This is a genomic window from Streptomyces sp. DT190, from assembly GCF_049846985.1.
Classification (GTDB): domain Bacteria; phylum Actinomycetota; class Actinomycetes; order Streptomycetales; family Streptomycetaceae; genus Streptomyces.
This window is the reverse complement of the sequence record NZ_JBNCNM010000004.1, coordinates 204,791-258,963: the sequence shown is the minus strand read 5'-3', so window position 1 is coordinate 258,963 and position 54,173 is coordinate 204,791. Positions and strand designations below refer to the sequence as shown.

At 70.1% G+C, this 54,173-nt stretch carries 56 protein-coding genes, 1 tRNA gene, 1 pseudogene and 1 riboswitch (2 of these 59 running past the window's edge); of the genes and pseudogenes, 34 read left to right on the top strand and 24 right to left on the bottom strand.

What is annotated here, in order from left to right; genetic code table 11:
* Positions 1–1,081 carry the 3' portion of a 4-hydroxyphenylpyruvate dioxygenase gene (gene hppD, locus ACPXCS_RS10910; RefSeq protein WP_425947487.1) on the top strand. 65 nt of this gene lie to the left of the window's left edge, so 1,081 of the gene's 1,146 nt are visible here — the last part of the coding sequence; the start codon falls outside the window, past its left edge; it ends in the stop codon at positions 1,079–1,081.
* 108 nt (positions 1,082–1,189) lie between these two features.
* Positions 1,190–2,596: an FAD-binding oxidoreductase gene (locus ACPXCS_RS10905; RefSeq protein WP_425947485.1), complete on the top strand. Its 1,407-nt coding sequence runs from the start codon at positions 1,190–1,192 to the stop codon at positions 2,594–2,596.
* Positions 2,597–2,607: 11 nt separating this feature from the next.
* Here ACPXCS_RS10905 and ACPXCS_RS10900 read toward each other — a convergent pair whose 3' ends face one another.
* Positions 2,608–3,018 carry an SsgA family sporulation/cell division regulator gene (locus ACPXCS_RS10900; protein WP_425947483.1) on the bottom strand — a complete coding sequence of 137 codons (411 nt, stop codon included), beginning with the start codon at positions 3,016–3,018 and terminating at the stop codon, positions 2,608–2,610.
* A gap of 245 nt (positions 3,019–3,263) precedes the next feature.
* Here ACPXCS_RS10900 and ACPXCS_RS10895 point away from each other — a divergent pair, with 245 nt between their 5' ends.
* Both ACPXCS_RS10895 and ACPXCS_RS10890 read left to right on the top strand, forming a co-directional pair.
* Positions 3,264–5,045 (top strand): RDD family protein, encoded by a 1,782-nt coding sequence (locus tag ACPXCS_RS10895; RefSeq protein ID WP_425947481.1) that lies wholly within the window; start codon positions 3,264–3,266, stop codon positions 5,043–5,045.
* Between the two features lie 60 nt (positions 5,046–5,105).
* Positions 5,106–5,816, top strand: coding sequence for an RDD family protein (locus ACPXCS_RS10890; protein ID WP_425947479.1), 711 nt, complete (start codon positions 5,106–5,108; stop codon positions 5,814–5,816).
* 43 nt (positions 5,817–5,859) lie between these two features.
* On the opposite strand, the gene ACPXCS_RS10885 is transcribed toward ACPXCS_RS10890, so the two are convergent.
* The gene (locus tag ACPXCS_RS10885; RefSeq protein ID WP_425947576.1) at positions 5,860–6,138 is read right to left on the bottom strand and encodes a hypothetical protein; all 279 of its coding nucleotides are present in this window, start codon (positions 6,136–6,138) and stop codon (positions 5,860–5,862) included.
* A 402-nt stretch (positions 6,139–6,540) separates the two neighbouring features.
* Between ACPXCS_RS10885 and ACPXCS_RS10880 the strand changes: the two genes are divergently transcribed.
* Together ACPXCS_RS10880 and ACPXCS_RS10875 are read left to right on the top strand one after the other, a co-directional pair.
* Positions 6,541–8,889: an immune inhibitor A domain-containing protein gene (locus ACPXCS_RS10880; RefSeq protein WP_425947477.1), complete on the top strand. Its 2,349-nt coding sequence runs from the start codon at positions 6,541–6,543 to the stop codon at positions 8,887–8,889.
* Positions 8,890–9,011: 122 nt separating this feature from the next.
* The gene (locus ACPXCS_RS10875) at positions 9,012–9,356 is read left to right on the top strand and encodes a hypothetical protein (RefSeq protein ID WP_425947475.1); all 345 of its coding nucleotides are present in this window, start codon (positions 9,012–9,014) and stop codon (positions 9,354–9,356) included.
* 39 nt (positions 9,357–9,395) lie between these two features.
* Here ACPXCS_RS10875 and ACPXCS_RS10870 read toward each other — a convergent pair whose 3' ends face one another.
* Both ACPXCS_RS10870 and ACPXCS_RS10865 read right to left on the bottom strand, forming a co-directional pair.
* The gene (locus ACPXCS_RS10870; RefSeq protein ID WP_425947473.1) at positions 9,396–9,986 is read right to left on the bottom strand and encodes an isochorismatase family protein; all 591 of its coding nucleotides are present in this window, start codon (positions 9,984–9,986) and stop codon (positions 9,396–9,398) included.
* A gap of 115 nt (positions 9,987–10,101) precedes the next feature.
* Positions 10,102–11,448, bottom strand: a complete 1,347-nt coding sequence (locus ACPXCS_RS10865) for a nicotinate phosphoribosyltransferase (protein WP_425947471.1) — start codon at positions 11,446–11,448, stop codon at positions 10,102–10,104.
* Positions 11,449–11,555: 107 nt separating this feature from the next.
* On the opposite strand from ACPXCS_RS10865, the gene clpS reads away from it, so the two are divergent.
* The 7 genes from clpS (at position 11,556) to ACPXCS_RS10830 (ending at position 16,422) form a co-directional block, all read left to right on the top strand.
* Complete coding sequence (clpS, locus tag ACPXCS_RS10860; RefSeq protein ID WP_010039975.1) at positions 11,556–11,873, top strand: ATP-dependent Clp protease adapter ClpS; 318 nt, start codon at positions 11,556–11,558, stop codon at positions 11,871–11,873.
* 32 nt (positions 11,874–11,905) lie between these two features.
* The gene (locus ACPXCS_RS10855; protein ID WP_425947468.1) at positions 11,906–12,514 is read left to right on the top strand and encodes a DUF2017 domain-containing protein; all 609 of its coding nucleotides are present in this window, start codon (positions 11,906–11,908) and stop codon (positions 12,512–12,514) included.
* Positions 12,515–12,878: 364 nt separating this feature from the next.
* The gene (locus tag ACPXCS_RS10850; RefSeq protein WP_425947466.1) at positions 12,879–14,306 is read left to right on the top strand and encodes an amino acid permease; all 1,428 of its coding nucleotides are present in this window, start codon (positions 12,879–12,881) and stop codon (positions 14,304–14,306) included.
* Between the two features lie 132 nt (positions 14,307–14,438).
* Complete coding sequence (locus tag ACPXCS_RS10845; protein ID WP_425947464.1) at positions 14,439–14,861, top strand: Mov34/MPN/PAD-1 family protein; 423 nt, start codon at positions 14,439–14,441, stop codon at positions 14,859–14,861.
* Positions 14,862–14,971: 110 nt separating this feature from the next.
* On the top strand, positions 14,972–15,067 hold the full coding sequence (locus tag ACPXCS_RS10840) for a putative leader peptide (RefSeq protein WP_311688247.1): 96 nt from the start codon (positions 14,972–14,974) through the stop codon (positions 15,065–15,067).
* Positions 15,068–15,190: 123 nt separating this feature from the next.
* Complete coding sequence (locus tag ACPXCS_RS10835) at positions 15,191–15,469, top strand: MoaD/ThiS family protein (RefSeq protein ID WP_383328533.1); 279 nt, start codon at positions 15,191–15,193, stop codon at positions 15,467–15,469.
* 2 nt (positions 15,470–15,471) lie between these two features.
* On the top strand, positions 15,472–16,422 hold the full coding sequence (locus ACPXCS_RS10830; RefSeq protein ID WP_425947462.1) for a PLP-dependent cysteine synthase family protein: 951 nt from the start codon (positions 15,472–15,474) through the stop codon (positions 16,420–16,422).
* Positions 16,423–16,482: 60 nt separating this feature from the next.
* Here the strand turns inward: ACPXCS_RS10830 and ACPXCS_RS10825 are convergent, their stop codons facing one another.
* Positions 16,483–16,932, bottom strand: coding sequence for a type II toxin-antitoxin system PemK/MazF family toxin (locus ACPXCS_RS10825; RefSeq protein ID WP_425947460.1), 450 nt, complete (start codon positions 16,930–16,932; stop codon positions 16,483–16,485).
* 214 nt (positions 16,933–17,146) lie between these two features.
* Between ACPXCS_RS10825 and ACPXCS_RS10820 the strand changes: the two genes are divergently transcribed.
* On the top strand, positions 17,147–17,899 hold the full coding sequence (locus tag ACPXCS_RS10820) for an MBL fold metallo-hydrolase (protein ID WP_425947458.1): 753 nt from the start codon (positions 17,147–17,149) through the stop codon (positions 17,897–17,899).
* Between the two features lie 79 nt (positions 17,900–17,978).
* On the opposite strand, the gene ACPXCS_RS10815 is transcribed toward ACPXCS_RS10820, so the two are convergent.
* Positions 17,979–19,241 carry a PTS transporter subunit EIIC gene (locus tag ACPXCS_RS10815; protein WP_425947456.1) on the bottom strand — a complete coding sequence of 421 codons (1,263 nt, stop codon included), beginning with the start codon at positions 19,239–19,241 and terminating at the stop codon, positions 17,979–17,981.
* Between the two features lie 177 nt (positions 19,242–19,418).
* On the bottom strand, positions 19,419–20,732 hold the full coding sequence (locus ACPXCS_RS10810) for a PTS transporter subunit EIIC (protein WP_425947454.1): 1,314 nt from the start codon (positions 20,730–20,732) through the stop codon (positions 19,419–19,421).
* Between the two features lie 175 nt (positions 20,733–20,907).
* Between ACPXCS_RS10810 and ACPXCS_RS10805 the strand changes: the two genes are divergently transcribed.
* The 4 genes from ACPXCS_RS10805 to rdgB all read left to right on the top strand — a co-directional run bounded on the left by ACPXCS_RS10805 (position 20,908) and on the right by rdgB (position 23,324).
* The gene (locus tag ACPXCS_RS10805) at positions 20,908–21,141 is read left to right on the top strand and encodes a glucose PTS transporter subunit EIIB (protein ID WP_086602225.1); all 234 of its coding nucleotides are present in this window, start codon (positions 20,908–20,910) and stop codon (positions 21,139–21,141) included.
* Between the two features lie 114 nt (positions 21,142–21,255).
* On the top strand, positions 21,256–21,993 hold the full coding sequence (rph, locus tag ACPXCS_RS10800; protein ID WP_425947453.1) for a ribonuclease PH: 738 nt from the start codon (positions 21,256–21,258) through the stop codon (positions 21,991–21,993).
* Between the two features lie 145 nt (positions 21,994–22,138).
* Entirely contained in the window at positions 22,139–22,537 is a 399-nt protein-coding gene (locus ACPXCS_RS10795) for a hypothetical protein (protein WP_425947452.1), read from the top strand.
* A 184-nt stretch (positions 22,538–22,721) separates the two neighbouring features.
* On the top strand, positions 22,722–23,324 hold the full coding sequence (gene rdgB, locus ACPXCS_RS10790) for an RdgB/HAM1 family non-canonical purine NTP pyrophosphatase (RefSeq protein WP_425947451.1): 603 nt from the start codon (positions 22,722–22,724) through the stop codon (positions 23,322–23,324).
* A 47-nt stretch (positions 23,325–23,371) separates the two neighbouring features.
* Here rdgB and ACPXCS_RS10785 read toward each other — a convergent pair.
* The 4 genes from ACPXCS_RS10785 to bcp all read right to left on the bottom strand — a co-directional run bounded on the left by ACPXCS_RS10785 (position 23,372) and on the right by bcp (position 25,210).
* Positions 23,372–23,444, bottom strand: a tRNA-Leu gene (locus tag ACPXCS_RS10785).
* Between the two features lie 16 nt (positions 23,445–23,460).
* Positions 23,461–23,955, bottom strand: a complete 495-nt coding sequence (locus ACPXCS_RS10780; RefSeq protein WP_425947450.1) for an HNH endonuclease — start codon at positions 23,953–23,955, stop codon at positions 23,461–23,463.
* Positions 23,952–24,593, bottom strand: a complete 642-nt coding sequence (locus ACPXCS_RS10775; protein WP_425947448.1) for an HNH endonuclease signature motif containing protein — start codon at positions 24,591–24,593, stop codon at positions 23,952–23,954. The genes ACPXCS_RS10780 and ACPXCS_RS10775 overlap by 4 nt, the downstream gene beginning before the upstream one ends.
* 149 nt (positions 24,594–24,742) lie before the next feature.
* Positions 24,743–25,210 carry a thioredoxin-dependent thiol peroxidase gene (gene bcp, locus ACPXCS_RS10770; protein WP_425947447.1) on the bottom strand — a complete coding sequence of 156 codons (468 nt, stop codon included), beginning with the start codon at positions 25,208–25,210 and terminating at the stop codon, positions 24,743–24,745.
* Between the two features lie 94 nt (positions 25,211–25,304).
* Between bcp and ACPXCS_RS10765 the strand changes: the two genes are divergently transcribed.
* From ACPXCS_RS10765 to ACPXCS_RS10755, 3 genes are all read left to right on the top strand, one after another.
* Positions 25,305–25,634 carry a DUF3618 domain-containing protein gene (locus ACPXCS_RS10765; protein ID WP_425947445.1) on the top strand — a complete coding sequence of 110 codons (330 nt, stop codon included), beginning with the start codon at positions 25,305–25,307 and terminating at the stop codon, positions 25,632–25,634.
* Between the two features lie 44 nt (positions 25,635–25,678).
* Complete coding sequence (locus ACPXCS_RS10760; protein WP_168374468.1) at positions 25,679–26,035, top strand: GroES family chaperonin; 357 nt, start codon at positions 25,679–25,681, stop codon at positions 26,033–26,035.
* Between the two features lie 65 nt (positions 26,036–26,100).
* Positions 26,101–26,167, top strand: a riboswitch (guanidine-III (ykkC-III) riboswitch).
* Positions 26,168–26,201: 34 nt separating this feature from the next.
* Complete coding sequence (locus ACPXCS_RS10755) at positions 26,202–26,522, top strand: DMT family transporter (RefSeq protein ID WP_365086320.1); 321 nt, start codon at positions 26,202–26,204, stop codon at positions 26,520–26,522.
* Positions 26,523–26,535: 13 nt separating this feature from the next.
* On the opposite strand, the gene ACPXCS_RS10750 is transcribed toward ACPXCS_RS10755, so the two are convergent.
* Positions 26,536–28,938 carry a transglycosylase domain-containing protein gene (locus ACPXCS_RS10750; protein WP_425947443.1) on the bottom strand — a complete coding sequence of 801 codons (2,403 nt, stop codon included), beginning with the start codon at positions 28,936–28,938 and terminating at the stop codon, positions 26,536–26,538.
* Between the two features lie 497 nt (positions 28,939–29,435).
* On the opposite strand from ACPXCS_RS10750, the gene ACPXCS_RS10745 reads away from it, so the two are divergent.
* The 4 genes and pseudogenes from ACPXCS_RS10745 to ACPXCS_RS10730 form a co-directional block, all read left to right on the top strand.
* Positions 29,436–30,236, top strand: coding sequence for an ABC transporter permease (locus tag ACPXCS_RS10745; protein ID WP_425947441.1), 801 nt, complete (start codon positions 29,436–29,438; stop codon positions 30,234–30,236).
* Positions 30,229–31,050: an ABC transporter permease gene (locus ACPXCS_RS10740; protein ID WP_425947439.1), complete on the top strand. Its 822-nt coding sequence runs from the start codon at positions 30,229–30,231 to the stop codon at positions 31,048–31,050. The genes ACPXCS_RS10745 and ACPXCS_RS10740 overlap by 8 nt, the downstream gene beginning before the upstream one ends.
* A 1-nt stretch (position 31,051) precedes the next feature.
* Positions 31,052–32,059 (top strand): ABC transporter ATP-binding protein, encoded by a 1,008-nt coding sequence (locus ACPXCS_RS10735; protein WP_425947437.1) that lies wholly within the window; start codon positions 31,052–31,054, stop codon positions 32,057–32,059.
* 33 nt (positions 32,060–32,092) lie between these two features.
* Positions 32,093–32,779, top strand: a pseudogene (locus ACPXCS_RS10730) (DUF1707 SHOCT-like domain-containing protein); the annotation flags it as partial.
* Between the two features lie 39 nt (positions 32,780–32,818).
* Here ACPXCS_RS10730 and ACPXCS_RS10725 read toward each other — a convergent pair.
* Positions 32,819–34,150 (bottom strand): SGNH/GDSL hydrolase family protein, encoded by a 1,332-nt coding sequence (locus ACPXCS_RS10725; protein ID WP_425947436.1) that lies wholly within the window; start codon positions 34,148–34,150, stop codon positions 32,819–32,821.
* 195 nt (positions 34,151–34,345) lie between these two features.
* Here ACPXCS_RS10725 and ACPXCS_RS10720 point away from each other — a divergent pair, with 195 nt between their 5' ends.
* Both ACPXCS_RS10720 and ACPXCS_RS10715 read left to right on the top strand, forming a co-directional pair.
* A complete protein-coding gene (locus ACPXCS_RS10720) occupies positions 34,346–35,686 on the top strand; it encodes a DUF445 domain-containing protein (RefSeq protein WP_425947435.1) in 1,341 nt (446 codons plus the stop codon).
* Between the two features lie 53 nt (positions 35,687–35,739).
* On the top strand, positions 35,740–37,296 hold the full coding sequence (locus tag ACPXCS_RS10715; RefSeq protein ID WP_425947434.1) for an MFS transporter: 1,557 nt from the start codon (positions 35,740–35,742) through the stop codon (positions 37,294–37,296).
* Positions 37,297–37,772: 476 nt separating this feature from the next.
* On the opposite strand, the gene ACPXCS_RS10710 is transcribed toward ACPXCS_RS10715, so the two are convergent.
* Positions 37,773–38,084, bottom strand: coding sequence for a hypothetical protein (locus tag ACPXCS_RS10710; protein WP_425947432.1), 312 nt, complete (start codon positions 38,082–38,084; stop codon positions 37,773–37,775).
* A 201-nt stretch (positions 38,085–38,285) separates the two neighbouring features.
* Between ACPXCS_RS10710 and ACPXCS_RS10705 the strand changes: the two genes are divergently transcribed.
* The 3 genes from ACPXCS_RS10705 (at position 38,286) to ACPXCS_RS10695 (ending at position 39,940) form a co-directional block, all read left to right on the top strand.
* Positions 38,286–38,708 (top strand): Hsp20/alpha crystallin family protein, encoded by a 423-nt coding sequence (locus ACPXCS_RS10705; RefSeq protein WP_425947430.1) that lies wholly within the window; start codon positions 38,286–38,288, stop codon positions 38,706–38,708.
* A gap of 115 nt (positions 38,709–38,823) precedes the next feature.
* On the top strand, positions 38,824–39,273 hold the full coding sequence (locus tag ACPXCS_RS10700) for a DUF2267 domain-containing protein (protein ID WP_425947428.1): 450 nt from the start codon (positions 38,824–38,826) through the stop codon (positions 39,271–39,273).
* A gap of 181 nt (positions 39,274–39,454) precedes the next feature.
* Entirely contained in the window at positions 39,455–39,940 is a 486-nt protein-coding gene (locus ACPXCS_RS10695) for a MarR family transcriptional regulator (protein ID WP_425947426.1), read from the top strand.
* Positions 39,941–39,970: 30 nt separating this feature from the next.
* On the opposite strand, the gene ACPXCS_RS10690 is transcribed toward ACPXCS_RS10695, so the two are convergent.
* Both ACPXCS_RS10690 and ACPXCS_RS10685 read right to left on the bottom strand, forming a co-directional pair.
* Positions 39,971–40,171 (bottom strand): DUF397 domain-containing protein, encoded by a 201-nt coding sequence (locus ACPXCS_RS10690; protein WP_425947425.1) that lies wholly within the window; start codon positions 40,169–40,171, stop codon positions 39,971–39,973.
* Positions 40,172–41,017, bottom strand: coding sequence for a helix-turn-helix domain-containing protein (locus ACPXCS_RS10685; protein ID WP_425947423.1), 846 nt, complete (start codon positions 41,015–41,017; stop codon positions 40,172–40,174). It abuts the gene before it with no gap.
* A gap of 217 nt (positions 41,018–41,234) precedes the next feature.
* On the opposite strand from ACPXCS_RS10685, the gene ACPXCS_RS10680 reads away from it, so the two are divergent.
* Positions 41,235–41,861 carry an ATP-binding protein gene (locus tag ACPXCS_RS10680; protein WP_425947422.1) on the top strand — a complete coding sequence of 209 codons (627 nt, stop codon included), beginning with the start codon at positions 41,235–41,237 and terminating at the stop codon, positions 41,859–41,861.
* Between the two features lie 15 nt (positions 41,862–41,876).
* Here ACPXCS_RS10680 and ACPXCS_RS10675 read toward each other — a convergent pair whose 3' ends face one another.
* The 5 genes from ACPXCS_RS10675 to ACPXCS_RS10655 all read right to left on the bottom strand — a co-directional run bounded on the left by ACPXCS_RS10675 (position 41,877) and on the right by ACPXCS_RS10655 (position 49,907).
* Positions 41,877–42,848 carry a hypothetical protein gene (locus ACPXCS_RS10675; RefSeq protein WP_425947421.1) on the bottom strand — a complete coding sequence of 324 codons (972 nt, stop codon included), beginning with the start codon at positions 42,846–42,848 and terminating at the stop codon, positions 41,877–41,879.
* 30 nt (positions 42,849–42,878) lie between these two features.
* Complete coding sequence (locus ACPXCS_RS10670) at positions 42,879–43,862, bottom strand: hypothetical protein (RefSeq protein WP_425947420.1); 984 nt, start codon at positions 43,860–43,862, stop codon at positions 42,879–42,881.
* 38 nt (positions 43,863–43,900) lie between these two features.
* On the bottom strand, positions 43,901–47,050 hold the full coding sequence (locus ACPXCS_RS10665; RefSeq protein WP_425947418.1) for a DUF3427 domain-containing protein: 3,150 nt from the start codon (positions 47,048–47,050) through the stop codon (positions 43,901–43,903).
* 246 nt (positions 47,051–47,296) lie between these two features.
* Positions 47,297–48,313 (bottom strand): SEC-C metal-binding domain-containing protein, encoded by a 1,017-nt coding sequence (locus ACPXCS_RS10660; protein WP_425947416.1) that lies wholly within the window; start codon positions 48,311–48,313, stop codon positions 47,297–47,299.
* A gap of 118 nt (positions 48,314–48,431) precedes the next feature.
* Positions 48,432–49,907, bottom strand: coding sequence for a beta-1,6-galactanase (locus ACPXCS_RS10655; RefSeq protein WP_425947414.1), 1,476 nt, complete (start codon positions 49,905–49,907; stop codon positions 48,432–48,434).
* A gap of 286 nt (positions 49,908–50,193) precedes the next feature.
* Between ACPXCS_RS10655 and ACPXCS_RS10650 the strand changes: the two genes are divergently transcribed.
* The 3 genes from ACPXCS_RS10650 to ACPXCS_RS10640 all read left to right on the top strand — a co-directional run bounded on the left by ACPXCS_RS10650 (position 50,194) and on the right by ACPXCS_RS10640 (position 52,352).
* Entirely contained in the window at positions 50,194–50,505 is a 312-nt protein-coding gene (locus ACPXCS_RS10650) for a DUF6412 domain-containing protein (RefSeq protein WP_425970942.1), read from the top strand.
* Between the two features lie 87 nt (positions 50,506–50,592).
* Complete coding sequence (locus ACPXCS_RS10645; protein ID WP_425947410.1) at positions 50,593–51,345, top strand: YidC/Oxa1 family membrane protein insertase; 753 nt, start codon at positions 50,593–50,595, stop codon at positions 51,343–51,345.
* Positions 51,346–51,494: 149 nt separating this feature from the next.
* A complete protein-coding gene (locus ACPXCS_RS10640; RefSeq protein ID WP_425947408.1) occupies positions 51,495–52,352 on the top strand; it encodes a fumarylacetoacetate hydrolase family protein in 858 nt (285 codons plus the stop codon).
* 170 nt (positions 52,353–52,522) lie between these two features.
* Here ACPXCS_RS10640 and ACPXCS_RS10635 read toward each other — a convergent pair whose 3' ends face one another.
* From ACPXCS_RS10635 to ACPXCS_RS10625, 3 genes are all read right to left on the bottom strand, one after another.
* Positions 52,523–53,389, bottom strand: a complete 867-nt coding sequence (locus ACPXCS_RS10635; protein ID WP_425947406.1) for an LLM class F420-dependent oxidoreductase — start codon at positions 53,387–53,389, stop codon at positions 52,523–52,525.
* A gap of 87 nt (positions 53,390–53,476) precedes the next feature.
* Positions 53,477–54,004: a heme-degrading domain-containing protein gene (locus ACPXCS_RS10630; RefSeq protein ID WP_425947405.1), complete on the bottom strand. Its 528-nt coding sequence runs from the start codon at positions 54,002–54,004 to the stop codon at positions 53,477–53,479.
* Positions 54,001–54,173 carry the 3' end of a Gfo/Idh/MocA family oxidoreductase gene (locus ACPXCS_RS10625; RefSeq protein ID WP_425947403.1) on the bottom strand. It continues 919 nt past the right edge of the window, so the window shows 173 of its 1,092 coding nt (coding positions 920–1,092); its start codon lies beyond the right edge, outside the window; it ends in the stop codon at positions 54,001–54,003. Before ACPXCS_RS10625 ends, ACPXCS_RS10630 begins: the two co-directional genes overlap by 4 nt.

Sequence of the window (54,173 nt, the reverse complement as noted above, 5' to 3'; positions counted from 1 at the left end):
AATGGACGCGGTCGTCTTCGCCGTGGGCAACGCCAAGCAGGCGGCGCACTACTACTCCACCGCCTTCGGCATGCAGCTGGTCGCCTACTCCGGACCGGAGAACGGCAGCCGCGAGACCGCGAGCTACGTCCTGGAGAACGGCTCCGCCCGGTTCGTCCTCACCTCGGTCATCAAGCCCGCCACCGACTGGGGCCACTTCCTGGCCCGGCACGTGGCCGAGCACGGCGACGGCGTCGTCGACCTCGCCATCGAGGTGCCGGACGCGCGCGCCGCGTACGCCTACGCCCTGGAGCACGGCGCCCGCTCGGTCGCCGAGCCGTACGAGGTGAAGGACGAGCACGGCACGGTCGTCCTGGCCGCGATCGCCACCTACGGCGAGACCCGCCACACCCTCGTCGAGCGCTCCGGTTACGACGGCCCCTACCTGCCCGGCTACGTCGCGGCCCAGCCGATCGTCGCGCCGCCCGCGAAGCGCACCTTCCAGGCGATCGACCACTGCGTCGGCAACGTCGAGCTCGGCCGCATGAACGAGTGGGTCGGCTTCTACAACAAGGTCATGGGCTTCACGAACATGAAGGAGTTCGTGGGCGACGACATCGCCACCGAGTACAGCGCGCTGATGTCCAAGGTCGTCGCCGACGGCACGCTCAAGGTCAAGTTCCCGATCAACGAGCCGGCCGTCGCGAAGAAGAAGTCCCAGATCGACGAGTACCTGGAGTTCTACGGCGGCGCGGGCGTGCAGCACATCGCGCTCAACACCAACGACATCGTGCAGACGGTCCGCACGATGCGCGCGGCCGGCGTGGAGTTCCTCAACACGCCCGACTCCTACTACGACACGCTCGGCGAGTGGGTCGGCGAGACGCGCGTGCCCATCGACACCCTGCGCGAACTGAAGATCCTGGCCGACCGCGACGAGGACGGCTACCTGCTGCAGATCTTCACCAAGCCGGTCCAGGACCGCCCGACGGTCTTCTTCGAGATCATCGAACGGCACGGCTCCATGGGCTTCGGCAAGGGCAACTTCAAGGCCCTGTTCGAGGCGATCGAGCGCGAGCAGGCCCGCCGCGGCAACCTGTAGCCCGACGGCGCGTCCCGGGCGTGCGGGTGTCACGGGGCACCCGCACGCCCCGGACAGGTGAAGGCAGCCGCCGACGGGGTTCACACCGATGGCCCCGGGTGCGAACCTGTGATCATGAGCCGTATCGAAGCGCCTCGCGACGACCGGACCGGCAACCTCGTCGACCTGCTGCTCGGCGGCCTGCCCGCCGACGCGGTGCTCACCGACCCCGACGTCACGGCCTCCTACGCCCACGACATGGCGAGTTTCTGCCCGGCCGGCACCCCGGCCGTCGTCGTGCTGCCCCGCACGACCGAACAGGTCCAGCACGTGCTGCGCACGGCCACCGCCCTGCGCGTCCCCGTCGTCCCGCAGGGCGCCCGCACCGGACTGTCCGGCGCCGCCAACGCCTCCGACGGCTGCATCGTGCTCTCCCTGACGAAGATGGACCGGATCCTGGAGATCAACCCGGTCGACCGCATCGCCGTCGTCGAGCCGGGCGTCGTCAACGCCGCCCTGTCCCGGGCCGTCGGCGAACACGGCCTCTACTACCCGCCGGACCCCTCCAGCTGGGAGATGTGCACCATCGGCGGCAACATCGGCACCGCCTCGGGCGGCCTGTGCTGCGTGAAGTACGGGGTCACCGCCGAGTACGTCCTCGGCCTCGACGTGGTGCTCGCCGACGGCCGTCTCATGTCCACCGGCCGCCGTACCGCCAAGGGCGTCGCCGGCTACGACCTGACCCGGCTGTTCGTCGGCTCCGAGGGCTCGCTCGGCATCGTGGTGCGGGCCGTGCTCGCGCTGCGGCCCAAGCCGCCCCGGCAACTCGTGCTGGCCGCCGAGTTCCCCTCCGCGGCCGCGGCCTGCGACGCCGTGTGCCGCGTCATGGAGGGCGGCCACGTCCCGTCACTCCTCGAACTCATGGACCGCACGACGGTCAAGGCCGTCAACGACCTGGCGCAGATGGGCCTGCCCGAGACCACCGAGGCCCTGCTCCTGGCCGCGTTCGACACCACCGCCCCGGCCGCCGACCTCGCCGCCGTCGGCGCGCTGTGCGAGGCCGCCGGCGCCACCCAGGTCGTCCCCGCCGACGACGCCGCCGAGTCCGAACTGCTGCTGCAGGCACGCAGGTTGTCGCTCACCGCACTGGAGGCGGTCAAGGGCGTCACGATGATCGACGACGTGTGCGTGCCGCGCTCCCGGCTCGCCGAGATGCTCGAAGGCGTCGACCGGATCGCCGAGAAGTACCAGCTCACCATCGGGGTCGTCGCCCACGCCGGCGACGGCAACACCCACCCGACGGTCTGCTTCGACCCGGCCGACCCCGACGAGTCCCGCCGGGCCCGCGAGTCCTTCGACGAGATCATGGCCCTCGGCCTGGAACTCGGCGGCACCATCACCGGCGAACACGGCGTCGGCGTGCTGAAGAAGGAGTGGCTGGCCCGCGAGATCGGCCCCGTCGGGATGGAGATGCAGCGGGCCGTCAAGCAGGCCTTCGACCCGCTGAACATCCTCAACCCCGGCAAGCTGTTCTGAGCCCGGACCCGTCACTGGGCGAGCAACTCGGCCAGTTCGTCGTCGAGTCCGAGCTGCTCGCCCTCCGACCCCGGCGGCACGACCCGCAGGGTGCGCTCCAGCCAGGCCGACACCTGCGCCGCCGGGGCCTCCAGGAGGGCGTCCCCGTCGGGTGAGCTCAGCGCCATCAGCACCACGCTGCGCCCCTCGGTCTTCGTCGGCCACACCCGCACGTCCCCGTGCCCGCAGGGCCGGAAGACGCCCTCCACGAGCAGCTCCCGGGCGAACGTCCAGTACACCGGGTGCGCGGAGTCGATGTGGAAGGTGACGTGGACGGCGTACGGGTCGTCGCTGACGTACCCGAGCCGGGCCGGCACCGGGATCCTGCGCTCCGGCGACAGGACGAGATTCAGCTCCAGTTCGCGCTCCACCACGGTCTGCATGGCGGTCTTCCCTTCTTCCGGCGGTTGCCCGTGCGGGCCTGTCGGCAGGAGAGAGCGGGCGCGGGCGGCGGCATTACGCGTCTTGCCGGAAGTTTTTTCGCAGGGGTACGCCGCGGGGCGGCGCCGTGCGTAGCACATCGGTGCTCGAAAGGGGCGGGTCCGGTGGGAGCGGCGGTGGGGCTTGCGCTCGTCTGATAGATGTGGAGGCCCCCATTTGGCCCCCGAGCAGATACGGGACGACGGACATGAGCGCCCCAACCCCGGCCCCCGGTGACGACAGGCCCCGCGAAGGGTATTACCCGGACCCGTCCATTCCTGGATACGTCCGGTACTGGAACGGTGCCTCCTGGGTACCGGGCACCAGCCGTCCGGCGCCCAAGGACGGCGAGTCGCTCGCGCCGCCGCCCGGTGCGGGGGCGGCGCCCGCCGCCTCGGTCGAGGAGACCGGCCCGCACTTCTTCGACGAGGACCCGGTCGAGGAGCCCGTTCCCGCCGACGCCCAGCACGGCAGCCGTCCCGAACCGGCCTCCGCCTGGGGCGCGGACCGCTCCCGGCAGTCCGGCTTCGGCGGCGACCAGGACCGCCGTGTCTCGTGGGGCGCGCCGCAGGGGGCGCAAGGAGCGCAGCAGACGGCCCGGCAGGCCGGGGACCGGCAGGGCGCCGACCCGAGGGTGCCGCGCGCCGACCGCCCGGCCGGTGAGTCCCCGCGCGCCGACGGCTCGGCGCCGGTCCCGCCGGCCGACCGCGAGGCCGAAGCCGCGGCCTCCGGCAGCACGTTCGTCTTCCGCCGCCCGTCGGGCAAGCCGGGGAAGCCCGCGACGGGGGCCGCCGCCGAGACGCCCGACGAGGGCACGATGACGTTCCGCGCGGTGGCCCCGCGCACGGGCGGCGACGCCGGGGCGCCGGGCTTCGGTCCGGCCGGTGCGGCGGGCCCTGCGGCGGCCCCCGCGGGTCCTGCGGGCGCTGCCGGTTCGCGGGCGTCTCAGGGCGCTTCCGGTGTTCCCGGGGCTTCCGGACCGGCCGGTTCGCCGGACCCGGGCAGGGGTTCGGCGGGGGCCGCCTTCGGTGGTCCGGCCGGCTCCTCCGGCCCGGGCGGCGGCGCCGCCTTCGGCGGGCCCGTCGCCGCCGCCGGTCCCGCACAGGCTCCGGCGGCAGGCCCCGTACAGGCTCCGGCCGGACCCGCCTTCAGCGCGCAGGGCGGCGCGGCCGGTTCCGCCGACGGCGCGAACCGGCCCGGCTTCGGAGCCGGCAAGGCCGCCGCCGCCCGGGCCGCCGCCCAGGCCCCCGCCGCCGGTCCCGCGGCACCGTCCGGACCCCAGGCGGCCCCCACCGTCCCCCCGCAGGCGGGCAGCTCCCCGTCCGGCCCCGCCGCCCCGGCGGCCTCCGCGGCGACTCCGCTCAGTGCCGGTCCGGGCGGCGGTCAGTCCTCGTGGGCGCAGCAGGTGCACCGGCTCGCCGGCGCGGGCGGGGGCGAGGAGCAGCCCGTGGCGCCCTGGAAGCCGCCGGTGGAGGACGTGTTCCAGGCGGCCGCCCGGCGCCAGGCCTCGGCCCGCCCCGCGGGGCTGGGCAAGCGGCTTGCGGCCCGTCTCGTGGACACCGTCGTGCTCCTGGGGCTGACCGCCGTCGCCGCCGTCCCGCTCGGCGGCAAGGCCGTCGACCACGTCGACGAGAAGATCGAAGCGGCCAGGCTCTCCGGCGAGACCGTCACGGTGTGGCTGCTCGACGGGACCACCTCGGTCTACCTCGGCATCATCCTGGCCGTGCTGCTGCTCGCCGGAATCCTCAGCGAGGCGCTGCCCACGGCGAAGTGGGGCCGCACCCTCGGCAAGAAGCTGATGGGCCTCGAAGTGCGGGACATCGAGGGCCATGACGCACCGGAGTTCGGCGCGGCCCTGCGCCGCTGGCTGGTCTACAGCGTGCCCGGTCTCCTCGTCGTGGGCGTCGTCGGCGTCGCCTGGTGCCTCTTCGACAAGCCGTGGCGCCAGTGCTGGCACGACAAGGCCGCGCACACGTTCGTGGCGGGCTGAGCTCCCTCGGACGGCCGTCTGCCGGATGCGGAGCCCGGGCGTTCGCGGTCGACTCGGGCCATGAGCAGTGAACCGCCCCCCGACTCCGGCCGGCAGCCCCCGGAGGACGACCCGTTCCGGAAGCGGCCCCCGGGCGAGCCGCCCGGCGAGGGCGCGGGCTCCCCGTACGGCGGTGACCCGTACGGCGGCGGTCCGCCCGGCGGCGGCCCCTACGGCGGTGACCCCTACGGCGGAGGCACGCCCGGTGGCGGCCCACCCGGTGGCGGCCCCTACGGCGGTGACCCCTACGGAGGCGGTTCCTTCCCCTCCGACCCCCTCGCCGGGATGCCCCCGCTCGCCGACAGCGGCAAGCGCACGCTCGCCCGCATCCTCGACATGATCCTGGTGGGTGTCGTCGTCTGGCTGCTCACCTGGGGCTTCGGCGTCAGCGAGTACGACGTCGACAGCGACCGCGTCGAGGTCGGCAAGTCCTTCTGGCAGTCGGCGGTCGCCGCCGTCCTCTACATCGCCTACGACACCGTCCTCACCGCCAGGACCGGGCAGACCCTCGGCAAGAGGCTGCTGCGCATGCGCGTGGCCAACCTCGACAACGGCGCCACGCCCTCCGTGCAGACCGCGCTGGCGCGCGCGGCCGTGCTGTGGATCCCGTTCGCCTTCTGCTGCGCCTGCGTCTGGACGGCGATCTGCGGCGGCTGGAGCTTCTTCGACCGGCCCTACAAGCAGGGCCTGCACGACAAGGCGGCCAAGACGGTCGTGGTCAGCACCAGTTGAGGCGAGGCGGCACCGGCGAGCGGCGCACGAGCGGGACGGGCGGTCAGGAGGCCGCCCGCTCCCGCACCGGTTCCGGGGCGGACGCGGCGGCCGGGGCCCGCAGCGGTTCCTTCGGCGCGGGCTGCTCGACTGCCGCCGGGCGGCGGCCGGGCAGCGGCACGGTCATGGCGACCAGCAGCCCGAGGGCGAGCGCCGCGACGGCGATGAACGCGATCCCCGCACCCGAACTCGTCCGAGACAGCAGCAGCATGGCGAGGGTCGAGAGGATCACGGTGCACGAACCGTAGGCGAGCTGTGCGGCGGTCGGACGGGGCATGGCCATCATGTCCTCGAAAGTGGGGGTCCACGGGGGCGTCGGCCTGGCATTCCGCCGGCTTCCGGGCGTTCCGCCAAGCGACTCTAACCGGCAGGCTGCCCGACGGGAACGAGCGGTAAGCGTGACCTCATCCACAAGGGCGGTGCACAGGGGGCGCACGGAGTCATGACGTCCACGGAGTGGACATATGCACGCGCCCTATCCCGGAGGGACAACCGTCTGGTTGTCCGTAAAACGAACGTGGCCTCCGCATAGTGCACTTGACTTGTCCAAGTCAAGGTCTGTCTTTTCTTCTAAACCTCTAGTCAAATGTCGTCACTTGACTACACGCGTTGATCACGCGCGCGCGGGCCGCACCTGACCAGGACCCCTTCCTTCCGCGCGCACGGACGCGGGGGAGGAACTCAAGTGACCAGTAGACCCTGGACGTTCCGGGCGGCCGCCATCGGTGTGGCGCTCGCGGCGGCCACAGCCACCGCCTCCACCTACGCGGTGGCCGACGACACCTCCGCCCCCCGGTCCACCACCGTGGACCGGCACGACCCGGCGGACCGTCACCACGACGACCACGACCTCGAAGGCCCCCTGAGCAAGACCCAGGAGGCTCAGCGCCAGGAGGCCCTGGAGCAGGTCATATCCGGCGAGAGCAAGGTCAAGAACCGCGAGGGTTCGAAGGTCGTCCAGCTCAAGAGCAAGAAGGGCGACAGCAAGTACGTCGAGCTCGGCCGCGAGAAGACCGACAAGATCTTCACGATCCTGGTCGAGTTCGGCGACAAGACCGACCCGCGCTACGGCGGCACGGCGGGCCCGCTGCACAACCAGATACCCAAGCCGGACCGCAAGAAGGACAACTCCACCGCCTGGCGGGCCGACTACGACCGGGACTACTTCCAGGACCTGTACTTCGGTTCCGGCAAGGGCGTCGACTCGGTCAAGACCTACTACGAGAAGCAGTCCTCGGGCCGCTACTCGGTCGAGGGCGAGGTCTCCGACTGGGTCAAGGTCCCCTACAACGAGGCCCGTTACGGCAACAACGCCTGCGGCCAGACCAACTGCTCCAGTGTGTGGAACGTCGTCAGCGACGGTCTGGACGCCTGGGTCTCCCAGCAGAAGGCAGCGGGGAGGACCGACGCCCAGATCAAGGCGGACGTCGCGCGGTTCGACGAGTGGGACCGCTACGACTTCGACGGCGACGGCGACTTCAACGAGTCCGACGGCTACATCGACCACTTCCAGATCGTGCACGCCGGCGAGGACGAGTCGGCGGGCGGCGGCGCCCAGGGCACCGACGCGATCTGGGCGCACCGCTGGTACGCCTTCGGCACCGACGCCGGCGCCACCGGCCCCGAGAACAACAAGCTCGGCGGCGCGAAGATCGGCGACACGGGCATCTGGGTCGGCGACTACACCGTCCAGCCGGAGAACGGCGGACTCGGTGTCTACGCCCACGAGTACGGCCACGACCTCGGTCTGCCCGACCACTACGACACCGCGGGCGGCGAGAACTCCACCGGCTTCTGGACGCTGATGTCGTCCGGTTCCTGGCTCGGCGAGGGCAAGAACGAGATCGGTGACCTGCCCGGCGACATGACCGCCTGGGACAAGCTGCAGCTGGGCTGGCTGAACTACGACAAGGCCAAGGCCGGCGTCGACTCGTGGCACAAGCTGGGTGTGGCGGAGTACAACACCAAGCACAAGCAGGCCCTCGTCGTCGACCTGCCCAAGAAGGCGGTCACCACCGAGATCGTCACGCCCGCCGAGGGCAAGACCCAGTGGTGGAGCGGCAGCGGTGACAACCTCAAGAACACGCTGACGCGTTCGGTCGACCTCACCGGCAGGGCGAAGGCCCAGCTGACCCTCGACGGCTGGTACGACATCGAGGCCGAGTACGACTACCTCTACACCGAGGTCTCGACCGACGGCGGTGCCAACTGGACCGCCCTCGACGGCACGGTGGACGGCCAGCCGATCCCGCGCGACGGCAGCGACAAGCCGGCCCTGACCGGCACGGTCGACGGCTACAAGAAGCTCGCCTTCTCGCTGGACGCCTACGCCGGCAAGAAGATCGACCTGCGCTTCCGCTACCAGACCGACGGCGGTGTGGCCCAGAAGGGCTTCGCGGCCGACGCCATCACGGTGACCGCGGACGGCGCGCCCGTCTTCACGGACAACGCCGAGACCGCGGACGAGGCGTGGAAGGCCACCGGCTTCTCCCGAATCGGCGCGTCCTTCACCAAGGACTACGCGCAGTACTACATCGCCGAGAACCGGCAGTACGTGTCGTACGACAAGACGCTGAAGACCGGCCCGTACAACTTCGGCTTCACCGAGCGTCCGGACTGGGTCGAGCACTACGCGTACCAGAACGGCCTGCTGATCTGGAAGTGGGACACCTCCCAGGCGGACAACAACACCAGCCAGCACAAGGGCACCGGTCTGGTCCTGCCGATCGACTCCCACCCGGACGCGCTGAAGTGGTCCGACGGCACGCTGATGCGCAACCGCATCCAGTCCTACGACTCGCCGTTCAGCCTCTACCGCACCGACGGCATGACGCTGCACAAGGCGGACGTGGCGAAGTACATCCCGGGCTCGAAGGGCGTCTCGGTCTTCAACGACCGCACGAGCGACTACTACGACGAGTCGAACCCGACGGCGGGTGTCAAGATCACTGACACCAACACGAAGATCAAGATCCTCAAGGAGGCCAAGGACGGCTCGACGATCGAGCTGGAGGTCGGCCCCGCGGGTAGGTAATCCGCATCCTTGCAGGTCACAGCATGATCGGCGGCGACCCACTGGCGGGTCGCCGCCGATCCGTGTTTAGGTGCGTCCTGTGGCTCGCTTATTGACACCGACCGACACGGGGGTATGACCGCATGGCCGCAGGAGGCTTCTGCAAGCTGCCGAACGGCACGGTGGTGGTGGCACTGAACCTGCCCAGCCCCGCCGCCGACAGCCCCGGCGCCGTCCGGGTGCTCGTCCACTCCGCGAACCGGGCGCGGGCCCTGACCAGGCTCCGCAACCTGGGTCTGCGATCCGTCTACCTGCGCGGCAACGCCGCCCCGCCGACCCCCGACGAGGTCACGGCGGTCCTCCACCACCCCGACGGCCTCATATGGCGCACGGCCCCCGACAACGGTGTCGTCGCCGGCCCGGACCTGGTCCAGGAGCTGTGGCGGCCGATCAGGTCCCTGCTGCGGCGCCCCACGGCCCAGACCTGAGCCGCGGGCCCCGCCGGGCCGCCGGACGGGCCCGGCGGGCTACTGGACGACCGGCTTGCCGGAGAGCTCCACGCCCGCTTCCCGCAGCTCCTCCAGGGCCCGCTCGGTGGTCTGCGGGGCCACTCCGGCGGTGAGGTCGAGCAGCACGTGCGTGCGGAAGCCCTCCTTCGCGGCGTCCAGGGCCGTGGCACGCACGCAGTGGTCCGTGGCGATGCCGACCACGTCCACCTCGGTGACGTCGCGGGAGCGGAGCCACTCCGCCAGGGGGGTGCCGTTCTCGTCGGTCCCCTCGAAGCCGCTGTAGGCCGCCGCGTACGCCCCCTTGTCGAACACCGCGTCGATCGACCCGGAGGCGACGGCGGGCGCGAAGTTCGGGTGGAAGCCGACGCCCTCCGTGCCGGCGACGCAGTGCGCCGGCCAGGAGCGGACGTAGTCGGGGTTGGTGGAGAAGTGGCCGCCGGGCGCGATGTGGTGGTCGCGGGTGGCCACCACGTGCTGGTAGCCGGAGCCGGCCGCCTGCCCGATCAGCTCGGTGACGGCGGCGGCCACGTCGGCACCGCCGGCCACGGCGAGGCTGCCCCCCTCGCAGAAGTCGTTCTGCACGTCTACGACGATCAAGGCGCGGCGCATGGTCGGTGTCCTTCGGCTATGGGGTCGGCGAGCCCGGCCGGTGCACTGCCGAGCCTACGAACAAGTGAGCGGGGTCGGGAGGGGGCGCGGGTCGGCGCATCGCGGCACACCGCAATTAGCTACCCGAGCCCTCGTGCAGGTACTCCGTCGGAATGACGGGCTCCCCGCGGGAGAGCTGGGTGGCCGACATCGGGAGCCCCGCGCGCGCCTTCGCGTGCCGGTCGCGCGCCGCGTCCAGCGGTTCGCGTGCCACCACCTCGCCGCCCTTGACCAGCTCCACCAGCAGCTGCCGGTCGGCCAGCGGGGCCGGCACGCGCCCGGTGCCGATCACCTCCGCCTCGGCGACCCCGTGGGAGTCCAGCCGCCGCGCGGCCCACTTGCGCCCGCCCACCGACGTCTTGCCGCCGCTGGACTTCTTCGCCACCGGCACCAGCGGCGCCTTCGGGTCGGCGGACTCGGCCCGCGCGACCAGCTTGTAGACCATCGAGGAGGTGGGGTGTCCGGAGCCGGTCACCAGCTGGGTGCCGACGCCGTAGGCGTCCACGGGCGCGGCGGCCAGCGAGGCGATGGCGTACTCGTCCAGGTCGGAGGTGACGACGATCTTCGTCCCGGTCGCGCCCAGCTCGTCCAGCTGCTGCCGCACCCGGTGCGCCACCAGCAGCAGGTCGCCCGAGTCGATGCGCACGGCCCCGAGCCCGGGCCCGGCGACCTCGACGGCCGTCCGGACCGCCTCGGCGACGTCGTAGGTGTCCACCAGCAGCGTGGTGCCGCGGCCGAGCGTCTCCACCTGGGCCCGGAAGGCGTCCCGCTCGCTGTCGTGCAGCAGCGTGAAGGCGTGCGCGGAGGTGCCCACGGTGGGGATGCCGTAGCGGAATCCGGCGGCCAGGTCGGAGGTGGTGGAGAAGCCGCCGACGTACGCCGCCCGGGAGGCCGCCACCGCCGCCAGCTCGTGGGTGCGCCGGGCGCCCATCTCGATCAGCGGCCGGTCACCCGCGGCCGCCGACATGCGTGAGGCGGCGGCGGCGATCGCCGAGTCGTGGTTGAGGATCGACAGGATCACCGTCTCCAGCAGCACGCACTCGGCGAACGTGCCCTCCACGCGCATGATCGGCGAGCCGGGGAAGTACACCTCGCCCTCGGGGTAGCCCCAGATGTCCCCGCCGAAGCGGTAGTCGGCGAGCCACCGGAGGGTCTGCTCGTCGACGATCTCGCGCTCGCGCAGGAAGCCCAGGACGCCCGGGTCGAAGCGGAAGTTCTCCACCGCGTCCAGCACCCGTCCGGTGCCCGCCACGACGCCGTAGCGGCGCCCGTCCGGCAGCCGCCGGGTGAAGACCTCGAACACGCTCCGCCGCTCGGCCGTGCCCGCCGTGAGGGCGGCCCGCAGCATCGTCAGCTCGTACTGGTCCGTGAAGAGCGCCGTCGAGGGAACATCCACCGGCAGCCCAAGGTCCGCTGTGTTCATGGAGAGGAGCGTACCCCCATTTCGTCAATCTGACGATTGCGCCCTCCGGGGGCGCGATCGCCGTACGGCCAGGCCCGTTTGTGCGACCACCCCCCTCGGGTGGCAGCATGGGCAGTGTGACGTCACCCGCGCCCCTGGAGATCGAACGCACCGAGTCGGCGGAGGAGGTCTTCGCCGTACCCGAGCCGGACGTCCCCTGGGTCACCATCGTGCACAACGACCCGGTCAACCTCATGAGCTACGTGACCTACGTCTTCCAGACGTACTTCGGCTACTCCAAGGACAAGGCCACCAAGCTCATGCTCGACGTCCACCACAAGGGCCGGGCGGTCGTCTCCAGCGGCAGCCGCGAGGAGATGGAACGCGACGTGCAGGCCATGCACGGCTACGGCCTGTGGGCCACCCTCCAGCAGGACCGCAAGTAGCCCGCACCCCGCCCAGCAGCGAAAAGGCGTTCATGCCCGGAACCTTCGAACCGCTTCCCGGCGGCGGCGCGGCCGTCGCCCTCGACGACGTCGAGATCTCCATCATCCGGTCGCTGGCCGTCCAGCTCCTGGAGCTCATCGGGCCCGGCCCCGCCGAGGACGCCTCCGGCGACCCGCTCGCCGAGCTGTTCGCCGAGGGCCCGAGCGAGCCGCCCGCCGACCCGGTGCTCAGAAGGCTCTTCCCGGACGCCTACAGCGACCCCGAGCAGCCCGCCTCGCCCCGGGACGCCGAGGAGCAGCGGGCCTACTCCGCGGAGTTCCGCCGCTACACCGAGAACGACCTGCGGGCGGGCAAGCGGGACAACGCCCTCGCGGTGGTCCGCTCCCTGGACGCGCTCGCCTCGGCGTCGGCCGGCGAGGGCGGAGCGGTGCTGAAGCTGTCGGGGGATGAGTCCCGGCAGTGGCTGGGCGCGCTGAACGACCTGCGGCTCGCGATCGGCTCCCGGCTGGAGATCACCGAGGAGGAGGACACCGACCTCCTCTACCGCCTCCCGGACGACGACCCGCGCAAGCCGATGGTGATGGCCTATCTGTGGCTCGGCGGACTCCAGGAGACGCTGGTCGGAACGCTTATGCCCTGATCTGGGCAGATCTTGTGGCCACCGGATGACCGTGTCGTGTTCGCTCAGAGGACACTCAAATCCGGATAACGATCCCGTCACCGCGCCCGCCTCCTATGGCTGATTCGGGGGCGCTTTGTCCGGTTCTTTTCGTGTGGTGCGTCACATCGCGTCCCTGTGATCAGTGTTGCGGCCGTGATAAATCTTCACGACCGCCCGGCGAGCACCACCCGAATGTTCGGCCGGGTGCGCCACCGAGCCGGCGACCGCCGGCCAGGCACGAGCGGGCTTCGAGAACCGCTCAGCTCCATCATTCCGGGGGGATCGAGACCCGATCCGGGGCCGACGAGAGGCCCGGGTCGGCATGGAGAAAGGCGCACCACTCATGACCTCTGCGCAGGTCGACACGGAAAACGTGCCCGAGGAGGGCTACGAGCGGGGACTGGGCAGTCGCCAGGTCCAGATGATCGCGATCGGCGGCGCCATCGGCGTCGGCCTGTTCATGGGTGCCGGAGCGAACATCGCCAAGGCGGGACCCAGCATCATCCTCATGTACGCCCTCGCCGGCGTCGTGATCTTCTTCATCATGCGGGCCCTGGGCGAACTGCTCCTCTACCGGCCCGTCTCCGGCTCCTTCGCCGAGTACGCCCGCGAGTTCCTCGGCCCGTTCTTCGGGTTCGTCACGGGCTGGACGTACTGGCTGATGTGGGTGGTCACCGGCATGGCCGAGCTCACGGCCGCCGCCATCTACATCCACTTCTGGTTCCCGGAGATCCCGCAGTGGGTCAGCGCCCTGGTCTTCCTGGTGGTGCTCTTCGGCGTGAACCTGATCTCCGTCAAGATCTTCGGCGAGGTCGAGTTCTGGTTCTCGATGATCAAGGTCACGGCCATCATCGGCATGATCGTCATCGGTCTCGGCGTGCTCACCCTCGGCTTCTCCGACGCCGGTGACACCGCCGCCGTCTCCAACCTCTGGGCCCACGACGGCTTCTTCCCGAACGGCATCGGCTCCAGCCTGATGACGCTCCAGGGCGTCATGTTCGCCTACCTCGCCGTCGAGCTCGTCGGCGTCACCGCGGGCGAGTCCGAGAACCCCGAGAAGACCCTGCCCAAGGCCATCAACACCCTGCCCTGGCGCATCATCGTCTTCTACGTCGGCGCCCTGCTGGTGATCCTCTCCGTCGTCAAGTGGACCGAGTTCTCGGCCGGCGAGAGCCCCTTCGTGCACGCCTTCGGCAAGATCGGCATCCCGCTCGCCGCGGGCATCGTCAACTTCGTGGTGCTCACCGCGGCCCTGTCGTCCTGCAACTCGGGCATGTACTCCACCGGCCGCATGCTGCGCGACCTGGCCTCCAACAGTGAGGCGCCGCAGGCCTTCGGCAAGCTCAACGCCCGCAAGACGCCCGCGGTCGGCATCACCGTCTCCGTGGCCCTCATGGGCATCGGCGTGGTCCTCAACTACGTCGTCCCGGAGAAGGCGTTCCTCTACGTCACCTCCGTCGCCACCGCGGCCGGCATCTGGACCTGGATGATGATCCTCGTCAGCCACATCCGCTACCGCGCCGCCGTCGACGCGGGCCGGCTGCGCGCCTCGTCCTTCCCCGCCCCCGGCGGAGCGCTCTTCAGCTGGGTCGCGCTGCTCTTCCTCGTCGGCGTGACCTGCATGATCGCGTACGACAAGGACGCGCGGATCTGCCTGTACGTCGCGGCCGGCTGGGCGGTCGCCCTCGGCATCGGCTGGGCGGTCCTCAAGCGGCGCAACCCGCAGATCGCCGAGCGCCGCGACGACGCGGAGTTCGAGAAGGTCGGCTGACCGACCCGCGGGACGCCCGCCGCAGGGAGTACTCGTGGCACTCCCTGCGGCTGCCGCTCAGGGCGTCCGGCATGTGGGCCGTTCCGTACCAGCCATCGGTACGGAACGGCCCTGCTGCTTATCCTGACCAGCATGCTGACCATCACCCAGGACCTCGTCGACCGGATCGTCGCCCACGCGCGCAAGGACCACCCCGACGAGGCGTGCGGCGTCGTCGCCGGACCGGCCGGCTCGGACCGCCCCGAGCGCTTCATCCCCATGCTGAACGCCGCGATGTCGCCCACGTTCTACGAGTTCGACTCCGGCGACCTGCTCAAGCTCTACCGCGAGATGGACGACCGCGACGAGGAGCCCGTGGTCATCTACCACTCCCACACCGCGACCGAGGCCTACCCCTCGCGCACCGACATCTCCTACGCCAACGAGCCCGGCGCGCACTACGTCCTGGTCTCCACCGCCGACACCGACGGCGCCGGCGAGTTCCAGTTCCGCTCCTTCCGGATCGTCGAGGGCGAGGTCACCGAGGAAGAGGTCCGGATCGTGGCGGCGTACTGAGCCGCGCCTGAGCTCGCACGCAGCGCCGGAATCTCGACATGCGGATGAATAACGTCCGAAGTGTGGGATCACACTCGGGGAGCCCGGCCGGGAATCGATACGATGAGCCCATGGTTTTCCACGACGTGAGCGAAAAGACGCCGGGCGATCTGCTCGTGGCGCGGCTGCACGTCGACCTGTGCAGGCTCGCCAGCGCCATCTGTTGACGCAGCACCCTGCCGCCGTACGGCCGTGAGCCGCGGCGAAACGCTCCACCTGCGTACGACCACGCACTCCCGCGCCGCCGCGCGCCACCACCCGACGACACCTCCCGACAGGAGCCCTGAGCCATGGCCATCGAGGTCCGCATCCCGACCATCCTCCGCACCTACACCGACGGCCAGAAGGCGGTGGAGGGCACCGGGGACACCCTCGCCGACCTGTTCAACGACCTCGAGACCCGGCATGCGGGCATCCAGGCCCGCATCGTGGACGGCGACCAGCTGCGCCGCTTCGTCAACGTGTACCTGAACGACGAGGACGTGCGCTTCCTCGACGGCATCAACACCAAGCTGTCGGACGGCGACAACGTCACGATCCTGCCGGCCGTGGCCGGCGGCATGGTCTGATCATGCGTTACGACTCACCCCTGGCCGCGGTGGGCAACACCCCCTTGGTGCGCCTGCCGCGGCTGTCGCCGTCCGCCGACGTCCGCATCTGGGCGAAGCTGGAGGACCGCAACCCCACCGGCTCGGTCAAGGACCGCCCCGCCCTGCACATGATCGAGCAGGCGGAGAAGGACGGCCGGCTCACCCCCGGCTGCACCATCCTGGAGCCGACCTCGGGCAACACCGGCATCTCCCTGGCCATGGCGGCGAAGCTCAAGGGCTACCGCATCGTGTGCGTGATGCCCGAGAACACCTCGCAGGAACGCCGTGACCTGCTGGCCATGTGGGGCGCCGAGATCATCTCCTCCCCGGCCGCCGGCGGCTCCAACACCGCCGTGCGCGTGGCCAAGGAGCTCTCGGCCGAGCACCCGGACTGGGTGATGCTCTACCAGTACGGCAACCCGGACAACGCGGGCGCCCACTACGCCACGACCGGCCCCGAGATCCTCGCCGACCTGCCGTCCGTCACGCACTTCGTGGCCGGCCTCGGCACCACCGGCACCCTCATGGGCGTCGGCCGCTACCTGCGCGAGCACAAGCCGGACGTGAAGATCGTCGCGGCCGAACCGCGCTACGACGACCTGGTGTACGGCCTGCGCAACCTCGACGAGGGCTTCGTGCCCGAGCTGTACGACGCGTCCGTGCTGACCACACGCTTCTCGGTCGGCTCGGCGGACGCGGTGACCCGCACCCGCGAGCTGCTCCAGCAGGAGGGCATCTTCGCCGGTGTCTCCACCGGAGCCGCGCTGCACGCCGCGATCGGCGTGGGCCGCAAGGCCGTCAAGGCGGGGGAGTCCGCCGACATCGTCTTCGTCGTCGCCGACGGCGGCTGGAAGTACCTCTCGACCGGCGTCTACACGGCCGCCACGACGGAGGAGGCCATCGAGACGCTGCAGGGACAGCTCTGGGCGTAGCCGACGGCACGCACCCACCGAGGGGCTGGAGCCGCGACTCCGGCCCCTTCGCCCGTCAGGTCAGCCCGCCAGGTAGCGCACCTGGTCCCACAGGGCCGGATCCACCACTCCAACGCGACGCCTGAAACCCCACACCGGGACCTCCCGCAGCTCGTCCGTCTCCAGGTAGCTCGCCCGGCCCCGGGTGTCGCCGACCGCGCCGGGCGGCAGCGGGATCACTCCGGAGCGCTCGTGCCGGAACCGGGTGGTGATCTTCGCGACCGTCGCCCGCTCCCCGCGCACCGCCAGCACCAGGCACGGCCGGTCCTTGGTCACCGCCGCGTCCTCGTAGGGCACGTCCGCCCACCAGATCTCCGCCGGCTGCGGCCGGCCCGCCGGCGCGGTGCCCCGCGTCGCCGTCCGGGCCCGCCGCTCCAGCGTGCGCCGCCCGCGCCCCCACCCGTCGACGAGCGTCGCGACGAGCGCGAGCAGTACCACCGCGGCGAGCGCGAGCCACCAGGACGTGTCCATACTGAGACGGTACCGGCGTACTCCCTCCCACGCGCCCGTCCCCGCGTGGATCGCGCCGCGGCCCTGCCAGCCGAACCGGTGACACCACAGGTGAGTTCGCCCACAACGGGCCTTGGCGGAGGAGCTACCGGAGGTTTTGCGCCTTACGCTCGACGGACCGCACGACCCCCGACGCCCCTCACCGACTCATTCCGCCAGCGGAGGTTTCTGCTTCATGAAGCTCACCGTCGTCGGCTGCTCGGGGTCGTTCCCGTCCGCGGAATCGGCCTGCTCGAGCTACCTCGTCGAGGCCGACGGCTTCCGGCTGCTTCTCGACATGGGCAACGGTGCCCTGGGCGAGCTGCAGCGCCACTGCGGTCTCTACGACCTCGACGCGATCTTCCTCAGCCACCTGCACGCCGACCACTGCATCGACATGTGCGCGTACTTCGTCGCGCGCTACTACCGCCACGACGGCGGCCGCTGCGATCCCCTCCCCGTCTTCGGCCCCGAAGGCACCGAACACCGGCTGACCACCGCCTACGCGGACACCCCGACCGCCTCCTCGATGAGCGAGGTCTTCGACTTCCACACGGTCAAGCCGTCCACCTTCGACATCGGCCCCTTCACGGTGCACACCGAGCGGGTGGCCCACCCCGTGGAGGCGTACGGCATCCGGATCGAGCACGCCGGCAGGGTCCTGACGTACTCCGGCGACACCGGCGTGAGCCCCGCCCTGGACGAACTCGCGCGGGACGCCGACCTGTTCCTGTGCGAGGCGGCGTTCACGCACGGCAAGGAGAGCATTCCCGACCTGCACCTCAACGGCCGCGAGGCGGGTGAGACGGCGGCCCGGGCCGGCGCCCGGCGCCTGGTCCTCACCCACATCCCGCCGTGGACGGACCCGCAGGTCAACCTGGTCGACGCCCGCGAGGTCTACGACGGTCCCGTGGAACTCGCCGTGCCCCGGCAGACGTACGACATCTGAGCGGCCCCGCGCGCAACGCGCGCGAAAGGCCCCGGAACCGATCGGTTCCGGGGCCTTTCGCGCGCGTGCGGGTGCGGGACTACTTCGCCTCGGCCTTCTGCAGCTCGGCGAGTTCCTCGTCGGACTCCCGGCCGGGCGTCGGCAGGTTGAACTTGGTGATCGCGAAGCGGAAGACCGCGTAGTAGAGCGCCGCGAAGCACAGGCCGACCAGCGCCAGACCCCACGGGTTGGTCGCGATGCCCAGGTTGAGGAAGAAGTCCACCGCGCCGGCCGAGAAGCCGAAGCCGTCCTTCATCCCCAGCGCCCAGGTCAGCGCCATCGAGACACCGGTCAGCACCGCGTGGATCGCGTACAGCACCGGGGCGATGAACATGAAGGTGAACTCGATCGGCTCGGTGACGCCGGTGACGAACGAGGTCAGCGCGAGGGAGAACATCATGCCGCCGACGACCTTGCGGCGCTCGGGGCGGGCGCAGTGCACGATCGCCAGGCACGCGGCCGGCAGGGCGAACATCATGATCGGGAAGAAGCCGGTCATGAACTGCCCGGCGCTCGGGTCGCCCGCCAGGAACCGCGCGATGTCGCCGCTCTTGCCCTCGTAGGTGCCGGCCTGGAACCAGGGGAAGGAGTTCAGCAGGTGGTGCATGCCGATCGGGATCAGCGCACGGTTGGCCACACCGAAGATGCCCGCGCCGACCGCGCCGGAGCCGACCAGCCACTCGCCGAAGTTGTGCAGACCCGTGCCGAGGACCGGCCAGATGTAACCGAAGACGATGCCGATGAGCAGACCCGCGAAGGCCGACAGGATCGGGACCAGGCGGCGGCCGCCGAAGAAGCCCGCCCAGTCCGGCAGCTTGGTGCGGTAGAAGCGCTGGTAGAGCAGGGCGACGACGAGACCCATCACCACACCGCCGAGGACCTTGGCGTCCACCGCCTGCTCCACCATGACGATCTTGCCGTCGACGATGGCTTCCTTCTTGGGCAGGCTGCCGTCGGTGAACGTGGCCAGCACGTTTTTGAAGACCAGGTAACCGACCACGGCCGCCAGGGCGGTGGAGCCGTCCGACTTCTTGGCGAAGCCGATCGCGATGCCCACGGCGAACAGCAGCGCCATATTGTCGAGGATCGCGTTGCCGCCGGCCGCCATGAAGCCCGCGATCTTGGTGATGAAGGCGGGGAACGACTCGCGCCCCAGCATGTCGGTGTTGCCGAGCCGCACCAGCAGGGCGGCGGCGGGCAGCACGGCGACCGGCAGCATCAGGCTGCGGCCGATCCGCTGCAGGACGGCCATCACGGACGAGCCTCTGCTCGGGCTCGCGGGCGCGGCGGTGTCTGTGGACATGAACTTCCTCCATGGGGCACGGCGCCGCCCAGGAAGAATTCGACGGGGGACGGCGGCGTCTCAAAGAAAGGGGAACGCGGTAACCACCGCGCGACCTCCACCGGTGAGTGGTGTAGACCAGTTGTAGCACGGTAGGCCGAACGAGTGGAACCCGCCAATTCCACCCGCCCCGGACGATCACGCCTTGGCGCTGTCCTCGACGTCCTCCGCCGGCTCCCGCCCCGGCGTCCGCAGGTCCCACCGCGTGATCGCGAACCGGAAGATCACGTAATAGAGGAGCGCGAAGCCCAGCCCGATCGGGACGATCAACCACGGCCTCGTCGCCAGGTTCCAGTTGATGACGTAGTCGATCAGCCCCGCCGAGAAGCTGAACCCGTCGTGCACCCCCAGCCCCCACGTCACCGCCATCGACACCCCCGTCAGCACCGCGTGCACCGCGTACAGCACCGGCGCCACGAACAGGAACGAGTACTCGATCGGCTCCGTGATGCCCGTGACGAACGACGTCAGCGCCACCGACAGCATCAGACCGCCGACCTCCTTGCGCCGGTCGGGCCGCGCGCAGTGCGTGATCGCCAGGGCCGCCGCCGGCAACGCGAACATCATGATCGGGAAGAACCCCGAGGTGAACTGCCCCGCGTCCGGGTCGCCCGCCAGGAACATGTTGATGTCACCGTGCACCACCGTCCCGTCCGGCTTCGTGTACGAACCGAACTGGAACCAGATGGGCACGTTCAGGAACTGGTGCAGCCCCACCACCAGCAGCGCCCGGTTCGCCACCCCGAACACCCCCGCACCCCACGCGTCCAGCCCGTCCATCCAGTCGCTGAAGCTCTCCAGCGCGTCACCGACCGGCGGCCACACCCACAGGCACACCGCCGCGAACCCGATCGCCACGAACGCCATCAGGATCGGCACCAGCCGCCGCCCGTTGAAGAAACCCAGCCAGTCCACCAGCCGCGTCCGGTGGAACCGCGCCCAGAAGAACGCCGCCAGCAGCCCCATCACGATGCCGCCGAACACCCCCGGATTCTGGAACGCGAACGCCGTCACCTCCCGGTCCCCGCCGGTCACCTGGCACCCCACGTTCGGCACCGCCACCGACCCCTCGGGACAGTCCTCCGGGAACTGCCGCAGCACCGTCCAGTACACGAGGAAACCGGCCACCGCCGCCAGCGCCGTCGAACCGTCCGCCTTCCTCGCCATCCCGATCGCGACACCCACACAGAACAACAGCGGCAGCCCCAGCGAACTGTCCAGCAGCGCCCCGCCCGCGCCCACCATCACCTTCGAGACGTTCGTCCAGCCCAGCCCCTCCTCCCCGAACACGTCCGGCTGCCCCAGCCGGTTGAGGATCCCCGCCGCCGGCAGCACCGCGATCGGCAGCTGCAGACTGCGGCCCATCTTCTGCAGACCCTGGAACAACCGGTTGAGACGGGCCCGCGCGGGGCCGGCCGCGGCCCCGGCGCCGGCAGGGGTGTCGGCAGACATTCCGGTCCCCTTTGCCGAGAGACTTTTGTCGAGAGACAGGCTCGTGGTGTAGACCAGTCGTTCGACGGTCGCGCGCACGTGACGCCATCCTTCGCCACGCACGACGGGACCGCTCGCGAAGATGGGCCAACTGTGGGTTACTGCGACAAAGCGGTTCGGATCAGGGAGAACGAACATGGCCACCAAGGCTGAGAAGATCGTTGCCGGGCTCGGCGGCATCGACAACATCGAAGAAGTCGAAGGCTGCATCACCCGCCTCCGCACCGAGGTCGTGGACCCCGCCAAGGTCGACGAAACCGCGCTCAAGGCCGCCGGCGCCCACGGCGTCGTCAAGATGGGCACCGCCATCCAGGTCGTCATCGGCACCGACGCCGACCCCATCGCGGCGGAGATCGAAGACATGATGTGAAGCGCAGGGATCGTCCCGGGCTTCACCCCTGACGCACCCTGACGCCACCCTCGCACGGGCCCCCTCCGCACCGCGGAAGGGGCCCGCTGCGCGGGTACGGATAGGCTCAGCGCCATGTCTCGAATCGACGGCCGCACCCCCCAGCAGCTCCGCCCCATCACCATCGAGCGCGGCTGGAGCAAGCACGCCGAGGGCTCCGTCCTCGTCTCCTTCGGCGACACCAAGGTCTTCTGCACCGCCTCCGTCACCGAAGGCGTCCCGCGCTGGCGCAAGGGCAGCGGCGAAGGCTGGGTCACCGCCGAGTACTCCATGCTGCCCCGCTCCACCAACACCCGAGGCGACCGCGAGTCCGTCAGGGGCCGCATCGGCGGCCGCACCCACGAGATCTCCCGCCTCATCGGACGCTCCCTGCGCGCCGTCATCGACTACAAGGCCCTCGGCGAGAACACCATCGTCCTCGACTGCGACGTCCTCCAGGCCGACGGCGGCACCCGCACCGCCGCCATCACCGGCGCCTACGTCGCCCTCGCCGACGCCGTCGCCTGGGCCCAGGGCAAGAAACTGATCAAAGCCGGCCGCAAGCCCCTGACCGGCACCGTCTCCGCCGTCTCCGTCGGCATCGTCGCCGGCGTCCCCCTCCTCGACCTCTGCTACGAGGAAGACGTCAAGGCCGACACCGACATGAACGTCGTCTGCACCGGCGACGGCCGCTTCGTCGAGGTCCAGGGCACCGCCGAGGCCGAACCCTTCGCCCGCGACGAACTCGACGCCCTCCTCGACCTCGCCGTCACCGGCTGCAAGGAACTCGCCGCCCACCAGCGCGCCGCCCTTGCCACGGTCCTCGAAAAGTAAAGGGCGCACCAAAACCGGGTGCTCGGCACGGGCAACCGCGCCGAGCACCCGCGCGTCTGAAGGAGTACGGGCGCACGGCTCATCCCTGTGCGCCCGGCCAGCCACACGGGCCCGACCGGCCCGACCGAACGAGAGGGACCGCTCCATGGCCGCGAGCCGCCGACGCCGCACCGCAGCCGTCGCCGCCACCCTGGCGGCCGTCGCGCTGACCGCCGGACTCACCACCGGCTGCGCCGCCGTCGACAAGGCGCTGGACTGCGTCCAGACCGCCGACGCCATCGCCGACAGCGTCACGGACCTCCAGCAGGCCGTCGAGAACGCCGCGAACGACCCCACGCAGCTCGACGAGTCCCTCGACTCCATCGACAAGAACCTCGGCGAGATCGGCGACAAGACGGACAACGCCGACGTCGACAAGGCCGTGACCGACCTCAACAAGGCCGTGGACAACGTCCGCACCTCGATCGAGAACGGCGACGAGACACCCGACATCAGCCCCGTCACGGACGCGGCCGGCGAACTGACCAAGGTCTGCACGCCGTAGCGCTCCGCTGCCAGGAGCGGCCCCGGCCCCGCGGCTGCCGGGAGCGGCCCCGGCCCCGCGGCTGCCGGGTCGCACCGGTGGCCGTCCGCGGCTGCCGGGTCGCACCGGTGGCCGTCCGCGGGTGCGCCGTGGTCGCGCGCGCAGTCCCCCGCGCCCCTTCCGGGGCGCTGGTTACTGTGACCCCATGAGTCGCCTGATCCTCGCCACCCGCAACGCCGGGAAGATCACCGAGCTTCGCGCCATCCTCGCCGAAGCCGGACTGCCCCACGAACTCGTCGGCGCCGACGCCTACCCCGACATCCCCGACGTCAAGGAAACCGGCGTCACCTTCGCCGAGAACGCCCTCCTCAAGGCCCACGCCCTGGCCCGGGCGACGGGCCTGCCGGCGGTCGCCGACGACTCCGGCCTCTGCGTCGACGTCCTCAACGGCGCCCCCGGCATCTTCTCCGCCCGCTGGTCCGGCCGCCACGGCGACGACCGGGCCAACCTGGACCTGCTCCTCGCGCAGCTCTCGGACATCGCCGAAGAACACCGCGGCGCCCACTTCGCCTGCGCGGCGGCCCTGGCCCTGCCCGACGGCACGGAGCGAGTGGTCGAGGGCGCGCTCCGCGGCACCCTGCGCCACGAGCCCGCCGGCACGAACGGCTTCGGCTACGACCCGATCCTCCAGCCGGACGGCGAGAGCCGCACCTGCGCGGAACTGACCCCCCAGGAGAAGAACGCGATCAGCCACCGGGGGAAGGCGTTCCGGGCGCTGGTGCCGGTGGTACGGGAGCTGGTGGGCTGAAGGGGACAGCCCCGCACCTACGAACGAGGTGCGGGGCTGTGTCTCGGTACGCCCGGTCGGATTCGAACCGACAGACACGACCACCTAAAGATCGCCGCTCAGCCGTTGGCGTACGGGCGCCCAACAGATCCCTACTCTACTGGGCGAGATTATGTCGCCGCTGCCCTCCTCGACACCAGGTCCGCGTGACAGCGTGGCAGTTGGGGCAGAGCAGCCGCAGATTCTCCAGCCGGTCGTCGCTCCAGTCCCCGTCGATGTGATCCACCTCGAGTGTCATGGGCTTGCCCAGCCACTGCGGACCGGTGCCGCACTCCGCACACACGTCGGGTACGCCGACCTCCCGCAACGCCCGGCGCAGTACGGCCGTGCGGGTCCGTCGCTGGCCCTCGTGCTTGACCAGGATCTCCTCGGGTGGCTTCGCCAGGGCCGGACGGGGCTTGCCGCGCTGGTGTGCCTGGCCCAGGAAGTGCTCCGTGCTCAGCCGGTCCTCGGCGATCCACCGACGCAGGTGCGCGCGCTGGGTGCCGCTGCCCGAGCGGCCCAGGCGGCGCAGCACCTCGGCGACGGAAACGGATGCGGCGACCGCGGCCCGCAATTCCTCGCGGTCGGGCCGGGCCCGCCTGCCGCTCATGAGGCACGCCCCTTGCCGCGCCCTCGGTACCGGTCCGTGGTCGCGTGGCAGTTGGGGCACAGCAGCCGGAGGTTCTCAATCCGGTTGTCCTGCCAGCGGCCGTTGACGTGGTCGACCTCCAGGGGCAGCGGGCGGCCCCGCCAGACCGCTTCGGTGCCGCACAGCGCGCACCGCTCCTCCACGCCACGTGCCGTCATCGCCCACTTGAGGCGGTCACCCGGCACGCGTCGGGCGTGCTCGGGCGGCTGCTCGACGAGGAGGGCCTCGGGAGTGCGCCGGCGCCGCGGTGCCCCCCGCCGGGTCGGAACCCGAAAGTGCGAGGTGTCGATGCCGTAGGCCCTGATCCGGCGGCTGATGTGCGTGTGATGCCCGCCGACGACATCGAGCCCCAGTCTGCGCAGCACCTCGCACATGTTCGTCGACGCGGCGACCGCCCGCTCAAGGACCTCCCTCGTCCACTTCACGCCCTCCCGCTCGAAGTGCGACACGTCCACGCCGAGCTTTTTCATCCGCTCGAAGACGTACCGCCGCGTCGAACTCCCTGGATCAACCCCCAGCCTCCCCAACGCCTCCGACAACGTCCGCGCGCCCCGGGCCGCCTCCTCCAGCCGCTCCTTGGTGTACGCACTCGCCCCCATCACGCCCTCCCGCTCACCGGATGCTCGACCACGTGTTCGTGATCCCGTACGGAGTAACGAACCGCTTATCGGACGGTCACGCCCGGCATGCGGAACGGCTCGTACCGGGGGTCACCGGTACGAGCCGCTCGCTGGGGTCGAAGGGGAGGCTAGATCCCCAGATCCTTGATGATCTTGGCCACGTGGCCCGTCGCCTTGACGTTGTACAGGGCGCGTTCGACCTTGCCGTCCTCGTCCACGACCACCGTGGAGCGGATGACGCCGACGACCGTCTTGCCGTACAGCTTCTTCTCGCCGAAGGCGCCGTAGGCCTCCAGGACCTCCTTGTCCGGGTCGGCGAGGAGGGTGACCTTCAAGGACTCCTTGTCACGGAACTTCGCCAGCTTCTCCGGCTTGTCGGGGGAGATGCCGATGACGTCGTAGCCCGCGCCGGTCAGCAGCTCCAGGTTGTCCGTGAAGTCGCAGGCCTGCTTCGTGCAGCCCGGCGTGAGGGCGGCCGGGTAGAAGTACACGATGACCTTGCGGCCCTTGTGGTCCGACAGGGACACCTCGGTGCCGTCGGCGTCGGGCAGGGTGAAGGCGGGGGCCACGTCCCCCGGCTGGAGTCGCTCGCTCATCGGACCAGCGTAACCGGGGGTCGGGGCAGTGCGATGAGCCGTGGAGCTGACAGACTGTTCGGCACAGGCTCATACCGACTTCGGAGGCGACACGGTGGCGGACACGGCGGACACCAGGACCCCGGCGCAGATCGAGGCGGACATCAGGCGCCGCCGCGCGACCCTGGCCGAGACCCTCGACGAGATCGGGGTGCGGGTGCACCCGAAGACGATCGTCGGGGATGCCAAGGCCAGGGTCGCCTCGAACATCGACCACACCCTCGGACGGGCGTACGTGGGGGTCAACAAGGCCGTCACCGACGTCCGTGCCCGTTTCGTCGACGAGGACGGGGCGCCCCGGCTGGAGCGGGTCGTGCCCGTCGCGCTCGTCGTGGTGGGCGTGGTCGGCCTGCTCGCGCTCGGCACGCGGCGCCGCAAGGGCTGACCCGGCTGCGGACGTCCCCCGGGAAGACAGGTAGGTTTCAGGGCGTGAGCGCCAACAGAAACGAGCACAGCACCCATCACGACAAGCTGCCCATCCGGATGCTGCACGACCGCGTACTCGTGCGGCAGGACACCAGCGAGGGCGAGCGGCGTTCCGGCGGCGGCATCCTGATTCCCGCCACGGCGGCGGTCGGCCGGCGGCTGGCCTGGGCCGAGGTCGTCGCGGTGGGGCAGAACGTGCGGACCGTGGAGCCGGGCGACCGGGTTCTGTTCGACCCGGAGGACCGTGCCGAGGTCGAGGTGCGGGGCATCGCGTACGTGCTCATGCGCGAGCGCGACCTGCACGCCGTGGCCGCGGACCGGTTCGAGGGGTCGGAGGACTCGACGGGCCTGTACCTGTAGGCCCGCCGACGGCGGTGCGAAGGGGCCGGTGACCCGCGTCACCGGCCCCTTCGGCGTGCCGTCGGGCTTTGCTACGTTGGAGGGACCCCGACGAGACGCGCCGTACCGGGATCAAGGCAAAGACGACGCACCCGTACCGTCAGCCCGTTTCCCGGAGGTGCCCGTCATGGCCTGGGTTCTGCTCGTCGTCGCCGGTCTGCTCGAGGTCGGGTGGTCCGTCGGCATGAAGTACACCGACGGTTTCACGCGCCCGGTGCCCAGTGTGCTCACCGGTGCCGGGATCGTCGCCAGCATGCTGCTGCTGTCGCAGGCCGCGAAGACCCTGCCCATCGGTACCGCCTACGGCGTGTGGGTGGGGATCGGCGCTGCGGGGGCGGCGGTGTTCGGGATGGCGGTGCTGGGGGAGCCGGCCACCGCCGCCCGCATCTTCTTCGTGTGCCTGCTGCTGGTCGCCGTGGTGGGACTGAAGGCGACCAGCGGTCACTGACCCGGTCGCCGGGTCATTCGCGGCGCGCGCCCTGTGGGACCACGCCCCAGCCGGGGCCGGTCGTGCCGCCGGTGTCGCCGCCGTCCGTCGTGCCGCCGTCGCCGCCGGTGGTGCCGCCGTCGGCCGTGCCGCCGTCGCCGCCGCCGGTCGTGCCGCCGCCGGTGGTGCCGCCGTCCGCGGTGCCGCCGGTGGTCGGGGACTCGCCGCCGGTGGTGCCGCCGGTGGTGCCGCCGTCGGTCTGGCCCTGGTTCTGTCCCTCGGGCGCGCTCGGGGTCTGGCTGGGCGTCTCGGTGCCGTCGTCCTGGCCGCCGGTGGTGGTGCCGCCGTCGGTGGTGCCGGTGGTGGGGTCGGCCGGGGCCTCGGTGCCGGGGGCCTGGGAGACGTCGGCGCCGGGCTGGAGCCGGAGGTCGAACTCCTTGACCGGCTTGCCCTTGAGGGCGTCGCGGGTGAACTGGGCCCAGATCTCGGCGGGCGGACCGCCGCCGTTGATGCGGGGCAGCCCGAGGGCGCCGTACAGCGGCTTCTGGGCGGCGGTGACGGGGTCCTGGCCCATGACGGAGACGACGACGGCGAGGTCGGGCGTGTAGCCGGCGAACCAGGCGGCCTTGTCGTTCTCCGCCGTGCCGGTCTTGCCGGCGACGGGGCGGCCGGCGGCCTGGGCGGCGGCGGCCGTGCCGTTCTGGACGACGCTCTGCAGGACCTTGGTGGTGGTGTCGGCGGCCTCGCGGCTGACGGCCTGCCGGGTGCGCCTCTCGGGCAGGTCGATCGGGGTGCCTTCCTTGGTGACCTTCTCGACCATCGTGTAGGAGCCGTGGCGGCCGTGGTTGGCGAGCGTGGCGTAGGCCTCGGCCATGTCGAGGACGCTGGCGGTGGCCGTGCCGAGGGCGATGGCGGGGCCGTCGGCGAGGTCGGGGGTGGCCTCGGGGATGCCGAGGTCGATGGCGGTCTGCTTGACCTTCTGCGGGCCGACGTCGGCGGCCAGCTGCGCGTAGACCGAGTTCACGGACTTGTCGGTGGCCTCGGTGACGGTGATGTCGCCGTAGGAGACCTGGTCCTCGTTCTCGGGGGCGTAGGGGTCGCCGGTCCAGCCGCGGACGGGGCGCTTGTTGGTGCCGTCGTAGATCGTGTTGGGGGTGATGACGCGGCCGTCCTGCGTCTCGCTGTGGTTCTCGACGGCCGAGGTGAACACGAAGGGCTTGAAGGTGGAGCCGACCTGGAAGTCCCTGCGGGTGGCGTTCGGGGTGTACTGCTTGACGTAGTCGATGCCGTTGTACATCGCCACGACCTTGCCGGTCTTCGGGTCGACGGCGGCGCCGCCCGCGCGCACGTAGCGGTCGACCTTGTTGCTCTTCTTGTCCAGCTTGGACATCAGCTTGTCGTCGACGGCCTTCACGAAGGCGTCCTGCTTGGGCTTCTGCAGGGTGGTGGTGATGCGGTAGCCGCCGGCGTCGAGCCTGCTCTCCTCGACGATCTTGTTCTGGACGAGGTAGTCCTTGACGATGCGGACGATGTAGCCGCGCTGCCCGGACATGCCGGTGGAGAGCGTGGACTCCTTCGGCACCGGGAACTTCATGCCGGTGCGCTCGGACTCGCTGAGCCAGCCCTTCTTGACCATGCCGTCCAGCACGTAGTTCCAGCGGGCCTCGGCGGCGCGGCGGTTCTCGGGGTGGGCGACGACGTCGTACTGGCTGGGCGCGTTGACGAGCGCGGCGAGGTAGGCGGCGCGGCCGGCGTCGAGGTCCTTGGCGTCCATGCCGTAGTAGGCCTGGGCGGCGGCCTGGATGCCGTAGGCGTTGCGGCCGAAGAAGCTGGTGTTGAGGTAGCCCTCCAGGATGTGGTCCTTGCTCACCTCGCGGTCCAGCTTGATCGAGATGAAGAACTCCTTGGCCTTGCGCGTGACGGTCTGCTCCTGGCGCAGGTAGTAGTTCTTCACGTACTGCTGCGTGATGGTGGAGCCGGACTGCTTGCCCTTGCCGAGGGCGGTGTTCCAGGCGGCGCGGACCATGGCCTTGGGGTCGACGGCGGACTCGGTGTAGAAGTCGCGGTCCTCGGCGGCCAGGATGGCGTGCTGGGCGTCCTTGGAGATCTGGGCGAGGGTGACGTTCTCGCGGTTGACCTCGCCGTCGCGGGCGATGACGGAGCCGTCCGCGTACAGGTAGACGTTGGCCTGCTTGGTGGCGAGCGCGTTGGCCGGCGGGATCTTCACCAGCGAGTAGCCCAGGAAGAAGCCGCCGACGAGCAGCAGGGCGACGACGAGGAACGCGCCCAGCGTCGTGCGCCAGGTCGGGACGATCCGGCGCCAGCCCGTCCGCTTCGGTTTCGCGGTGGCCCCGGGCGTGCCGGAGTCGCCGTCCGGTTGCGGCTCTGTCGGTGCCCAGCCCGGGTTCGGCTGCTGCGGCTGAGGCTCGTCACTCATGTCGTGCACGGACTCCTGTTTCGCGTCGTACGTCGTTCCCGTACGTCTCTGCTCGCTCTTGCGCCCCTGTGATGAAGACTGTCCCATCCGGCGATCAGTTCCCTGATCGAGGGCCGTGTCGTGAGCCGTGGGGCGAGGCGGTGGCGCGCGGGCGGACCGCCGGGCCGGCGGAGGGCGGACCGCGCCCTCGCCCGCCCGTGCGCGTCGAGGTCCTGCTCTGCGAGATCCGCCCCGAGGGGGACCCGCCCCCGGGGGGTGATCCCACCGAAGACGCGTCGGCTCGCTCGCTCGCTCCGCCCCGGCCGGCACCGCCGTCACGCCGCTCGCCCTGGCCACGGGCGCCTCGACCCACGCGGACGCAACGGATCGTACCGTCAATGGCGGTGCCGGCTCGCCCCGCGGCGCCCCCGCCCGGGCCGGAAATTGCGTGGCAGGCCCGTGAGTCGGGCCACTAGGCTCCTGCGCTTCGGTGCCGGGCGGCGAGGAGGGTGGTGGGCGTGGGCTCGGGACGGTTGTACGCGGCCGTCGCGGCGGGGGGCTTCCGGCGGTACGCGACCTATCGGGCGGCCACGGCGGCCGGGGTGTTCACCAACACGGTCTTCGGTGTCGTCCTCGTCTACACGTATCTGGCGCTGTGGGAGGAGCGGCCGCATCTCGGCGGGTACGACCAGGCGCAGGCCGTGACCTACGTGTGGCTGGGGCAGTGCCTGTACGCGACCCTCGCGATCCAGGGCGGCGGTGCGGAGAAGGAGCTGATGGAGCGCATCCGCACCGGTGAGATCGCCGTCGACCTGTACCGGCCGGTGGATCTGCAGTGGTGGTGGCTGGCCGGGGACGTGGGGCGGGCGCTGTTCCAGATGCTGGGGCGGGGCGTGGTGCCGTTCCTGTTCGGCGCGGCGTTCTTCCCGATGGCGCTGCCGACGGACGTCGTCCCGTGGGCGGCCTTCGTGGTGACGCTGCTGCTGGCGACGGTGGTCAGCTTCGCGATCCGCTACCTGGCGGCGCTGAGCGTGTTCTGGCTGATGGACGGCATGGGCGTCAGCCAGGCCCTGATGGTCACGGGCGTCTTCTTCTCGGGCATGGTGCTGCCGCTGAACGCGTTCCCGGGCACCTTGGGCGAGGTGGTGCGGGTGCTGCCGTGGGCGGCGCAGATCCAGATGCCGGCGGACGTGCTGATGGGGGAGACGGAGCCGCTGCGGGCGTTCGCCTTCCAGGCGGCGTGGGCGGTGGCGCTGCTGGCGGCGGGGCGGCTGGTGCAGTCGGCCGCGACCCGGCGGGTGGTGGTGCAGGGTGGGTGAGCGCGGTGCCCTGTCCGAGGGGGTGCGGGCCTACCGGCTGATCGCCGGGATGTGGGTGCGCTCCAGCATGACCTACCGCGCCTCCTTCGTCGTCACGGTGCTGGGCAACCTGATGGTGACCGGCCTGGACTTCGTGGGGATCCTGCTGATGTTCTCGCAGGTGGACTCGCTGGGCGGCTGGTCGCTGCCGGAGGTGGCCTTCCTGTACGGCCTGTCGGCGACGGCGTTCGGGATCGCCGACCTGCTGCTGGGCTCGATGGACGTGCTGGGCGCCCGGATGCGCGACGGTTCCTTCGACACGCTGCTGGTGCGGCCCGCGCCGGTGCTCGCCCAGGTCGGGGCGGACCGCTTCGCGCTGCGCAGGCTGGGCCGGATCACCCAGGGCTCGGTGGTGCTGGGCTGGGCGCTGGTGTCGGTGGACGTCGACTGGACGGCGGCGAAGGTGCTGCTGGTGCCGGTGATGGTGGTCAGCGGCGCGGCGATCTTCTCGGCGGTGTTCGTGGCGGGCGCGGCGTTCCAGTTCTACGCGCAGGACGCCGCCGAGGTGCAGAACGCCTTCACCTACGGCGGGACGACGCTGCTGCAGTACCCGCCCGGCGTGTTCGGGAGGGACCTGGTGCGCGGGGTGACCTTCGTGGTGCCGCTCGCCTTCGTCAACTGGGTGCCCGCGGCCCATGTGCTGGACAGGCCGTATCCGATCGCTCTGCCGGGGTGGACGGCGTTCGCCTCGCCGCTGGTGGCCCTGGGGTGCGCGGTGCTGGCGGGGGTGGCGTGGCGGGCGGGGCTTCGCTCGTACCGGAGTACAGGGAGTTGAGTTGACCGGGTCGGACAGCGGGTTCATCGAACTCGACGGTGTGGAGAAGGTCTTCGAGGTGCGCCGGAAGACCGGTTTCATGAAGCGGGAGCGGCGGCGGGTGCGGGCCGTCGACTCGATCTCGTTCCGGGTGGACCGCGGCGAGATGGTCGGCTACATCGGCCCGAACGGCGCCGGCAAGTCCACCACGATCAAGATGCTCACCGGCATCCTCACGCCGAGCGCGGGCCGGGTGCGGGTGGCGGGCATCGAGCCCTCCCGGGAGCGCGTCCGGCTCGCGCACCGGATCGGGGTGGTGTTCGGGCAGCGCACGACGCTGTGGTGGGACCTGCCGCTGATCGACTCCTACCGGCTGATGCACCGCATGTACCGGATCCCGGACGCCCGTTACCGCGAGAACCTGGACCGGCTGGTGGACCTCCTGGGGCTCGCCGACCTGCTGGAGGTGCCGGTGCGGCAGCTCTCGCTGGGGCAGCGGATGCGCGGCGACATCGCGGCGGCGCTGCTGCACGACCCGGAGGTGCTGTACCTGGACGAGCCGACGATCGGGCTGGACGTGGCGTCCAAGGCGAAGGTGCGGGAGTTCCTGCGGGAGTTGAACGCCGAGCGCGGGACGACGGTGCTGCTGACCACGCACGACTTGCAGGACATCGAGCAGTTGTGCCGGCGGGTGATGGTCATCGACCACGGGCGGCTGGTGTACGACGGGCCGCTGACCGGGCTGCACGAGGTGGGGGAGAGCGAACGGACGCTGGTCGTGGACCTGGAGCGGGAACTGCCGCCGATCGAGGCGCCGGCGCCCGCGCGGGTGGTCCGGGTGGACGGGCCGCGGCAGTGGCTGGCGTTCCCGGCCGCGGAGTCGGCGGCGCCGCTGGTGGCGACGATCGCGGCGCGGTACCCGCTGGTCGACCTGTCGGTGCGGGAGCCGGACATCGAGGCGGTGATCGCCAGAATGCTGCACGCCTCCGGGGACACCCGCAATCCTCCGCCGGAGCGCGCGACCACGTAGTGCCCGGCCCGGGCAACTCGTAGTCTGCTGTACATGACCGACGACGCAGTCCCGGACCTCCGCGCCTCCGACGCGGACCGTGAGAAGGTCGCCGACGTCCTGCGGGACGCCCTCGCGGAGGGCCGGCTCGACATGGCGGAGTTCGAGGAGCGGCTGGACGCGACGTACCGGGCGCGCACCTACGGGGAACTGGCGCCGATCACCCGGGACCTGCCGGCGCCCGGCGTCACGGCTCCGGTGGTGTCGCCGGAGAGGGAGCCCGCCGCCGGGACGGGCTGGTCGGGGCGGATCGTCGGCGGCGAGGCCTCGTCGACCTGGGCCGCCGCCGTGATGTCCGGTTTCCAGCGCAAGGGGCGCTGGACGATGCCCCGGCGGTTCACCTGCTTCGCCTTCTGGGGCGGCGGGGAGATCGACCTGCGTGAGGCGTACTTCACCGAGCGCGAGGTCGAGATCAACGCGATCGCGATCATGGGCGGGGTGGATGTGATCGTCCCGCCCGGCGTCGAGGTGGTCGTCCGCGGCATCGGCGTCATGGGCGGCTTCGACCACCGCGAGGAGGGCGTGCCGGGCGAGCCCGGCGCCCCGCGCGTGGTCGTGACCGGGTTCGCCTTCTGGGGCGGCGTCGGGGTCCAGCGCAAGCAGACCCGCGCGGAGAGGCAGCGGATCCGTGAGGCCCGGCGCCGGGAGAAGCTGGACCGCGGGGCGGAACGCCGGGAACTGGACTGAGGTGCCCGGCGCGGGGTTCCGCCGCCGCCCGGGCTACAGCTCCGCCGGCGCCGATCCCTTCAGGGACTCCAGGTCGAAGGCCTGCGCCATCCGCGTGTAGCCCTTGTCGCTGGGGTGCAGGTGGTCGCCCGAGTCGTAGTCGGCGCGCAGCCGGCGCGGGTCGTAGGGGTCGCGCAGCGCCCGGTCGAAGTCGACCACCGCGTCGAAGACCCGCCCGGAGCGGATCTCGGCGTTGACGGCCTGGCGCACCGCCTCGCGCTGGTCCGTGTAGCCGCGGTGGCCGTGGAACGGCATCAGGGTGGCGCCCACGACCTTCAGGCCGCGCGCGTGGGCCTGGTCCACCAGCGTGCGCAGGCCGCCCAGGATGGCCTGCGGGTCGGCCAGGCGCGGGTTGCGCAGGATGTCGTTGACGCCGAGGTCGATCACGACGACCTTGACGTTGGTACGCTCCAGCACGTCACGCGAGAAGCGGTTCAGGCCGCTGGGGTTGTCCGCGGGGCGGCCCAGCCCGTCGGTGAGGACGCGGTTGCCGCTGATGCCCTGGTTGACGACGCTGTAGCGCGGCAGGTCGCGCCCGGCGGCGATCTCCGCGCGCAGCCGGTCGGACAGGACGTCGGTCCACCGGTTGTTGGCGTTCATGGTGGACGTGATGCCGTCCGTGAGGGAGTCGCCGAGGGCGACGACCGTCCCGTCGGACTCGTTGCTCAGCACGTCCAGCGCGGTCAGGTACCGCCAGAACCTGGTCTGCTCCGTGTACGGCGCGCCCGTGGTGTCCCGGGTGTGGTCGCCCTGTGCGAGGTAGGAGGTCTGCCGGGCGTGCGGGTGGTACGTCACCGTGCCGGAACCGGCCGGGGAGTACGTGGTGATCAGTACGTCCGCGTCGTGCGGGACGGCGATGCGCACGGCGTCGCTCATCACCTGCCGGCCGGGCGGGATGACGACCGTCGGGCCGCCGCCGAAGGTCAGCCGGCGCAGGGTGTCCGGCAGCGCCGCCGCCGTGCCGCCGCCCGCGGACAGGGCGATCGACGCGCTCGTGATGCTCAGCGGGGAGCGGCCGTAGAGATTGGACAGCGTCACGCGGGCACTCGTACCGCCGACGCTGGTGTGGACGACGTTGCGCACCGAACGGTCCGCCATGCCCGTCGTCTCGGTGCCGGGTTCGCCGGCGGCCGGGGACGTGGACCACGTGCTGACCCAGGTGCCGGTGGAGGCGGGAGCGGCGGAGTTCGGGGCGCGGCCGTCACCGAGGGCGTTCCGGCCCGGCTCGCCGTTGTCGGACGCCACCCCGACGTATATGGCGGTGGAAAGGGCCACGATCGCTGCGACGACCAGGGCCAAGAGGGCGTAGCCACGTCCTCGGGTCATGCTGTGTAGTTCTCCTCGGGCGATGGGAGCCCAGGGGCTCCGATCTGATGTGCCCATGATGCGTCATGGACCGGGGGAGGCTCACAGGACCCCGTGGCAGTACCCCCTCCCGACAGACGCCGGGAACTCCTGTTCCGTTCCAGGAGTCGGTCAGGAAGGGACAATGTGTGCGGGATCACCAAGCGGGTGGAGCGGATGGAACGTACTGAAACGGAACAAAAGGTCGGTGTCGGCGGGGAGCATGCCCGCCCCGGCACCCCCGTGAACCGTGCGATGACGACCTTCAGCCCGGCGGACGAGGAGAAACAGCGCGGCGTACGCCGGATGAAGCTCACCGCCACCGGACTGCTGCTGTTCGTGGCCGTGGTCTACGTGCTCACCAAGATCGCGCAGAACTCCGGCGCCGGCGCCTGGGCGGGCTATGTCGCCGCGGCCTCCGAGGCCGGCATGGTCGGCGCGCTCGCCGACTGGTTCGCCGTCACGGCCCTCTTCCGGCACCCCCTGGGCATCCCCATCCCGCACACCGCGATCATCCCGACCAAGAAGGACCAGCTGGGCGTCTCCCTCGGCGAGTTCGTCGGCGAGAACTTCCTCTCCGAGGACGTCGTGCGCCAGCGGCTGCGCGCCGTCGGCATCGGCAGCCGCCTGGGCGCCTGGCTCGCCGTCCCCGAGCACGCCGACCGGGTCACCGCCGAGCTGTCCACCGCCCTGCGCGGCGCCCTGACCGTCCTGCGCGACTCCGACGTCCAGGCGGTGGTCGGCGAGGCCATCACCCGCCGTGCGGGCGCCCAGGAGATCGCCCCCGGCATCGGCAAGATGCTGGAGAAGGTCGTCGCCGACGGCGGCCACAAACGGGTCGTCGACCTGATCGTCACCCGCGCCCACGACTGGCTCGTGCTGCACGGTGACTCCGTCATGGACGCCGTGCAGGGCGGCGCCCCGGGCTGGACCCCGAAGTTCGTCGACCGGAAGGTCGGCGAGCGCGTCTACAAGGAACTGCTGCGCTTCGTCACCGAGATGCGCGACATGCCCGCCCACCCCGCGCGCGGCGCCCTCGACCGCTTCCTCACCGACTTCGCCTCCGACCTGCAGTCCGACACCGACACCCGTGCCCGCGTCGAGCGGCTCAAGGGCGAGGTGCTCGGCCGCGGCGAGGTGCAGGACCTCATCGCCAGCGCCTGGACGGCCGTCCGGTCCATGATCGTCGCGGCGGCGGAGGACGAACGCAGCGAACTGCGGCTGCGCGTACGGGCCTCCCTGCTGTCGCTGGGCTCCCGGATGGCGAGCGAGCGCAAGGTGCAGGACAAGGTCGACAAGTGGGTGGAAGACGCGGCCGTCTACGTCGTCACCACCTACCGCAAGGAGATCACCTCCCTGATCACGGACACGGTCGCGAGCTGGGACGCCGAGCACACCACCAAGAAGATCGAGGCGAACATCGGCCGCGACCTGCAGTTCATCCGTATCAACGGCACGGTCGTCGGCTCCCTGGCGGGCTTGCTGATCTACACGGTGACGCACGCGCTGGGGGCGTAGAGCGCCCGGCTCCGGGCACCCGATCCGGGTTCTTCTCGACGAGGAGGGAGCCCATGGCCACCGCGCAGGCCGAGACCGGCCGGACCCTGACGACCGACATCCCCGCCAGACTCGACCGCCTCCCGTGGTCACGCTGGCACTGGACGATCGTCATCGGTCTCGGCACCGTGTGGATCCTCGACGGTCTCGAAGTCACCGTCGTAGGCAACATCGCAAGCCGCCTGTCGGAACCCGGCAGCGGCCTGCCCATCACCTCCGGGGAGGTCACCGGCATGGCCGCCGCGCTGTACGTGGCGGGGGCCTGCGCGGGAGCCCTGTTCTGGGGCCGCCTCACCGACAAGTGGGGGCGCAAAAAACTCTTCATGATCACCCTGGCGGTCTACCTGGGGGCCACCGCCCTCACGGCGATCTCCTTCGACACCTGGTGGTTCTTCCTCTTCCGCTTCCTCACCGGCTTCGGCATCGGCGGCGAGTACGCGGCCATCAACTCCGCGATCGACGAGCTGATCCCCAAGGAGTACCGCGGCCGCGTCGACCTGATGATCAACGGCAGCTTCTGGCTGGGCGCGGTCTTCGGCTCGCTGCTGTCGATCGTCGCGCTGGACACGGACATCTTCGCCGCCGACGTCGGCTGGCGCCTCACCTTCGCCCTCGGCGCGGTCCTTGCCCTGGTCATCCTGCTGGTCCGCCGGCACGTCCCGGAGAGCCCGCGCTGGCTGCTGATCCACGGCCGTGACGACGAGGCGGAACGCATCGTCTCCTCCATCGAGCAGGAGATCGAACGCGAGAACGGCAAGGCGCTGCCGCCCGCGGAGGGCGAGATCACCATCCACCAGCGCCGCAGCGTCTCCTTCCTGGAGATCGGCCGCACGGTCTTCTCCGACTACCGCAAGCGTGCCGTCCTCGGGTTCTCCCTCTTCATCGGCCAGGCGTTCCTGTACAACGCCATCACCTTCGGCTTCGGCGCGATCCTGACGACGTTCTTCGACGTCCCGAGCGGCAACACCGGCTACTACTTCGCCGTCATCGCGCTCGGCAACTTCTTCGGCCCGCTGCTGCTCGGCAAGCTGTTCGACACGGTCGGCCGCCGCGTGATGATCTCCGGCACGTACATCCTGTCCGGCCTGTTCCTGTTCGGCACCGCCTGGCTCTTCGACCAGGGCTCCCTGAACGCCGCCACCATGACGGCGTGCTGGTGCGTGGTCCTGTTCTTCGCCTCGGCGGGCGCGTCCAGCGCCTACCTGACGGTCTCCGAGATCTTCCCGATGGAGACCCGGGCGATGTCGATCGCCTTCTTCTACGCCATCGGCACCGCGGCCGGCGGCATCAGCGGCCCGCTGCTGTTCGCCAAGCTCACGGAGTCCGGCGTCGTCGGCGACACGGTCCTCGCCTTCTCGATCGGCGCGACGCTGATGTGCCTGGCGGGCCTGGTGGCGGCGCTGCTCGCGGTGAACGCGGAGCGCCGTTCCCTGGAGGACATCGCGAAGCCGCTGACGGCGACGGCGGGTACGGCGAAGTCCGGCGTCCGGGGCGGTGGCGACTCCCAGGGCCCGGACGCGGGTCGCGGCTCGGATCCGGGCACGCCGGGGTCCAGCCCGGCGACGGTGTAGAGCCGGCGCCGCGGAGTGGGCGGGCGGCGGGACGGCTGCCGGCCCACTCCGGGGCCGGAGGCTCGGCGGTACGGAGGTCATGCGGTCGGGAGGTCCGGCGGTCACGCGGTCCGGTGGCCGCGGAACCTGCGCTATAGTTGATCTGCGCCCGCTCGCCGAACTCCGGCAGACGGACGATGCGTTGGTGGTCCAAGGAAAGACGCCCCACTTCCTGTGGGGAGATGCAGGTGCAAGGCCTGCCCGGCGCTCCACTTGAGAACCCGGCCCTGGTGACAGGGCCGGGTTCTTTGTTGTGGGCCCACGCTGCTGTGCGCCCACGTGGACCGGCTCGCCGGCGCGGGCCGACAGCGGGGCGCGCTGCGGAGCGGGCCTGCCGACTGGGTCGCCGACGGGCCCGCCCCGGACCGGCGGCCGACCGCGCCGCCGTCGCGGTCACCGTCCGGCCGGACCCCTGATCGGACGGGTCACCGACGGGCCTACGCGTCGCCGCGCCGCCGGTCCGCCACCACCCACGACGCCAGACCCACGGCACCCGCCACGCCGAACACGGCGGGCCAGGCCCCCACCTTCCGCGCCAGCGGATGCGACCCGGCGAAGGCCGCGACGTACGCGGCCGACAAGGCCCCCGCGGCCACCCCGCCGGCCTGCTGCCGCCACTGCCGCGCGGCCGCCGCACCGGCGACGGCGAGCACGACCCCGCCCAGCGGCCGCTGCCTGGTCCACCGGGCCATGCCGTACCCGCCCACGAGCCCGCCCGCGGCCACCACCGCACTGGGAACCTTCGCCATTTCCTGCCTCCTGCCTCGCTCATGGGCTCGAGCCCACGCGATCACGAGCACGAGGCTAGCTCTCGCGACAACGCCCCCGGCGGCCACCCCCGACCCCGAACCTGAGTCGGGGGTTGTCAAGTTTCCTCCTCCGAGCTATATAAGAAGACGCAGAACATCGGGCATCGCACTCACAGCGTCTGAAGAGAGGAGTGACCCGTGATGCTCATGCGCACGGACCCCTTCCGTGAACTCGACCGACTCACCCAGCAGGTCCTGGGCTCTGCCACCCGCCCGTCCGCGATGGCGATGGACGCCTACCGCTCCGGGGACGACTTCTACGTCCACTTCGACCTCCCCGGCATCGACCCCGAGACGATCGAGCTGGACGTCGAACGCAACGTCCTGAACGTGCGAGCCGAGCGCAGGTCGCCCGCCCCCGAGGGCGCGGAACAGCTGGTCGCCGAACGCCCCACCGGCACCTTCACGCGCCAGCTCTTCCTCGGCGACACGCTCGACACGGAGCGCATCGACGCCTCCTACGAGGCCGGTGTCCTGACCCTGCGCATCCCGGTGGCCGAGCAGGCCAAGCCCCGCCGCATCCAGATCGCGGGTGGCGACAGCCGCAGGCAGATCAGCGGCTGACCGCACCACCCCGCGAACACCGCCCGTCCACGGGTCGCGCCGCCGCTTGCGGTACGCACTCTGGTGGCGCGACCCGGGAGGGCCGCACCCACGCACCTGGAGGAAGAACCCGCACATGAGCACGGCGACAGTGTCCGGTGTGACCACGAGGGCCCACGAGGACGACCACGGCTGGCCCCGCCTCGTCGAGGCAGTCCGCGCGTCGGGCCAGTACGACACCCCGGCCGAGGCCGAACAGGTCATCCGTACCGTCCTGACGGCCCTCGGCGCCCACGTCATCGGCGACGAACGGGTCGACCTCGCCCGCGCCCTCCCCGAAGAGGCGGCCCGCCTGATCGCCTCCCAGATCCCGGCCACGCACCGGCTGCCCGCCGCGCGGTTCGTCGACGAGGTGGCGTCCCGCACCCCCGGAGCCACCTCCGCCACGGCCCGCTGGGACGTCAGCTCGGTCCTCGGCGTGCTCCCACCCCTGATCGGCGACGACCTGGTGACCCGCATCCTCACCCAACTCCCCCCGGGCTACGCCCTCCTGTTCGGCCGAGCGGACCTGAGCCCGGCGGCGTAGGCTCCCCAACCCGAACTGCGTACGACGGCCACCACGGTGGACGACCGGCGGTGGCCGTCGGGCAGCGGCGGTAACGGCTGGATCGGCCGGAACGGGTTGTTCTTGACCTCGACCATGATTGAGGTTCTAGGTTCGTCCTGTCCCTCCCCGGGGACACATCGCAGACGGGAGAACCGACGTCATGAACACCCACGCCGGAGCCCTCAGGGATTACCCCGACGAAGAACTGGCCGCGCAGCCGATCGGCGCCTGGACCGGCCAGGCCTACCGCAGGGTTGTGGGAGCCATCCGCGCCCAACTGGCGGTGGAGAACCTCACCCAGCCCCACTGGTGGACCCTCAACCACGCCGCCGGCGCCCCGGGCACCTGGACCCGCACCGCCCTCACCGCCCGCCTGACCCCCTACGACGACCAGAACACCGACTTCGAGGCGGTCTACGACGACCTGACGGCCCGGGGCTGGCTCACGGAGGATGCGACGGGCGCCATGACCCTCACGGACGAGGGCGAAGCCGCCCGCCTCCGCGCCAGGGAACGCAACCTCCGAGTCCACCACCAGACCCACGAGGGCATATCCCAGGCCGACTTCATCACCACGATCAATGTCCTGCGCCGGATGGTCGCCAACCTGGGCGGCGACGGCAACCTGCCCGAGGATCCCAAGTAAGTCGCGGTGCTGAGCAGGTCGGCTGGGCTGTCACAGATCGGGGGCCGCACTCACAAAGTGACGCCATGCCTCATGCCCGACGGAGACGATGGGCCCTCTCACGTCCTTTGAATCGCGTATCAGCGCAGCACTCGCACCGTAGGCGCACTCCACACACTCGGTGGTGTTGGCGCCGCTGTAAGACGACTTGAACCACCTGGGCTCGACGGCTATCTGGGGGCCAGCGGACATTCAGAGCTCCTTGCGGGCGCGATGGATCAGGACGGAGGAAGCCTCCATGTCCAACGCTTGTGCGCGCAGGTACTCGAACGCAAGTCTGTATCGCTCCAGTTCCTCTTCCTTCTCCAGGAAGAGGGAACCCGTGTGGAAATCCACGTATACGACGTCGAGGGCCGGTTCGGGACCGCCGATGATGACGAAGCTGCCCAGGGCGGCAGCGTGCGCCCCCTTGGCGAACGGCAATACCTGGAGGGTGATGTGAGGGGACTCGTTGGCCTCGAGGAGCCGGTCTAGCTGCTCCCTCATGACCGTCGGCGACCCAACAACGCGGCGGATCACTGATTCATCAAGGATCGCCCAGAGGTGCAGGGGCTTGGGGCGGGCAAGGATCTCCTGTCGCTTCATCCGGATGTCAACGAGCCGCTCGATCTCCACCGCTTCCAAAGGGACCTCGTTGGCCTTCTGGAGAGCGGTGCTGTAGGCGCGCGTCTGCAGGAGCCCGGGGACGTACACGCAGCAGAAGTGGTTCTCGCGTACGGCCTCGTCCTCAAGGGTGAGGAGCAGGTTCATGCTCTCCGGGAGAGAGTCAGCGAAGGAGCTCCACCAGCCCTGCTCCTTGGCGCTCTTGGCAAGGTTGACTACCGCTCGACGCTCAGCATCTGTCGCGCCGTACTCACGGCAGAGCGCTTCGATCACAAGCCACTTGACCGGCCCGGCAGTTGTCTCGTACCTGCTGACGGTCGCCTTCGAAACGCCGACCAGCCTTCCGGCTTCCTCGAGAGTCATTCCGGTACGAGAACGCAACTTGCGCATGGTCGCGCCAAGTTGGCGGCGTCGTGTGGTGCTCCGTTCGGGCATGCGGCTCCTTCACCATGGGGCGGGCTTCAGCCCGAACAACGCCCCTCAGGCTAGGGAGCAGTGAACCGGACTCACCACCGGATTCACCCGATAGATTCTCATGAGAAGTTACACAGTGAGATTTCTCTGTGCCATGCTCTCTCTGGTCGCTACGCAGCGCGGTCATACGGATACGGTGCGGATGTCGTGTTGCGTAGCCAGGGAGGGAGGAGTGGTCATGGCCGGCTACGACGTCACGGAGCCTCGACTTCGCTGCGTTCTGCCCTTTGAGGCTGCGCCAACGGAGGTGCGCCTGCTGCGGAAGGCAGCTACGCGGCAGCTCAGTCGGTGGGGTGCGTCCCTGGTCTCTGACGAGGTCGAGCTCCTCGTCACGGAGCTGGCCACCAACGTCGTCAAGCACGTGGGGGAAGGCGCGTCGGCGACTTTGATCCTTGAGCGGAGCGGGAAGCGCCTACGCCTGGAAGTCCATGACAAGAGCTCGGTGGTGCCCATCGTCAGAGCAGCTGGATGGGGTGACGAGTGCGGTCGCGGCTTGCATCTGATCGAGATGATGGCCCTGGACTGGGGCGCAGTCGTGACCGCGGCGGGTAAGGCGGTCTGGTGTGAGATCGAGCTCGCTAGCGAGGGGAACTGCCGACGGGTGGAACGGGCTGTCGCGGCACTTGAGAACTACGAGAGAGTCACACGTGGTCCGGGTCAAGAAACCCAAGACGTGCACCGCGTAGAGTCCGCGGTCGAGCTGATCGCTGACTTGCTCCACTGGTCCAGTACGCGGGGCCATGACCCGGACGACATCCTCGACCGTGCTCAGTTGCACTATCAGGCTGAAGGGGAGGCGGCCTGACCTAGCGCCCTTCACCTACCGGTGTCCGGGTACCTCGGAACTGGAGGGCAAGCTGTAGTGAGCCTCGGGCCAGTCGACGCTACCGTCTGCGTCAGCTTGGGCGACGTGTTGCAACAACAGCGCTGTCGGGTTCTGTATGTCGATGTCGGCTTCGCCGATCAACAGGCGAGCAGTGATGGGGATTGAGGGGTAGTCGATCCCAAGCAGACTGCATATGTGCTCGAAATCCTCGTTCTTGTTTCCATCACCTAGGTTTCCGTGTAGGTATGTGCGGAGCCGGGAGCAGATATCAAGCATTGCGTTTCCGCTGTCCGTTACGCTGTACTCTCCCCCTTGCAAGCTGCCACTTTCCAAGAAGCCTATGATGAAGAGGCGTTCTGTTTCGAGTCGGAGAGCATTGGAGTCGGTGGCCAGTGCATTGGCTGTGTGTCGATGGCTGCGGTAGCCGTGCTTCTTGACGTGGGAGAGGATCTTGAGGGGAAGGCCTGGGCGTCTTGAGGATGCAAAACGCGTCACGTCTTGGGGCGTGAGGCCGCCGAGCGCCACTTGAAGAAGCAGGTCTTTGGTGATCTCCTCTTTCAGGAGGTCGTAGACAGCCTCCCGGGAGGCCTCGTCGTCTGCATCGAAGTCGGCCGGCACCCAGAAGACCCGCAGGCGAGAGAGGCTCTCTCGCATGGTCTTGAGGTAGTCCTGGGTCACCTCTGCCAGGCGAGCACGGTTGCTGCTCTCGTGACGCGCTATGTACACGGCCGCGGCGATGTCCTGCTCGTGCAGAAGGGTTCGCAGGTCCTTGTCGATCCCGTCTCCACCGTGCCTCCAGAGGGTCTGTCCAGCAACTACCTTCGACCAGTCCTTCTTTAGGTCGCAGGAAAAGTCAAAGCGCTTTCGTTGGCCTTCCGTGTAACCGAAGAGCTGTGATCTCGACGCGCCCTCCATGATCTTGAGGGCGGTTTTGGAGAGGTAGATGTGCTCGGGGGACTCAGCCATGTTTGCTCCAGGGATGTGGGTGCGGTACTTCTATCGGGCTGCGCATCTCGTGTAGCCCTGAGCATCGCCGTAGACGAGGTCGATTCCTTCTGTGTGGAGGAATCTGATCAGGTCGTCTTGTGGTTTATCCGGGAGCAGTGCGGTCAGTTTGGGGGCCGCGGGTTTGATGTGTCGAGCGAAGTCCTTGAGCTGACCTACGGCCATGCGTATCTCTTCGCGGGTGCTTGCACCGCGTATGGCATAGAGCTCATGTGCGGTGGCGTCGTAGAGGTCAGTCTTGAGGGTGGAGGTCGTGCCCGAGATCTTGATTTGGAACGCGGCAACGTCATGGCCCTGTGCCATGAGCTCTGCGAGGTACTGCTCCCGGATGGCTGCCTGGCGCAGCTCGGCTATGAGGCTGGGTTGCGCGGCACGTCTGCTCTCCGTCGCCCGTTTCCTCTTCGGCTCCACCAGTGTGGTGGTGACCACGTCAGCGGAGACCCTCTGAGATGCGGTGGTGTCCGCGCGGGTGATGACGTCTTGGCTGAGACGCTCAAACTCCCCCATGGGACGTAGCCGGAAGACGATGATGAGGCGGGGCCGATGCTCCTCGTCGAGTGCCTCACGCACCGTGTACGGCACCTTCGTATCCAGCTGGAACTCGCCCACGTAGCGCTGCTGCTTAGCAGACGACCTGGAGTCGCTGACCTTTCCCGCTGCCATGAAGACGCGTAGCGACTTGCCGGCGTCAGCGTGGTACAGGACTGCCGCATTGCGTGACCCGCGCTGCCCGAGAAACGTTTGGTCACCGCGGGTGCCTTGCCCGGTGTACTCGAAGACGGGACCGAGCTCGTCCTCCTCTTCAAGCCAGCCGTCCTCGTAGCCGTACTTCTTACCGCTGTCATGGTCTGTGTAGATGAGGATGTTCGGGCTGTTTTTGGGGATGATGATCCCCCCTTGGCTCCCTCCGCCGAACAGTTCATGCATGGCCGAGCGGGTGGTCAGCAGTCCAGGCTTGATCGAAGCTAAGTCCATGCCATGACGTTAACTGATCGCTATGACAGTGAACTTGCTCAACTCCCGGCAGCGATGGCCGCGTATGTCCACACGTCCGCAGGCAGCTCGTGCTTCAGCCGCCACGTGATCGCCATGGGCTTGCTTCCGGTGTGGTCCTCGTAGGTAGCAGGGCCCAGGAGCATCCACGGTTGGGACTTGCCGATGTCGGTGTTCTTGTACCGGCGCACAAAGAGCAGGATGTGGCTGCCCCGTTCGGCATGGTGTTGGTAGCGCAGGCCGGTGGGCGAGTTCGATGCCGTTGCGTTCTGCGACTCCCAGTGGAAGAGCGTCGGGCTCAGCGCGTAGTCCTTGTATCGGACAGTGGGCGAGAAGTCCTTCTCGTTCTTCTCCAGCGTGATCAGGAGCGCGTCCGTCTGGAGCTCTTCCACCCACTGCACGCCCTGGGCGAAGGACCTGGGCATCTGTCCGCCGATGCGGGCCACTCCCAGGGCGGCCAGGATCTCGGAGCGGTTGTACGAGCAGTGCACCTTCAGGGGCACCTGGCTGTGACTGCCGGACAGCGGGATCGGCACGTGGTCCGCCTGCGCGAGGACATAGGAAAGCACTTGCCGAAGTTCCTCGCGAACGGTGCGCTGGTCGCGCAAGGAGTCGAGACCTTGCTGGTAGCTGGTGAAACCGCCTGCGTTGTCCCACAGGTTGAAGAACAGCATCCGGGCGTACGTCTGGTCGGTGAGGTTGAGGTCGTCGTAGCGCGGTACCTCGTCGGCCAGGAGACGGAGGTAGGCGTTGGCTCGTTCAGGGTCATCGATGTGCAGGAAGGCGTGGACGCGCTTGAGGAGCGCCGCTTCTCCCGTGGGGGCGGTGGCGTTGATGAGGCCGGCCCGACGCAGGATGTCAGTCCAGGAGTTGTCGCTCTTGTACAGCTCCTTGATCTCCCTACGGCTTTCCCGCAGGTAGTCCGCAAGCAGCGGTGTTTCATAGGCCCTGGCCTCATTGGCCAAGGTCTTCACGTTCGCGCTGAGCTGCGTGCGGATGTTGTCAAGCACCAGCTTCTTGGCCTTGCCCTCGAGGATGATCTGGCATCCGGACGGCAGGAGGGGAAAGTCGCGCTCGATGTGGTCGACGAGGCGATTGCGAGAGAGGTTGGTCAGGGCGCGGAACTGCTCCTCGAAGCGGAACTCCGCTCGATGCTGTCCGATGAAGTCCAGGACGGTGAGCACCGGCTTGGTTTCCGTGCGTCGTAGTCCGCGGCCGAGTTGTTGGAGGAAGATGGTGGCGCTGTTGGTCGGACGTAGGAGGAGGAGCGTGTCGACATCCGGGATATCGAGGCCTTCGTTGAAGAGATCCACGGAGAAGATCACTTGCACCTTCCCCTCGCGCAAATCAGTGAGCGCTTGAGCCCGTACTGCGGCAGGGGAGTCGCTGGTGAGGGCGACTGATTGGAAGCCAGCCTTGTGGAAGAAGTCGGCCATGAAGTGGGCGTGCCTCTTGTCCACACAGAAACCCAGCGCCCGCATGGCTCCTGGCTGGGAGACCTTGTCCCGGATCTGCTTGACGACGATGCGGGCCCGTGCCTCGTTGCCTGTGTAGAGGTTGCCGAGTTCCTGGTCCGTGTACGTACCCCGTCGCCAGGTGAGGTTCGTCAGGTCCGTGCCGTCAGGGATGCCGAAGTAGTGGAAGGGACAGAGCAGGTCGTTCTCCAGGGCTTCCCAGAGACGCATCTCGGCGGCGATGCGGCCGTCGAAGAACTCGTCCTGCACATTGAGCCCATCCATCCGCTCGGGGGTCGCGGTCAGGCCGAGGAGTTCCTTGGGCTTGAAGTGGTCGATGACACGGCGGTAGGTGGATGCCGTGGCGTGATGGAACTCGTCGATGACGATGATGTCGAAGTGGTTGGGTGCCAGCTCTTCAAGTCGTTGGACGTTGAGTGACTGGACGCTCGCAAAGACGTGGTTCCACGCCTGAGGGTCCTCACCGCTGTAGAGCAACTCGCCGAACGAGGCATCGTCGAGCACCTCTCGGTAGGTGCGCAGGGATTGCTTGAGGATCTCCTTGCGGTGCGCCACGAACAGCAGCTTCGGCCGGCGGTCAGCGAAACCCTTGGCGAGGCTTCGGTAATCCAGAGCCGCCATGACGGTCTTACCCGTACCGGTTGCTGCGACCAGCAGATTACGGTCACGTCCGCGTAGCTCGCGCTCCACCTGCAGGCGTTCCAGCATGTCCTGCTGGTAGGGGAACGGGCGTACTTCCAGACCGGAGAGGTTGATTTTCAGGTCGGTGGTGGAGGTGTTGCCTCCGGCTTGGGCAAGGGCGTGGTCGAGGCGCTCGCTGTGGTGGTCAGGGTCGTACGTCTCGAATGCCGAGTCGCTCCAGTAGGCGTCAAAGGTCGCCTCGAACTTGTTCAGCACGGCTGGGGTGGCCACAGAAGAAAGGCGAACATTCCACTCCAAACCATCCAGGAGCGCGGCTTTCGAGAGGTTCGAACTGCCGACATACGCCGTGTCGAAGCCCGTGTGACGGCGGAACAGCCATGCCTTGGCGTGGAGCCGAGTGGATCGGATCTCGTAGTTGACCTTGACCGTTGCACCGAAGTCGCGGACGAGGCGATCCAGGGCGTGACGGTCGGTCGCGCCGATGTACGTGGTCGTAATGACTCGGATCGGCACTCCCCGTTCCTGTGCAGCCCGCAAGGAATCCTCAAGGACACGAATGCCGTACCACTTCACGAAGGCGCAGAGCAGGTCGATGCGGTCCGCAGTGGCCAATTCGGCCCTGAGTTCGGCACCGAGGCTCAGGTCTTCGGGAGAGTTCGTGATCAGGGATGTCTCGGACAGGGGTGTGAGGGGGCGTAGCGCGTAGACGCCCGGAGCTTCCTGCCGGGCGAGCGTGAGGAGTTGGCGAGGACCTTCAGCGATAGTGCTCGGCGCCGCTGCCTCAGCGGGGTCTGAAGTGCTACGAGCAAGGGAGGCGAGGATGCGGTTCGCTGTCGTGACGCGGTCTTCGGGGCGCAGCTCACTCAACCGCTGGCCGATGGCTTCACCGAGGTAACGGGCCAGTACGTGGGGCGCGGATTCCGGGGTGACTTCAGCGTCTACTGCCTTCCAGCCAGCGGCTTCGAACTGCTCCAGCTCGTCCTGGAGATCGCTGGTGATCAGCTTTTCGTAAATGCCCGCGATGGGCTGCGCCTGGTCCGCTGCTTCCGCCATGCCTGTTCCCCCTGATCCCTTACTCCCACGCAGACGATCACTCGTGGCGATAGGGATCAGTTCTAACAGCACCTGCTGACAGAGAGGGGGCTGTACCGGAAAACTGGAGCTGGCAGGCGCCTATAGCCCTGCGGGCCGCCCGCAACCGGGCCGCTCCAGCCCCGGTCACGGCGTGAACGGGCAGCCCGATGCAGCGAGACCGGCGGCGCCCGGCCAGTACTTCCCCGCGCCCCTCGTCGGTCGAAGTCAGACGGCGCTGCCGTGGCACTCCCCGTACGCCCGCCCCGACCCGCACCAGCACCCCGCCCCCTCCTGCGGCGGCCACGCCACCGCCCGGCCCCGGGCCGCCAGGGTTGTGGCGTACTGGGGGAGGAGGGTGGGGTCGTTCGGGGACGAGCCCTCCGAGGCTGCGAAGGCCTCGTAGGACGGGACCGTGCCGGTGACGATGCCGAGGTTGGGCGTGCCGGAGGAGGCCAGTTCGCGCAGGGCGCGCTCTATCGACGCGAGGTGTTCCTCGTGGGAGGGGTACTCCTCGGCCAGGGCCGGATACGCGCCCAGGAGCTCCGTCAGTTCCGTCGCCGGCCAGTGGAGCATCGCCACCGGGAACGGGCGGGAGAGGGCCTCGCGGTAGGCGCCGAGCTCCGCGCGCAGGCGGAGGATCTCCGCTTCCAGTTCCGCCGGGTTCTCCGAGCCGAGCGACCACACGCGCTTGGGGTCGTGGAGCTCGTCCAGCGAGACCGGGAGCGAGTGGACCGTGTCGGCCAGGGCGTCCCACTCGTCGTGGGAGCGGCCCAGCATGCGGCGGACCCGGTGGCGGCCGAAGAGCAGGGGGTGGGTCGGCTGCGGGGGCTGCGCCACGTCCGTCAGGAGGAGGCGCACGGCCTCGGTGAAGGTGTCGTGCGCTGCTTCCAGTTCGTCGTGCGACTCCAGGGCCTCGGCCACGATCACCCAGGGGGCCGGGTCCCGCGGGGCCGCCGTCCGGACGCCGTCGATGATCGCCCTGGCCTCGGCCTCGTGGCCGTACTCCCACAGGTTCGAGGCCTTGAGCGCCCGCACCAGGTGGGGATGGTCGAGGGCCTCGGGGGAGGACAGGAGGCGGTCGTAGAGCTTGGTCGCGGTGGGGCGGTCGCCGGAGAGCTCCAGGTGGGCCGCGGCTCGCAGCAGCAGGGCCTCGGCGTCCTCGGGGTACAGGCCGGCGGTCCGCTCCAGGCGTGCCGCCTCGGCGGTGTGGTCGACGTTTTCGGCAGGCGTGTCGGGGCGCATGGGGGACACCGTACTGCCGGCAGGTGACGAGCGTGAGAGATGCGCAGGCCAGACCACTCCCACACGCACGCTCGTCACCAGGGCTCCACCGTTCGCCCCGAACCGCCGCCCGGTCCGGCTACGGCGTCACGTTGTCGATCTGGAGCGTCTGGACCGATTTCGCGGCGAACGGGACGATGACCGACTTCCCGGACAGGCGGATGTCCGAGCGGGGGGTGTAGAGGTCGCCGCCACCCGTCGTCACCGTGTTCCAGCGGGGCACCAGGCCTCCCGAGCCGCCCGTCACCGTCGTGAAGCGGGAGAGGTCGAAGGTGAGGTTCTGGGGTGTGCCGGCCGTGTTGACGGCCACCAGGACCAGGCGGCGGGACGTCGGGTCGTACGCCGCCACCGCGTAGCCGACCCCTGTGTCCAGGATCGTCATGCCGGGACGGATGTGGCGGCTGAACTGGGCCATCACGTAGTGCTTGGTCTGGACGGTGGTCGGCTGGAGGGTGTTCGCGTCGTAGGCGATCATCGCCCAGCCCGTCGACGGGTCCATGACCTGCCAGTAGCACCAGGCCGTGGGGTGCAGCCAGCGGAAGTCGTAGCAGAGGTTGGACGCCATGGTCAGGCCCGTGCCGTCGCTGTCGCCGGTCTCGGAGTTCCACAGCTTCTTGCGGGAGGTCGTCACCACGTCCGTGTACAGGAGGTCGCGGCGGCCGCCCGAGCCCTGGTAGCCGTGCACGTTGACCTGGGAGACCAGGGATTTGGTGGACGAGCCGAACGACGCCCAGGTGGAGCGGGCGGTGTCGTAGTTCGTCTCGTCGGAGGCCGCGATGCGCACGCCCGTCAGGCCGCGCTTGTCCAGCTCGCTGCGCAGGTGGGGCAGGACGGCCGCCTGGACCGCCGGGTCCATGTGGCAGCCCTCCTGCGTGCCGGTCGCGGTCCACCAGGTGGAGGCCGGCTCGTTGAAGGGGTCGACCGTCGCGAAGTTCACGCCCCAGTTCGACTTCGCGTACAGGGCGGTCGCGGCCAGGTGGCTCGCGTGCTGGCGGTAGTTCCAGGTCTGGAGGTTGTTGCCACCGCCGGCCGCGCCCGAGGGGTTGTGGTTGCCGCACATCCACCACATCGGGGAGTTGGCGAACAACTCGGTGATCGCGCCCCGCTGCACCGCCTTGACCAGCATCGCGCGCTGGTTGGCGTCCGCCGACCACTTCCAGGCCGAGGAGGTGGGGTCCTCGTTGTTCCAGTCCTGCCAGAAGCCCTCGATCTGCTTGAAGCCGGGGATGTTGGGCGACTCCACCATGCTTTCGCCGCCGACGCTGTTCCAGCTGCACGCGCCGAGGTTGTAGCGGGCGATGTTGAGGCCGAGGCCGGGCAGGGAACGGCCGTCGTACGTCACGGACTTGGTGGTGAAGAACAGGTCGGCGAAGTCGTCCCGGGCGCCGAAGACGTTGGCCCACCAGGCCAGCGAGGTGCCCCAGCCCTCCCAGGTGCCGTACGTCGCCGACGGGTTGACGGCGATCGTGGCGTCCGCGTGGGCGGTGCCCGTCGCCAGGGCGCTGCCGAGGAACGTGCCTCCCGCTGCGGCCAGCAGGGATCTGCGTCGGATCACGGCTCCTCCGTAAGGGAATTCGGGCCTTCGGCGATCTCGGGGCAGGCGCCGGTCCCGACCGGCACCGCGGGCTCCCACGGCACCGGACCGGCACCGCGGGTCCCCACTTGTCCCGTTCATGGCAACGGGGTGGTGGCATCGAGAAGCATCGGGGGCGGCGGATGCGTTGTCGAGAGTTCTGACGAACCTTTCTCAAACCCATGTACGAAGTGCCCGGCCCACTCGGCGGGGCGATCCTGTATAACCGACGGCAGGACCTGCACGCGTACGGGAGGAGGGGCAGCCGGTGAACCGCGGTCGGGTGACTCTGCGTCCCGCTCTCGTGCTGCTCTTCCTGCTCGTCGAGGTGGCGCTGCTCGACACCGGCAGCCTCTCCGCCACCGTCGCCCTCGCCGCGACCGCCGCGGCCTCGGCCGCCCTCGCGGTGTGCGCCGTCGTCGCCTCCCGCTGCGCGCCCGCCGTGCCGCGCACCCGGGTGCGGACGGCCATCCGCGACCGTGACCGCCGTACGGCCTTCCTGCCCCAGCGCGATCCCGACGCCCGGGGGCGCACCCGTCCCCGCGCACCCGGTCACGCCCTCCGGGCGACCGTCGCGTAGGGCTCCACCAGCACCTCGGTGACCCCGCGCGGGTCGTCATGCCGCCTGTTCCGTTCCGGCACGACGAGACCCCCGGAGGGCTCACCCATGTCCGTCTTCGCCACCCTGGTCGAGCGACTCGCCGACCTGCTCCAGCCGCTGTTCGGCGCCTCCGCCGCCGCAGCAGCGATCGTCCTGTTCACCGCGCTCGTACGCCTCCTCGTCCACCCCCTGTCCCGGGCCGCCGCGCGCGGTCAGAAGGCCCGGACCGCGCTCCAGCCGAAGATCGCCGAGCTGCGGAAGAAGTACGGGAAGGACCCCGAGCGGCTCCAGCGGGCCGTGCTGGAACTGCACGCCGAGGAGAAGGTGTCGCCGCTGGCCGGCTGCCTGCCCGGGCTGCTGCAGGTGCCCGCGTTCTTCCTGCTGTACCACCTGTTCTCCAGCGACACGATCGGCGGGCGGGCCAACCAACTGCTCGGCCACGAGCTGTTCGCCGCGCCGCTGGGCGGGCGGTGGGCCGACGCGCTCCAGGGCGGGCTCCTCGGCGGGGCCGGACTCGTCTACGCCGGGCTGTTCGCCGTCGCCGCCTGCGTCGCCGCGTTCAGCTACCGCCTCAGCAAGCGCATGACGGCCGCGAACCCCCTCGTCCCGGCCGGGCAGGGCGAGCAGGTGCCCGGGCGGGGTGAGTCCGTGCCCGGACAGGGCGAGCCGATGCCGGGGCTGGGCGCGGTGACCCGGGTGCTGCCGTTCCTGTCGTTCTTCACGCTCGTGACCGTGGCCGTGGTGCCGCTGGCCGCCGCGCTGTACGTGGTGACCAGTACGACGTGGAGCGTCGTCGAGCGGGCCGTGCTGTACCGGTAGCCCGCCGGGTGACGTGACGGTCCAGTCCGTGAACGGGGTATTGCGGAGCGAACACCGACCTTGGAGGATCGACCGGTCCTCCGATGGCTGCCCCGCCGCATCCGGGTCGCGCGCATCGGCCGGGCGCCCGCGATCGAGGGAGACTGATCATGAAGCTGCTGCGAGTCGGTACGGCCGGAGCGGAGCGGCCCGCGCTGCTGGACGCCGAGGGGACCCTGCGGGACCTGTCGGGCGTCGTGGCGGACATCGACGGCGCGCTGCTCGCCGACGAGGAGGCGCTCGGCCGGGTCCGGGCCGCCGCCGACGCGGGCCGGCTGCCCGCACTGGACGCCACCGGGCTGCGGATCGGGCCGCCGCTGGCGCGGATCGGCAAGATCGTCTGCATCGGGCTGAACTACCACGACCACGCGCGGGAGACGGGCGCCGAGCCGCCCGCCGAGCCGGTGGTCTTCATGAAGGCGCCCGACACGGTCGTCGGGCCGAACGACACCGTCCTCGTGCCGCGCGGGTCCCTCAAGACCGACTGGGAGGTCGAGCTGGCCGTCGTCATCGGACGTACGGCCCGCTACCTGGAGTCGGCCGAGGAGGCACTGGCGCACGTCGCCGGGTACGCCGTGGCGCACGACGTGTCCGAGCGGGAGTTCCAGATCGAACGCGGCGGGACCTGGGACAAGGGGAAGAACTGCGAGACGTTCAACCCGCTCGGGCCCTGGCTGGTGACGGCGGACGAGGTGGCCGACCCGCAGCGGCTGCCCCTGAGGCTGTGGGTCAACGGCGAGTTGAAGCAGGACGGGACGACCGCCGAGCAGATCTTCTCCGTGGGGGAGGTCGTGCGGTACCTCAGCCGGTTCATGACGCTGTACCCGGGCGATGTGATCAACACGGGGACGCCGGCGGGTGTGGCGCTCGGGGCGCCCGAGCCGAAGCCGTTCCTGCGGGCCGGGGACGTCGTGGAGCTGGAGATCGAGGGGCTGGGGCGGCAGCGGCAGGAGTTCAAGAACGCGTAGGCGCTCCGCTGGGAGGGCCGGTCATCGGGGAGTTGGGAGGGCCGGTCATCGGGGAGTTGGGAGGACCGGGAGGGCGGGAGAGGCGGGGAACCGCGGTCGTTGCTCGGCTGCGGGCCGGGTGTGGCTTGTCGCGCAGTTCCCCGCGCCCCTAGGGGGCGCCCGCCCTCGTGTCAGCCCAGCAGGGTCGCCAGGTCGCGCCAGGTCTTGCGGGGGAGGGCGTCGCGGGGACCCTCCGCGATCACCTGGAGGGCCACGTGGTCCGCGCCCGCCTCGAAGAAGCTGTCGATCCTGGTGCGGATGGCCGTCTCGTCGCCCCAGGCGAACAGGGCGTCGACGAGGCGGTCGCTGCCGCCGTCCTTCAGGTCCTCCTCCGTGAAGCCGTGGCGGAGGAAGTTGTTGGTGTAGTTGGGCAGGGTGAGGTACAGCTCCAGGAACTCCCGGGCCAGGGCGCGGGCCCGCACCGGGTCCGTCTCCCAGACCACGGCCAGCTCGGGGGCGAGCAGGGGGCCCTCGCCCAGGACGTCGCGGGCGTGCGCGGTGTGCTCGGGCGTGACCAGGTAGGGGATCGTCCCCGCCGCCCGGTCGCGCGTCAGCTTCAGGCTCTTCGGGCCGAGAGCGGCCAGGACCCGGCGGTCCTCGGGCACCCCGGCGGCGTCCAGGCCGTCCAGGTAGGAGACGAGGGCCGAGTACGGGCGGCGGTACTGCTCCGCGAGCCGGGCGTGGCTGACGCCGAGACCGAGTACGAAACGGCCGGGGTGGGCGGCCTCCAGCTCCGCGAACGCCCGACCCGCGGCGTCCGGCTCGTGCTGCCAGATGCTCTGGATGCTGGTGCCGACCGTGAGCCGCGAGGTCGCCTCGATCAGCGGGGCGGCGTGGGCGGCGGAGCTGTTGCCGCCCAGCCACACGGCGCCGTAGCCGAGTTCCTCCAGTTCGGCAGCGGCCTCGGCCAGTTCACCGCGGCGGTCCGGATCCTCCGAGCGCAGACCCACGCTCCAGATCCCGTACCTGCCGACCGCTTCCTTCACGGGAGTGCTCATCTGTTCGGTTCCCTCCGGTGGACGCCCTGTCTGATCACGCGTACGCAGGTGCCAACCGGAGGGAGCCGGTGATGATTCCGGCCGGGCCTAGAGGCCGAGGAACCTCTCCAGGGCCTCCACCACGAGCCGGTGGTCCTGCAGTTGGGGCAGGCCCGACACCGTCACCGCGCCGATCACGCCGACGCCCTCCACGGTGATCGGGAAGGAGCCGCCGTGCGCCGCGTACGTGTCGGGGTCGAGGCGCGAGGACTCCTCGAACGTGGTGCCCTTGGCCCGGAAACGGGCGCCGACCAGGTAGGAGGCCGAACCGTAGCGCTCGACGACCCGGCGCTTGCGGGCGATCCAGGCGTCGTTGTCGGGGGTCGAGCCGGGCAGCGCCGCGTGGAAGAGCTGCTGGCCGGCGCGGTGGATGTCGATGGCGACCGGGGCCTGCCGCTCGCGGGCCAGCTCCACCAGGAGCGAGCCCAGCGCCCAGGCGTCGTCATGCCCGAACCGGCGGAACACCAGGCGGCGTTCCTCCTTCTCCAACTCCTCCAGACTCGGGGTGAGTTCCGGGTGGATCTTCGGCGTGAGCTCCTGGTTGTGCGAGGAACCGTGCGGGGTCTTGTGCGTCACAGCGTCACCACCGTCTTCTCGCGGGCCGAACGACGGGCCGCCTCCAGTACGTCCAGGGCGGCGGCCGCCTCCAGCGCGGTCACCGGGTTCGGGGCGCCCGCCAGCAGGGCCTGCGCCACGGCCGCATAGTAGGCGGGGTAGTCGCCCGGGAGGGTCGGTTCGGGGCGGC

Coding starts and splice junctions, on each gene's coding strand:
- ACPXCS_RS10900 (WP_425947483.1), bottom strand. CDS start 3,018: ATGCAGACCGTGGTGGAGCGCGAACTGGAGCTGAATCTCGTCCTGTCG.
- ACPXCS_RS10895 (WP_425947481.1), top strand. CDS start 3,264: ATGAGCGCCCCAACCCCGGCCCCCGGTGACGACAGGCCCCGCGAAGGG.
- ACPXCS_RS10890 (WP_425947479.1), top strand. CDS start 5,106: ATGAGCAGTGAACCGCCCCCCGACTCCGGCCGGCAGCCCCCGGAGGAC.
- ACPXCS_RS10885 (WP_425947576.1), bottom strand. CDS start 6,138: ATGGCCATGCCCCGTCCGACCGCCGCACAGCTCGCCTACGGTTCGTGC.
- ACPXCS_RS10875 (WP_425947475.1), top strand. CDS start 9,012: ATGGCCGCAGGAGGCTTCTGCAAGCTGCCGAACGGCACGGTGGTGGTG.
- ACPXCS_RS10870 (WP_425947473.1), bottom strand. CDS start 9,986: ATGCGCCGCGCCTTGATCGTCGTAGACGTGCAGAACGACTTCTGCGAG.
- ACPXCS_RS10865 (WP_425947471.1), bottom strand. CDS start 11,448: ATGAACACAGCGGACCTTGGGCTGCCGGTGGATGTTCCCTCGACGGCG.
- clpS (WP_010039975.1), top strand. CDS start 11,556: ATGGGCAGTGTGACGTCACCCGCGCCCCTGGAGATCGAACGCACCGAG.
- ACPXCS_RS10855 (WP_425947468.1), top strand. CDS start 11,906: ATGCCCGGAACCTTCGAACCGCTTCCCGGCGGCGGCGCGGCCGTCGCC.
- ACPXCS_RS10850 (WP_425947466.1), top strand. CDS start 12,879: ATGACCTCTGCGCAGGTCGACACGGAAAACGTGCCCGAGGAGGGCTAC.
- ACPXCS_RS10845 (WP_425947464.1), top strand. CDS start 14,439: ATGCTGACCATCACCCAGGACCTCGTCGACCGGATCGTCGCCCACGCG.
- ACPXCS_RS10840 (WP_311688247.1), top strand. CDS start 14,972: ATGGTTTTCCACGACGTGAGCGAAAAGACGCCGGGCGATCTGCTCGTG.
- ACPXCS_RS10835 (WP_383328533.1), top strand. CDS start 15,191: ATGGCCATCGAGGTCCGCATCCCGACCATCCTCCGCACCTACACCGAC.
- ACPXCS_RS10830 (WP_425947462.1), top strand. CDS start 15,472: ATGCGTTACGACTCACCCCTGGCCGCGGTGGGCAACACCCCCTTGGTG.
- ACPXCS_RS10825 (WP_425947460.1), bottom strand. CDS start 16,932: ATGGACACGTCCTGGTGGCTCGCGCTCGCCGCGGTGGTACTGCTCGCG.
- ACPXCS_RS10820 (WP_425947458.1), top strand. CDS start 17,147: ATGAAGCTCACCGTCGTCGGCTGCTCGGGGTCGTTCCCGTCCGCGGAA.
- ACPXCS_RS10815 (WP_425947456.1), bottom strand. CDS start 19,241: ATGTCCACAGACACCGCCGCGCCCGCGAGCCCGAGCAGAGGCTCGTCC.
- ACPXCS_RS10810 (WP_425947454.1), bottom strand. CDS start 20,732: ATGTCTGCCGACACCCCTGCCGGCGCCGGGGCCGCGGCCGGCCCCGCG.
- ACPXCS_RS10805 (WP_086602225.1), top strand. CDS start 20,908: ATGGCCACCAAGGCTGAGAAGATCGTTGCCGGGCTCGGCGGCATCGAC.
- rph (WP_425947453.1), top strand. CDS start 21,256: ATGTCTCGAATCGACGGCCGCACCCCCCAGCAGCTCCGCCCCATCACC.
- ACPXCS_RS10795 (WP_425947452.1), top strand. CDS start 22,139: ATGGCCGCGAGCCGCCGACGCCGCACCGCAGCCGTCGCCGCCACCCTG.
- rdgB (WP_425947451.1), top strand. CDS start 22,722: ATGAGTCGCCTGATCCTCGCCACCCGCAACGCCGGGAAGATCACCGAG.
- ACPXCS_RS10780 (WP_425947450.1), bottom strand. CDS start 23,955: ATGAGCGGCAGGCGGGCCCGGCCCGACCGCGAGGAATTGCGGGCCGCG.
- ACPXCS_RS10775 (WP_425947448.1), bottom strand. CDS start 24,593: ATGGGGGCGAGTGCGTACACCAAGGAGCGGCTGGAGGAGGCGGCCCGG.
- bcp (WP_425947447.1), bottom strand. CDS start 25,210: ATGAGCGAGCGACTCCAGCCGGGGGACGTGGCCCCCGCCTTCACCCTG.
- ACPXCS_RS10755 (WP_365086320.1), top strand. CDS start 26,202: ATGGCCTGGGTTCTGCTCGTCGTCGCCGGTCTGCTCGAGGTCGGGTGG.
- ACPXCS_RS10750 (WP_425947443.1), bottom strand. CDS start 28,938: ATGAGTGACGAGCCTCAGCCGCAGCAGCCGAACCCGGGCTGGGCACCG.
- ACPXCS_RS10725 (WP_425947436.1), bottom strand. CDS start 34,150: ATGACCCGAGGACGTGGCTACGCCCTCTTGGCCCTGGTCGTCGCAGCG.
- ACPXCS_RS10720 (WP_425947435.1), top strand. CDS start 34,346: ATGGAACGTACTGAAACGGAACAAAAGGTCGGTGTCGGCGGGGAGCAT.
- ACPXCS_RS10715 (WP_425947434.1), top strand. CDS start 35,740: ATGGCCACCGCGCAGGCCGAGACCGGCCGGACCCTGACGACCGACATC.
- ACPXCS_RS10710 (WP_425947432.1), bottom strand. CDS start 38,084: ATGGCGAAGGTTCCCAGTGCGGTGGTGGCCGCGGGCGGGCTCGTGGGC.
- ACPXCS_RS10705 (WP_425947430.1), top strand. CDS start 38,286: ATGCTCATGCGCACGGACCCCTTCCGTGAACTCGACCGACTCACCCAG.
- ACPXCS_RS10700 (WP_425947428.1), top strand. CDS start 38,824: ATGAGCACGGCGACAGTGTCCGGTGTGACCACGAGGGCCCACGAGGAC.
- ACPXCS_RS10695 (WP_425947426.1), top strand. CDS start 39,455: ATGAACACCCACGCCGGAGCCCTCAGGGATTACCCCGACGAAGAACTG.
- ACPXCS_RS10690 (WP_425947425.1), bottom strand. CDS start 40,171: ATGTCCGCTGGCCCCCAGATAGCCGTCGAGCCCAGGTGGTTCAAGTCG.
- ACPXCS_RS10685 (WP_425947423.1), bottom strand. CDS start 41,017: ATGCCCGAACGGAGCACCACACGACGCCGCCAACTTGGCGCGACCATG.
- ACPXCS_RS10680 (WP_425947422.1), top strand. CDS start 41,235: ATGGCCGGCTACGACGTCACGGAGCCTCGACTTCGCTGCGTTCTGCCC.
- ACPXCS_RS10675 (WP_425947421.1), bottom strand. CDS start 42,848: ATGGCTGAGTCCCCCGAGCACATCTACCTCTCCAAAACCGCCCTCAAG.
- ACPXCS_RS10670 (WP_425947420.1), bottom strand. CDS start 43,862: ATGGACTTAGCTTCGATCAAGCCTGGACTGCTGACCACCCGCTCGGCC.
- ACPXCS_RS10665 (WP_425947418.1), bottom strand. CDS start 47,050: ATGGCGGAAGCAGCGGACCAGGCGCAGCCCATCGCGGGCATTTACGAA.
- ACPXCS_RS10660 (WP_425947416.1), bottom strand. CDS start 48,313: ATGCGCCCCGACACGCCTGCCGAAAACGTCGACCACACCGCCGAGGCG.
- ACPXCS_RS10645 (WP_425947410.1), top strand. CDS start 50,593: ATGTCCGTCTTCGCCACCCTGGTCGAGCGACTCGCCGACCTGCTCCAG.
- ACPXCS_RS10640 (WP_425947408.1), top strand. CDS start 51,495: ATGAAGCTGCTGCGAGTCGGTACGGCCGGAGCGGAGCGGCCCGCGCTG.
- ACPXCS_RS10635 (WP_425947406.1), bottom strand. CDS start 53,389: ATGAGCACTCCCGTGAAGGAAGCGGTCGGCAGGTACGGGATCTGGAGC.